Source organism: Methylobacterium oxalidis, from assembly GCF_007992195.1.
GTDB lineage: Bacteria > Pseudomonadota > Alphaproteobacteria > Rhizobiales > Beijerinckiaceae > Methylobacterium > Methylobacterium oxalidis.
In genome coordinates this window covers 1-54,565 of record NZ_BJZU01000017.1, presented here as the reverse complement: position 1 = coordinate 54,565, position 54,565 = coordinate 1, and the positions used below count along the sequence as shown (strand labels likewise).

55 protein-coding genes, 2 tRNA genes and 1 pseudogene are annotated in these 54,565 nt (G+C 71.1%); 28 read left to right on the top strand and 30 right to left on the bottom strand.

Annotated features, from left to right (window positions below):
* Nucleotides 1-387 precede the first annotated feature (387 nt).
* Nucleotides 388-1,914, bottom strand: a complete 1,527-nt coding sequence (locus tag MOX02_RS32635) for a M10 family metallopeptidase C-terminal domain-containing protein (RefSeq protein ID WP_147024841.1) — start codon at nucleotides 1,912-1,914, stop codon at nucleotides 388-390.
* A gap of 385 nt (nucleotides 1,915-2,299) precedes the next feature.
* Here MOX02_RS32635 and MOX02_RS05725 point away from each other — a divergent pair, with 385 nt between their 5' ends.
* Nucleotides 2,300-3,073: a hypothetical protein gene (locus MOX02_RS05725; protein WP_147024840.1), complete on the top strand. Its 774-nt coding sequence runs from the start codon at nucleotides 2,300-2,302 to the stop codon at nucleotides 3,071-3,073.
* A 61-nt stretch (nucleotides 3,074-3,134) separates the two neighbouring features.
* On the opposite strand, the gene MOX02_RS05720 is transcribed toward MOX02_RS05725, so the two are convergent.
* Nucleotides 3,135-3,962 (bottom strand): hypothetical protein, encoded by an 828-nt coding sequence (locus MOX02_RS05720; RefSeq protein ID WP_238179130.1) that lies wholly within the window; start codon nucleotides 3,960-3,962, stop codon nucleotides 3,135-3,137.
* A gap of 300 nt (nucleotides 3,963-4,262) precedes the next feature.
* Between MOX02_RS05720 and gspG the strand changes: the two genes are divergently transcribed.
* The 3 genes from gspG to MOX02_RS32045 all read left to right on the top strand — a co-directional run bounded on the left by gspG (nucleotide 4,263) and on the right by MOX02_RS32045 (nucleotide 7,332).
* Nucleotides 4,263-4,703 (top strand): type II secretion system major pseudopilin GspG, encoded by a 441-nt coding sequence (gene gspG, locus MOX02_RS05715; RefSeq protein WP_147024839.1) that lies wholly within the window; start codon nucleotides 4,263-4,265, stop codon nucleotides 4,701-4,703.
* A gap of 191 nt (nucleotides 4,704-4,894) precedes the next feature.
* A complete protein-coding gene (locus MOX02_RS32050; protein WP_170267684.1) occupies nucleotides 4,895-6,328 on the top strand; it encodes a secretin N-terminal domain-containing protein in 1,434 nt (477 codons plus the stop codon).
* The gene (locus MOX02_RS32045) at nucleotides 6,283-7,332 is read left to right on the top strand and encodes a type II secretion system protein GspD (protein WP_170267682.1); all 1,050 of its coding nucleotides are present in this window, start codon (nucleotides 6,283-6,285) and stop codon (nucleotides 7,330-7,332) included. Before MOX02_RS32050 ends, MOX02_RS32045 begins: the two co-directional genes overlap by 46 nt.
* A gap of 43 nt (nucleotides 7,333-7,375) precedes the next feature.
* Here MOX02_RS32045 and MOX02_RS05705 read toward each other — a convergent pair whose 3' ends face one another.
* The 3 genes from MOX02_RS05705 to MOX02_RS05695 are packed head-to-tail and all read right to left on the bottom strand — an operon-like array spanning nucleotide 7,376 to nucleotide 9,530.
* Nucleotides 7,376-7,930, bottom strand: a complete 555-nt coding sequence (locus tag MOX02_RS05705; protein WP_147024838.1) for a hypothetical protein — start codon at nucleotides 7,928-7,930, stop codon at nucleotides 7,376-7,378.
* Nucleotides 7,927-8,457, bottom strand: a complete 531-nt coding sequence (locus MOX02_RS05700; RefSeq protein ID WP_147024837.1) for a GspMb/PilO family protein — start codon at nucleotides 8,455-8,457, stop codon at nucleotides 7,927-7,929. The genes MOX02_RS05705 and MOX02_RS05700 overlap by 4 nt, the downstream gene beginning before the upstream one ends.
* Nucleotides 8,454-9,530: a hypothetical protein gene (locus MOX02_RS05695; protein WP_147024836.1), complete on the bottom strand. Its 1,077-nt coding sequence runs from the start codon at nucleotides 9,528-9,530 to the stop codon at nucleotides 8,454-8,456. The genes MOX02_RS05700 and MOX02_RS05695 overlap by 4 nt, the downstream gene beginning before the upstream one ends.
* 124 nt (nucleotides 9,531-9,654) lie before the next feature.
* Here MOX02_RS05695 and MOX02_RS05690 point away from each other — a divergent pair, with 124 nt between their 5' ends.
* From MOX02_RS05690 to MOX02_RS05670, 5 genes are all read left to right on the top strand, one after another.
* A complete protein-coding gene (locus MOX02_RS05690; RefSeq protein WP_147024835.1) occupies nucleotides 9,655-11,403 on the top strand; it encodes a GspE/PulE family protein in 1,749 nt (582 codons plus the stop codon).
* Nucleotides 11,403-12,614: a type II secretion system F family protein gene (locus MOX02_RS05685; RefSeq protein ID WP_147024834.1), complete on the top strand. Its 1,212-nt coding sequence runs from the start codon at nucleotides 11,403-11,405 to the stop codon at nucleotides 12,612-12,614. Before MOX02_RS05690 ends, MOX02_RS05685 begins: the two co-directional genes overlap by 1 nt.
* A gap of 160 nt (nucleotides 12,615-12,774) precedes the next feature.
* Nucleotides 12,775-13,278 (top strand): DUF992 domain-containing protein, encoded by a 504-nt coding sequence (locus tag MOX02_RS05680; RefSeq protein WP_147024833.1) that lies wholly within the window; start codon nucleotides 12,775-12,777, stop codon nucleotides 13,276-13,278.
* 108 nt (nucleotides 13,279-13,386) lie between these two features.
* Nucleotides 13,387-13,680 (top strand): PilZ domain-containing protein, encoded by a 294-nt coding sequence (locus tag MOX02_RS05675; RefSeq protein ID WP_147024832.1) that lies wholly within the window; start codon nucleotides 13,387-13,389, stop codon nucleotides 13,678-13,680.
* An 85-nt stretch (nucleotides 13,681-13,765) separates the two neighbouring features.
* A complete protein-coding gene (locus tag MOX02_RS05670) occupies nucleotides 13,766-14,653 on the top strand; it encodes a collagen-like protein (RefSeq protein ID WP_147024831.1) in 888 nt (295 codons plus the stop codon).
* A 178-nt stretch (nucleotides 14,654-14,831) separates the two neighbouring features.
* On the opposite strand, the gene MOX02_RS05665 is transcribed toward MOX02_RS05670, so the two are convergent.
* The 7 genes from MOX02_RS05665 to MOX02_RS05640 all read right to left on the bottom strand — a co-directional run bounded on the left by MOX02_RS05665 (nucleotide 14,832) and on the right by MOX02_RS05640 (nucleotide 21,182).
* Complete coding sequence (locus tag MOX02_RS05665; RefSeq protein WP_147024830.1) at nucleotides 14,832-17,174, bottom strand: Orn/Lys/Arg family decarboxylase; 2,343 nt, start codon at nucleotides 17,172-17,174, stop codon at nucleotides 14,832-14,834.
* 80 nt (nucleotides 17,175-17,254) lie between these two features.
* Complete coding sequence (locus tag MOX02_RS31000) at nucleotides 17,255-17,431, bottom strand: hypothetical protein (RefSeq protein WP_170267679.1); 177 nt, start codon at nucleotides 17,429-17,431, stop codon at nucleotides 17,255-17,257.
* A 372-nt stretch (nucleotides 17,432-17,803) separates the two neighbouring features.
* Nucleotides 17,804-18,640 (bottom strand): metallophosphoesterase family protein, encoded by an 837-nt coding sequence (locus tag MOX02_RS05660; protein ID WP_147024829.1) that lies wholly within the window; start codon nucleotides 18,638-18,640, stop codon nucleotides 17,804-17,806.
* Nucleotides 18,637-19,587, bottom strand: coding sequence for a diacylglycerol/lipid kinase family protein (locus tag MOX02_RS05655; RefSeq protein WP_238179132.1), 951 nt, complete (start codon nucleotides 19,585-19,587; stop codon nucleotides 18,637-18,639). The genes MOX02_RS05660 and MOX02_RS05655 overlap by 4 nt, the downstream gene beginning before the upstream one ends.
* A gap of 77 nt (nucleotides 19,588-19,664) precedes the next feature.
* Nucleotides 19,665-20,147, bottom strand: a complete 483-nt coding sequence (locus tag MOX02_RS05650) for a DUF3016 domain-containing protein (protein ID WP_147024828.1) — start codon at nucleotides 20,145-20,147, stop codon at nucleotides 19,665-19,667.
* The gene (locus MOX02_RS05645; RefSeq protein WP_147024827.1) at nucleotides 20,144-20,359 is read right to left on the bottom strand and encodes a hypothetical protein; all 216 of its coding nucleotides are present in this window, start codon (nucleotides 20,357-20,359) and stop codon (nucleotides 20,144-20,146) included. Before MOX02_RS05645 ends, MOX02_RS05650 begins: the two co-directional genes overlap by 4 nt.
* 91 nt (nucleotides 20,360-20,450) lie before the next feature.
* Nucleotides 20,451-21,182, bottom strand: coding sequence for a helix-hairpin-helix domain-containing protein (locus MOX02_RS05640; protein ID WP_147024826.1), 732 nt, complete (start codon nucleotides 21,180-21,182; stop codon nucleotides 20,451-20,453).
* A 126-nt stretch (nucleotides 21,183-21,308) separates the two neighbouring features.
* Between MOX02_RS05640 and MOX02_RS05635 the strand changes: the two genes are divergently transcribed.
* The gene (locus MOX02_RS05635) at nucleotides 21,309-23,174 is read left to right on the top strand and encodes an ABC transporter ATP-binding protein (RefSeq protein WP_147024825.1); all 1,866 of its coding nucleotides are present in this window, start codon (nucleotides 21,309-21,311) and stop codon (nucleotides 23,172-23,174) included.
* A gap of 89 nt (nucleotides 23,175-23,263) precedes the next feature.
* Nucleotides 23,264-24,139 (top strand): cell envelope integrity EipB family protein, encoded by an 876-nt coding sequence (locus tag MOX02_RS05630; protein ID WP_147024824.1) that lies wholly within the window; start codon nucleotides 23,264-23,266, stop codon nucleotides 24,137-24,139.
* A 16-nt stretch (nucleotides 24,140-24,155) separates the two neighbouring features.
* Here the strand turns inward: MOX02_RS05630 and MOX02_RS05625 are convergent, their stop codons facing one another.
* Nucleotides 24,156-25,490, bottom strand: a complete 1,335-nt coding sequence (locus tag MOX02_RS05625) for a DNA polymerase IV (RefSeq protein WP_147024823.1) — start codon at nucleotides 25,488-25,490, stop codon at nucleotides 24,156-24,158.
* Nucleotides 25,490-25,783, bottom strand: coding sequence for a DUF3572 domain-containing protein (locus tag MOX02_RS05620; protein WP_147024822.1), 294 nt, complete (start codon nucleotides 25,781-25,783; stop codon nucleotides 25,490-25,492). Before MOX02_RS05620 ends, MOX02_RS05625 begins: the two co-directional genes overlap by 1 nt.
* A gap of 82 nt (nucleotides 25,784-25,865) precedes the next feature.
* On the opposite strand from MOX02_RS05620, the gene MOX02_RS05615 reads away from it, so the two are divergent.
* Complete coding sequence (locus MOX02_RS05615; protein ID WP_147024821.1) at nucleotides 25,866-26,240, top strand: response regulator; 375 nt, start codon at nucleotides 25,866-25,868, stop codon at nucleotides 26,238-26,240.
* Between the two features lie 69 nt (nucleotides 26,241-26,309).
* Nucleotides 26,310-27,683 (top strand): PleD family two-component system response regulator, encoded by a 1,374-nt coding sequence (locus tag MOX02_RS05610; protein WP_147024820.1) that lies wholly within the window; start codon nucleotides 26,310-26,312, stop codon nucleotides 27,681-27,683.
* A gap of 87 nt (nucleotides 27,684-27,770) precedes the next feature.
* On the opposite strand, the gene rpmG is transcribed toward MOX02_RS05610, so the two are convergent.
* The 12 genes from rpmG to MOX02_RS05550 all read right to left on the bottom strand — a co-directional run bounded on the left by rpmG (nucleotide 27,771) and on the right by MOX02_RS05550 (nucleotide 37,154).
* Nucleotides 27,771-27,938 carry a 50S ribosomal protein L33 gene (gene rpmG / locus MOX02_RS05605; RefSeq protein ID WP_109890469.1) on the bottom strand — a complete coding sequence of 56 codons (168 nt, stop codon included), beginning with the start codon at nucleotides 27,936-27,938 and terminating at the stop codon, nucleotides 27,771-27,773.
* A gap of 109 nt (nucleotides 27,939-28,047) precedes the next feature.
* Nucleotides 28,048-29,232 (bottom strand): MFS transporter, encoded by a 1,185-nt coding sequence (locus MOX02_RS05600; RefSeq protein ID WP_147024819.1) that lies wholly within the window; start codon nucleotides 29,230-29,232, stop codon nucleotides 28,048-28,050.
* 100 nt (nucleotides 29,233-29,332) lie between these two features.
* Complete coding sequence (locus MOX02_RS05595) at nucleotides 29,333-30,088, bottom strand: NUDIX hydrolase (protein WP_147024818.1); 756 nt, start codon at nucleotides 30,086-30,088, stop codon at nucleotides 29,333-29,335.
* Entirely contained in the window at nucleotides 30,033-30,509 is a 477-nt protein-coding gene (locus MOX02_RS05590; RefSeq protein WP_147024817.1) for a DUF983 domain-containing protein, read from the bottom strand. Before MOX02_RS05590 ends, MOX02_RS05595 begins: the two co-directional genes overlap by 56 nt.
* A 136-nt stretch (nucleotides 30,510-30,645) precedes the next feature.
* Complete coding sequence (gene rnr, locus MOX02_RS05585) at nucleotides 30,646-32,955, bottom strand: ribonuclease R (protein WP_238179344.1); 2,310 nt, start codon at nucleotides 32,953-32,955, stop codon at nucleotides 30,646-30,648.
* 107 nt (nucleotides 32,956-33,062) lie between these two features.
* A complete protein-coding gene (locus tag MOX02_RS05580; RefSeq protein WP_147024816.1) occupies nucleotides 33,063-33,395 on the bottom strand; it encodes a hypothetical protein in 333 nt (110 codons plus the stop codon).
* Nucleotides 33,396-33,533: 138 nt separating this feature from the next.
* On the bottom strand, nucleotides 33,534-34,112 hold the full coding sequence (locus MOX02_RS05575) for an NADPH-dependent FMN reductase (RefSeq protein WP_147024910.1): 579 nt from the start codon (nucleotides 34,110-34,112) through the stop codon (nucleotides 33,534-33,536).
* 33 nt (nucleotides 34,113-34,145) lie between these two features.
* Complete coding sequence (locus MOX02_RS05570) at nucleotides 34,146-34,382, bottom strand: hypothetical protein (RefSeq protein WP_147024815.1); 237 nt, start codon at nucleotides 34,380-34,382, stop codon at nucleotides 34,146-34,148.
* An 85-nt stretch (nucleotides 34,383-34,467) separates the two neighbouring features.
* Nucleotides 34,468-34,842 (bottom strand): RNase A-like domain-containing protein, encoded by a 375-nt coding sequence (locus MOX02_RS05565; RefSeq protein WP_280525309.1) that lies wholly within the window; start codon nucleotides 34,840-34,842, stop codon nucleotides 34,468-34,470.
* 24 nt (nucleotides 34,843-34,866) lie between these two features.
* The gene (locus tag MOX02_RS05560; protein ID WP_147024813.1) at nucleotides 34,867-35,121 is read right to left on the bottom strand and encodes a hypothetical protein; all 255 of its coding nucleotides are present in this window, start codon (nucleotides 35,119-35,121) and stop codon (nucleotides 34,867-34,869) included.
* A gap of 161 nt (nucleotides 35,122-35,282) precedes the next feature.
* Nucleotides 35,283-36,695, bottom strand: coding sequence for a type I glutamate--ammonia ligase (gene glnA, locus MOX02_RS05555; protein WP_147024812.1), 1,413 nt, complete (start codon nucleotides 36,693-36,695; stop codon nucleotides 35,283-35,285).
* 120 nt (nucleotides 36,696-36,815) lie between these two features.
* Nucleotides 36,816-37,154, bottom strand: a complete 339-nt coding sequence (locus tag MOX02_RS05550; protein ID WP_109890483.1) for a P-II family nitrogen regulator — start codon at nucleotides 37,152-37,154, stop codon at nucleotides 36,816-36,818.
* A gap of 201 nt (nucleotides 37,155-37,355) precedes the next feature.
* Between MOX02_RS05550 and MOX02_RS05545 the strand changes: the two genes are divergently transcribed.
* The 3 genes from MOX02_RS05545 to MOX02_RS05535 all read left to right on the top strand — a co-directional run bounded on the left by MOX02_RS05545 (nucleotide 37,356) and on the right by MOX02_RS05535 (nucleotide 39,618).
* On the top strand, nucleotides 37,356-38,882 hold the full coding sequence (locus MOX02_RS05545) for an NAD(P)H-hydrate dehydratase (protein ID WP_147024811.1): 1,527 nt from the start codon (nucleotides 37,356-37,358) through the stop codon (nucleotides 38,880-38,882).
* A 125-nt stretch (nucleotides 38,883-39,007) separates the two neighbouring features.
* Entirely contained in the window at nucleotides 39,008-39,220 is a 213-nt protein-coding gene (locus tag MOX02_RS05540) for a hypothetical protein (RefSeq protein WP_147024810.1), read from the top strand.
* Nucleotides 39,217-39,618 carry a hypothetical protein gene (locus MOX02_RS05535; RefSeq protein ID WP_147024809.1) on the top strand — a complete coding sequence of 134 codons (402 nt, stop codon included), beginning with the start codon at nucleotides 39,217-39,219 and terminating at the stop codon, nucleotides 39,616-39,618. The genes MOX02_RS05540 and MOX02_RS05535 overlap by 4 nt, the downstream gene beginning before the upstream one ends.
* 5 nt (nucleotides 39,619-39,623) lie before the next feature.
* On the opposite strand, the gene MOX02_RS05530 is transcribed toward MOX02_RS05535, so the two are convergent.
* Nucleotides 39,624-41,111, bottom strand: coding sequence for a multicopper oxidase family protein (locus MOX02_RS05530; RefSeq protein ID WP_147024808.1), 1,488 nt, complete (start codon nucleotides 41,109-41,111; stop codon nucleotides 39,624-39,626).
* 207 nt (nucleotides 41,112-41,318) lie between these two features.
* Between MOX02_RS05530 and MOX02_RS05525 the strand changes: the two genes are divergently transcribed.
* The 10 genes from MOX02_RS05525 to MOX02_RS05475 all read left to right on the top strand — a co-directional run bounded on the left by MOX02_RS05525 (nucleotide 41,319) and on the right by MOX02_RS05475 (nucleotide 51,556).
* Nucleotides 41,319-41,403, top strand: a tRNA-Leu gene (locus MOX02_RS05525).
* A gap of 191 nt (nucleotides 41,404-41,594) precedes the next feature.
* Nucleotides 41,595-42,986, top strand: a complete 1,392-nt coding sequence (gene tig / locus MOX02_RS05520) for a trigger factor (protein ID WP_147024807.1) — start codon at nucleotides 41,595-41,597, stop codon at nucleotides 42,984-42,986.
* 127 nt (nucleotides 42,987-43,113) lie between these two features.
* Nucleotides 43,114-43,740 carry an ATP-dependent Clp protease proteolytic subunit gene (locus tag MOX02_RS05515; RefSeq protein WP_109896380.1) on the top strand — a complete coding sequence of 209 codons (627 nt, stop codon included), beginning with the start codon at nucleotides 43,114-43,116 and terminating at the stop codon, nucleotides 43,738-43,740.
* Between the two features lie 257 nt (nucleotides 43,741-43,997).
* Nucleotides 43,998-45,269 carry an ATP-dependent Clp protease ATP-binding subunit ClpX gene (gene clpX / locus MOX02_RS05510; protein WP_147024806.1) on the top strand — a complete coding sequence of 424 codons (1,272 nt, stop codon included), beginning with the start codon at nucleotides 43,998-44,000 and terminating at the stop codon, nucleotides 45,267-45,269.
* Between the two features lie 269 nt (nucleotides 45,270-45,538).
* Nucleotides 45,539-47,962: an endopeptidase La gene (gene lon / locus MOX02_RS05505; RefSeq protein ID WP_147024805.1), complete on the top strand. Its 2,424-nt coding sequence runs from the start codon at nucleotides 45,539-45,541 to the stop codon at nucleotides 47,960-47,962.
* A gap of 132 nt (nucleotides 47,963-48,094) precedes the next feature.
* Nucleotides 48,095-48,170 (top strand) — tRNA-Val (locus tag MOX02_RS05500).
* A 192-nt stretch (nucleotides 48,171-48,362) separates the two neighbouring features.
* The gene (locus MOX02_RS05495) at nucleotides 48,363-48,557 is read left to right on the top strand and encodes a hypothetical protein (RefSeq protein ID WP_147024804.1); all 195 of its coding nucleotides are present in this window, start codon (nucleotides 48,363-48,365) and stop codon (nucleotides 48,555-48,557) included.
* Nucleotides 48,558-48,571: 14 nt separating this feature from the next.
* Nucleotides 48,572-48,757 (top strand): hypothetical protein, encoded by a 186-nt coding sequence (locus MOX02_RS05490; RefSeq protein ID WP_147024803.1) that lies wholly within the window; start codon nucleotides 48,572-48,574, stop codon nucleotides 48,755-48,757.
* A 1,358-nt stretch (nucleotides 48,758-50,115) separates the two neighbouring features.
* Entirely contained in the window at nucleotides 50,116-50,820 is a 705-nt protein-coding gene (locus tag MOX02_RS05480) for a sigma-70 family RNA polymerase sigma factor (RefSeq protein ID WP_147024801.1), read from the top strand.
* Nucleotides 50,821-50,839: 19 nt separating this feature from the next.
* Nucleotides 50,840-51,556, top strand: coding sequence for a Crp/Fnr family transcriptional regulator (locus MOX02_RS05475; RefSeq protein WP_170267677.1), 717 nt, complete (start codon nucleotides 50,840-50,842; stop codon nucleotides 51,554-51,556).
* 291 nt (nucleotides 51,557-51,847) lie between these two features.
* Here MOX02_RS05475 and MOX02_RS05470 read toward each other — a convergent pair whose 3' ends face one another.
* Nucleotides 51,848-52,336, bottom strand: coding sequence for a hypothetical protein (locus MOX02_RS05470; RefSeq protein ID WP_147024799.1), 489 nt, complete (start codon nucleotides 52,334-52,336; stop codon nucleotides 51,848-51,850).
* A 150-nt stretch (nucleotides 52,337-52,486) separates the two neighbouring features.
* On the opposite strand from MOX02_RS05470, the gene MOX02_RS05465 reads away from it, so the two are divergent.
* Both MOX02_RS05465 and MOX02_RS05460 read left to right on the top strand, forming a co-directional pair.
* Nucleotides 52,487-53,167 (top strand): phage tail tape measure protein, encoded by a 681-nt coding sequence (locus MOX02_RS05465; RefSeq protein WP_147024798.1) that lies wholly within the window; start codon nucleotides 52,487-52,489, stop codon nucleotides 53,165-53,167.
* A 560-nt stretch (nucleotides 53,168-53,727) separates the two neighbouring features.
* A complete protein-coding gene (locus MOX02_RS05460) occupies nucleotides 53,728-54,060 on the top strand; it encodes a LuxR C-terminal-related transcriptional regulator (protein ID WP_147024797.1) in 333 nt (110 codons plus the stop codon).
* Between the two features lie 15 nt (nucleotides 54,061-54,075).
* On the opposite strand, the gene MOX02_RS05455 is transcribed toward MOX02_RS05460, so the two are convergent.
* A complete protein-coding gene (locus tag MOX02_RS05455; protein WP_147024796.1) occupies nucleotides 54,076-54,294 on the bottom strand; it encodes a DUF6894 family protein in 219 nt (72 codons plus the stop codon).
* 106 nt (nucleotides 54,295-54,400) lie between these two features.
* Nucleotides 54,401-54,565, bottom strand: a pseudogene (locus MOX02_RS05450) (IS256 family transposase); the annotation flags it as partial.

The following is a 54,565-nucleotide window of genomic DNA, read 5'->3' as shown; positions in this document are numbered from 1 at the left end:
TGAGAGCCGCGAAATCGCGCTTGCGCCCGTCGCGCTCGGTAGTTGCCGGTAGCCGGCCTCAAGCTGCCAGAGAATGCCGGTCAATGAAGCGTTCCGGCGCAGACCTTCCCGGTTCTCGGCGCTCAGTTATAGGATAAAGCCTGGCAGAGATCGATACTGATCTCGCATGTCGGCAGACTAAAGTCGCGGAAGATCGAAAGAATTCATTCGGCGGGTCCGCGGATACGGCCAAGGTCCTGCGTGCCGGCCGTCTGAGGGGTGGCGCGCGGGCCGGACCGTCGAGACTGAAGCAATGTGCCGCGAAGCCTTTCGGCGCCGCACAATTTCCCGCACGCACGCTCCGGAACGGGCACGGGCGCCGCGGCTTGCGAGGCAACCCGGCCGGGTTCAGAGGATGAAATCGCCGGGGTGGAGCGCGGCGGCCGTCAGGTTGACGCCGAAATCGGCAACCTTGTCGCCGTTCACGTCGCCCGAGAGGATCCCGTTCGCGTAGCGGAGTTGGCCGGCGGCGGTGAAGGCCGCCGAACCGACGAAGGTGAATGCCTGGTCGCCCGCGACGAGCGTGCTGGCGTCGATGGCCGACAGGTCGATCCTGTCGCCCTCCGCGGGGGCGAAATCCACGATCGTGTCGCGGGCCGCGTAGGCACTCTCCGCGACCGCGAGGTAGCGGAAGCTGTCGGCGCCGGCCTCGCCGTAGAGCCGGTCGCCGCCCAGCCCGCCGACCAGCACGTCGTCGCCGGCATCGCCGTGGAGCTTGTCGTTGCCCTCGCCGCCGAGCAGCAGGTCGTTGCCGCCGCCGCCCGTCAGCACGTCGTTGCCGCCGAGGCCCGAGAGGGTGTTGGCACCCGCATTCCCCTGGAGATCGTTGGACAATCCGTTGCCGGTCGCGTCGAGGGCGGCGCCCGTCAGGACGAGCCGGTCCACGTTGGCGGGCAGGATGAAGGAGACGCTGGCGCGCACCGTGTCGGTGCCGCCGTCGACCGCCTCGACGATCAGGACGCTCGCATCGCTCACCGTGAAGGTGTCGTTCTTCGCCGTGCCGACGAGGAACTTGGGCGCGGCCGGAGCGGCAGGCGGAACGGGTGCGGTCGGGGCGGCGGGTGCGGCCGGCGTGGCCGAAGGCTCCGCGGGCGGCGCCGCGGTCTGCGGCGCCAGCTCGTAGGCGCGGACGTAATCGATGTCGAGGGAGACGTGGTCGAGCTTGCCCGAGATCGGCCACCCCCCGCCCGCGGCGAGGTTGAGCATCAGGATCGGGTCGGTGTCGAGCGTGGCCGGCGTCGCCACCGACCAGTAGGGCCTGTCGTCGAAGTAGAATGTGGTGGTGTCCGGCCGCACCTCGACGGCGTAGGTGTGCCAGCCGGTGGCGAGCACGTCCGGCCCGGCGACGTGGCGCGCATAGGTGCTGTCGTGGCCGACGAGCGTGCCGCCGTTCCAGTCCCAGTCGTGGATATGGCTGGTGAAGCGGTCCGGCATGGCGGTGCCGTAATGCTCCATCATGTCGATCTCGACGACGTAGTCACGGGCGCCCGAGAGGCGCTCCGCCTCGATCGACCAGAAGGCGGGCCAGATTCCCTGGCCCGCGGGCAGCCAGAGGCGGGCCTCGTAGTAGCCGTAGGGGTCGCCGTCGCGGGCCGTGCGGCTGCTGCCGTCCGGGAAGGTGTTGGCGATCAGGCCGCTCTCCAGCTGGCCAGAGGCGTTGCGGCTCATCTCGATCCGCAGCGCGCTCTCGCCCCCCTGCGTGACGAGGGAGAAGGGCGAGCGCGCCGAACTCGCCGGCAGGAATCTCGCCTCGCCGAAGCCGCCGCCCCAGGGCTGGCCGGTGTACCAGTTAGCGTCCGCCGAGCGGCTGTCCGACAGGCTCAATGTGTCGAACTCGTCGGCGAAGACGAGCGTGTATCCGGCGGGTGCGCTCATGGGTCGGCTTCCGAGGCGAGACTATTTCGCTCTTTCGACGGCCTTGGTTTGTCAACGATCTGTTTCAGAAATCTTAAATTCGCCAGACGAACTGCGCAAATAGCCGGCATTTGCTGGAAATTGTCGCAATCTACTCGGAGAGAAATACGGGACATTCCGCACTATTGTTCATTCGGCCGGGCCGCCGGCCGCGCGACGAATCAGGGCGTCGCCCGCGCGTCGAAGGTCGGAGCCGCCGATCGCGCGGGATTCGGGGCGGATCCCGGCGGCGCGTCGCCCCCCGGGCTCCCGCCGCGCGCCGGCAGGGTCGCGTGAGGGTGAAGCCATAATAAGCACGTTGATTCATATTGAGACGCGCTCAGCGGCAGGATAGATCCATTGCGCCATGTCGTACGCGCTCGGATCACCTCGTCAGCCGGTCGTTCTCCTGCGCCTCGACCGGGCTTTGTCCCCATCCTTCGACGCGCCGGAGCCGGTTCCGTCCGCCCACGCGGTGATGCCCTGCGACTGGGTCCTGGCGGGTGGGCTGCGGGCGTTCCGGGATGACGCGGCCCATCTCGGACGCTCGACGGCGGCGCTCAAGATCTTCCTCACCCTGGCGCTGGAGATCCCCTCGGGGCGCCGGCTCCGGCACGAGCGCGGCTCGGCGCTCCTCGCCTACGCGGAGCTGAGCGCGCTGACGGGCCTGTCCCACCAGCTCGTGGCCGCCGGCAAGAAGCTGCTGGCCGACCAGGGCCTGATCAGCACCCGGCCGGAGGGCCAGGGCCGGCGCCTGCGCTACTTCCTCGAAGGCTACGACGAGGCGCCCGCCCGGCGGCGCCTGCCGTACCGGACGCTTCCCCCGAAGCCGGGCGAGCCCGCCCCCGTGGACCTGCGCCGCTTCTCGACCCGTCAGGCCGGCGACCTGCACGCCCTCAAGGTCTATCTCTGCCTGTGCGCCCTCGGGCGCCCTGGCGAGGACCGGGTCCTGCTCCAGCTCGATAACCTCTGCGCGCTCACGAACGTCGCGGCCGGGAAGGCCCGCGCCGCCCTGGAAACCCTGGCGACCCACGGCCTCGCGGCGCCCAGCCCCGTGCCTGCGCGGGGGTACGGCCCCGGATCCTGTCCCGAATCCTGGGAGGTCGGCGTCGGCCGTCTGCAGCGCTGCTCCGCGGCGTGATCCCGGCGCGGCCCGGAAGCCCCGCCGGCGCCGTCTCCGCCTCGTTCGGGCGGAGCGGCCGTTACCCGGGTGCCATCCCGGTCGCGGTGAGCCGTGCGTGAACACGCCCCCGCGCGCGGGTCGGGCCGCCGAGGGGGCGGCGCACCGCGACCATCCGGTGCGCCGGGATGCGGGTCTCGGGCGCCGCGTCCGGCGGGTCGAGCGGCGGCAGGAAGGCTGCGCGCGCCAGGATCCCGGCACGGCGCAGGCGCCGCCACAGGATCAGGGCGCCGAGGCAGGACGCGACGACCGCGGCGAGCCAGAGGCTCAGCAGCAGGCCGAGGGAGACCCGGTCGTTCAGCTCGCGCATCAGGCCGAGGGCGAAGGCCGTGTACCAGGAGACGCCCGAGATCGCCCCCGAGGCGAGGAAGATGCCGGTCTCGATCCGGGAGACTCCCTGCAGCATCGGCCGGCGCACGTCCTTCAGCACGTTCGGCAGGACGAGGGCGTGGATCAGCGCACCGTTGACCGTGAGCACCGCCACGACGGTGATCTTCGCCCAGAGCTTCGGGTTGGCGAGCTTCTCCGGTGCCTCGACGGTGTAGAGGGCCAGGAAGCCGAGGCCGGACAGCCAGAGCAGCCCGATCCCCACCGCGACGACCTTGCTGATGAAGTGGAAGGTCCGCTCGATCTCCGGCGGCATGCCGCCCCAGCGCATCCAGCGCAGGATCCAGAAGTCGAGCATCGTCGCGCCGCCGAGGCCGAAGCAGAGGCCGATCAGGTGCAGCCCGACGAGGAACGTCAGCAGCTTCACCGGCGGCAATGGTTCGGGCAGCGGCAGGGTGAGCGGGGCGGCCAGAGCCGGCGCGACGCCCGAGGCGAGCCCCGCCGCCAGCACCAGGCCCGCCACGGCTATGCCGGACCGGCGGCTCTCCCGAGACGGGTCCTGCCCGCGCGGAGGCGGGCTGCTCGGGTGTGCAGGTCTCGGTGCCAAGGCCATCGCCATCTCGTCCGCCGTTCCCTGTAGCGCTCGCGAGGCAGCGAGCTCGACGGAGGATCGAAGAGTGCCGGTGAAGAAAGATCCAACACAGATCCTGAAAATTCGCCCCATTGATCTGTTTATCGTCACAAAGATCGAGGTTTGTTTACGTGTATCAAGTACTGTGGTTGAACAAATCAGATATTCAACCAAAAGATGTATAGGTGAGAGATGCGTACCGGATATCGCAGGACGGAAGATACGGGCGAGTCAGGCTTCTCCCTCGTCGAACTGTTGGTTGTATTGGCGATCATCGGGATGATCGCCACGATGGTGACGCCGCAGGTGCTCGGCTATCTCGGCCGTGCCAAGGGTGAGACCGCTCGGATCCAGGTGAAGAACATCGCCCAGGCGGTGGAACTCTACTACCTCGACAACGGGACCTACCCGACGACCGGGCAGGGCCTCGCCGCGCTCGTCGCCGCGCCGCCCGGCGGCATCGGTTGGCGGGGGCCTTACGTGCGCGATGCCAGAGGCCTGACCGACCCGTGGGGCCAGCCGTACCTCTACCGCTCGCCCGGCATCGGCGGCGGACCCTACGAGGTCTACTCCCTCGGCGCGGACGGCAAGTCCGGCGGCACCGGCGACAAGGCCGACGTCGCGAGCCACTGACGATGCCCCGGCGCGGGCGCCGCGCGCCGGGTCGGCCGGCGGATCAAGTCAGCTGAAGCAAATACAATCAGAGATAGAATAGTGCCGCCGGGAGAACAAATATTGTTCTTCTTCTGTCGATTAAGTGGGCGTTAACCATAGTTCGCGCACCTTCGATTGCAGAAGTTCCGGTTTCGATCGAGGCGAAGGGTATGGGACGGTCGAGCGCGTTCCTGATCCTTGGCCTCGCCCTCGCCTCCGCCGCGTCGGCGGCCGAGCCCGAGGCGATCGACACTCCCGGTGCGCGGCCGGCCCGGCCGGTGCAGCCGCTTCTGCGGCGGGGCACGGACCAGTTCGTCGGCGGCGAGGCGGCGCCTGCGGCCGCGCTCGCCGGCGGTCCGGTCAGCCTCAACCTCGTCGAGGTGCCCGTCGCCGTGGCCGCCAAGGCGGTCATCGCCGACACGCTGGGCTGGAGCTACAGCATCGACGAGCGCGTGACCGGCACGCTGACCCTCCAGACCGGCGGTCCGGTCCGGCGCGAGGTCCTGCTCTCCCTGTTCGAGACGGCCCTGTCGAGCCGCGGCGTCGCCCTGAGGCGGCGGGGCAGCAGCGTCCAGATCGTGCCGGCCGGCACCCCCGGCAGCGTGACGCCCGTGCGCCGGCTCTCCGAGGCCGGCGAGGCGGCCCCCGGCAGTCAGGCGGTGCCGCTGCGCTGGATCTCGGCGGTCGAGATGCAGGCGATTCTGGCCGCGGTGGCCCCGCGCGAGGTGGTGCTGCGGGCCGACCGCACCCGCAACCTCCTGATCCTGTCGGGCGACGCCGCGCAGATCCAGGCCCTGCGCCAGACCATCGCGGTCTTCGACGTCGACTGGATGCGCGGCATGTCGACGGCGGTCCTGCCCGTGCGCAGCGCCAACCCGACGGCCATCGCCCGCGACCTCACCCACATCTTCGCGAGCGAGGCGACGGGCAGCGGCGACATCATCCGCTTCGTGCCCAACGAGCCCCTCAGCGCCATCCTGGTGGTGAGCGCGCGGGCCGCCTATCTCGACCGCGCCCGCGAATGGGTGGCGCGGCTGGAGGATCTCGCCGCCGAGCGCGAGCGCCAGCTCTTCGTCTACCGGATCCAGAACCGCTCGGCGCGCGAGCTTGCCGCCGTCCTTCAGGGTGTGGTCGCCGCCGAGACCGGCTCCAGCGTCGCCCTCGGGCAGGGTTATGGCGGGCAGGGCTTCGGCAGTCAGGGCCTCGGCGGACAGGGCTTCGGTGCCGCGGGGTTCGGGGGAGCGGGGTTCGGGAGCGGCGCTCTCGGCGGACCGGCCGGATTCGGCGCGGGCGCCCTCGGTGGGCCGTCGGGCCTCGCGGGAGGCGGGCTCCCCGGAGGCGGTCTCGCGGGCGGCGGCCTTGCGGGCGGCGGTCTCGCGGGCGGCTTCGGCGGGGGAGAGTACGGGGCGGGTGCCTCGCCCGCCGGCGTCGGCGGCGCGGGCGCCCTCTCGGCGACGCCGCCGCTGCGCGCGGGCGACGGCTTCGGGCCGCGGCGCCGGGCGCCCTCGCGCCCGAGGCGGGCGCGTTCCCGACGGCGGGCGGACTCGGCGCGGCGGGGATGGGCGGATACGCTCCGGATGCCGGCTACGGCGCGGCCGGGATGAACGGCCGGCGCGACGCGATCGGCATCGTGGCCGACGAGGCCAACAACAGCCTCGTCATCTCGGCCACCCGCAACCAGTACGACAAGATCCTCAAGATCCTCGGCCGCCTCGACGCGATGCCGACGCAGGTGCTCCTCGAGACCGTGATCGCCGAGGTGACGCTCAACGACAGCCTCGAGTTCGGCGTGCAGTGGTTCCTCAAGAACGGCGGCTCGCGTCTCAACCTCGCCCAGGCCACGACCATCGGCGCGGCGAGCGCGGCGACGGGCGGCACCGCCGGCCTGATCGCGGCGGCGGCGCGCGGGGTGACGGGCTTCAACTACCTGTTGAACAACGCCGACTTCAACGTGGTGCTGAACGCCCTGCGCGGCATCACCCGGGTCAACGTCATCTCCTCGCCCAACATCACCGTGCTCGACAACCGCACGGCCCGGCTCCAGATCGGCGACCAAGTGCCCATCGTGAAGCAGTCGGGCCAGAGCGCGCTGGCGGCCGGCGCGCCGATTCTCAACCAGATCGAGCTGAAGGACACGGGCGTGATCCTGTCGGTGACGCCGCGGGTCAACAAGAACGGCCTCGTCGTCCTCGACATCAACCAGGAGGTCAGCGACGTCGTCCCGACCACGAGCTCCGCCATCAACTCGCCGACCATCCGCCAGCGCCGGGTGGCGACGAGCGTCGCGGTGAACGACGGCCACAGCCTCGCCATCGGCGGCCTCGTGCAGGAGAAGGCGCAGATCGGCTCCGAGAGCGTGCCGCTCCTGGGCGACCTGCCCCTCGTCGGCGCCGCCTTCCGCAACCGCGTCGACGCGCGCGTGCGCACCGAGCTGATCGTGTTCATCCGCCCCAAGGTTATCCGCGGCACCGCGGATGCCGACCGCATCACCGGGGATTTCCGCGAGCAGTTCCGGGCGATGATGCCGATCCGCCCCGTGCCGCCCCCTCCGCCGCTGACGGAGATCCCGGCGGGCAGCCAGGGCCTGCTGCGCCGGATGATCGATTAGGAGGCGGCCGCTCCCGTCCCGAGGCTGTCGATGCGCGCGGGGGTCAGGGCGACGATGTGCCGAGCGCCGGCCGGAGGCCCGCATCGGCGGCGCGGGCGCGCCGTTCCGGGCGCACCGGCACGGGTTCGCCCAGGAACTCCGCCGTGCGGGTGCCCACCCCGTCCGCGACGGCGACGCGGTCCGGCGCGATGGACAGGATGCGCCAGGAGCCGCGGCCCTCGCCTTCCGCGAGCCAGACCGGGGGGCCGCTCCCGTCATCGACGAGGGCGCGCCGGCTGGTCCCGTCGAGGAGGATCCCGACCACCCGCAGCCGTATCTCGGGCGCCGGGGCGCCGGTGACGTCGTCGAGGCTGCCGCGGGCCGTCCAGGCACGCCGGCCCGGGTCGAACAGCGGCCGGGCGAGCGCCGCCTGCGCGGCGGCCGGGGCGGCGACGAGCTCGGGCGCCCGCGGCTCGGCCGGCGCCGACCCGTCGACCGGCCACAGGCCGGCGGCGAGGGCGGCCAGCGCCGCGCCCGCGGCGAGCGCCCGCGGCACCCGGCCCGTCGCGCCGAGCGCCGCCGCGAGGCCGGAGAGGCGGGCAGCGTGCTCGCGGTTCATCGCGGCGCGTCCGCGGCCGGCAGCACCGCGCCGCGGGCGGTGAGGTCGAGGCGCAGGGCGGTCGGCCGCTCCTCCACCGCGTCCGCGGGCCGCGCGATGCCGATCTCCGCGGCCTCCACGACCACGAGGGGCGGCCCCGCCTCCAGCGCCGCGAGGAGCCCGTGCAGGGCCTCGGCGGTGCCGCGCATCTGCGCGTGCAGGCGCGGCAGCGTCGGGCTCCCCGGATCGGCCTCGACGCGCGCCCCGTCGATGACGAGGGCGCGCCCGCTCGCGAGCGCGTCGAGCCGGGCCCGGAAAGCGCCGAGAAGCGCCGCCTCGTCGCCGCCCGAGAGCGGCGCGGCGGGCGGCGGCCGGCCCGCCGCGGCCTGCAGGTGGCCGAGACGGGCGCGGGCCTCCGCGATCTCGGCGCGCGCGTCGAGCAGGCCGCCCACGACCTGCCCGGCGCTAAGAAGGCCGGCGAGCACGAGCCCGGCGGCCAGGATGGTGGCGCCCGGCCGCCCGATCCGCCCGGCGATAGGCCCGATCACGGCGCGGCTCCCGCGGTCGCCGGCAGGGTGAGGACGATCCGCCCGCCCGCCTGATCCGCCTCTGCCGGCGGGCCCGGAGGCCCGAAGCCGGGGATCGTCGCGAGCGCCCGCCGGGCCGCCTCGGGTTCGCGCGTCAGCAGCGTCAGGCTGAGGCCGGCCGGTTCCAGGCGCAGCCTCTCAGCGGAGGCCGTGTCGGGCAGGGCGGCGGCGACCGTCTCCCAGGTCCGGTCCAGGCCCGGCCGACCCGCCCGCGCGGCGGCGAGGCGCCGGCTCGCCGCCAGGAGCGGGGGCGGCAGGTCGGGCGTGGCGGCGCGGCGGGCCGAGAGGATCGCCGCGTCGAGGCTCGCCAGCGTCGCCTCCTGGTGCGCGCGCAGGAGAGCGAGCGCGGTGCCCGCGAGCACGAGGGCGAGGGCGAGCAGGCCGAGATCGGCGCGCCTCAGGCCGCGCAACGCCCGCGGCACCGGGCGGCGCCCCCCGCTCAGGAGGTCCACCGGCATGGCCTGATCCTCGGCACGCCCGACCGTCACGGGGCCGGGCTCCAGCCCGGCGCGGCGCAGCGTGTCGAGGACGGGGTCGAGGCGGGCCCGCTTCAGCACCACGTGCCGCACGCGCAGGGTCCGCGCCGCCGCGTCCTCGCCTTCGACGTACCAGTCGCTGTAGACCGCCTCCGCCCGGAACGGGGTCGCCGCCGCGAGCTCCTGCTCCAGCACCTCGCGCATCCGCGGCAGCGCGGCCACCGGCAGGGTGAGGGCGCGCACGAAGCAGATCTCCGGCTCGATCAGCACCTTCGCCGTCACGGCGCCCCGGCCGCCGCCGCGGATCGCCCGCAGGCGCTCGGCGAGGTCCTCCGCATCCCGGTCGAGCCTGTAGCTGCGCGGGCTCGCCTCCCGGCGGTCGATCACGCCGAGATGCGTGCTCGCCGCGGTGCCGGGGCGAACCGTGAGGTCGCTCCGGGCCCGGTCGGGCCGCGCGTCCGCCTCGCCGAACAGGCCGGCGAGATCGGCGAGCCAGCGCCCGGCGGCGGCGCCGATGCGGCCGGTCTGCGACTGCAGGAGAGATGTTTGCTCGGACACAATACTTGCAGTTGTATGATGGGATCGGAACTCATCTGTCGCGATGATGGGCGTCCGGATGTTTCGATTGCTTTAAGCTTGCTCATCGAGAGTGCAGCCGATCGGGCGAGCCGCGGGATCGGACATGCTGAGCATCTGGGCCGGGAAGAGCCGCCCCCGCCATCCGCGGCCGGACCGGCGCGGCGCGGGCCGCGCGGGCGAGGATCCGGCACGCCGGTTCCTCGACGCGCTCGCGGAGGCGCAGGTGCTCGACGCGGGCGGGCACGAGCGCGCGCTCACCGCCCTCGACCTGCCGGGGCGGCGGCCGCTTCCCCTGCTCCTGACCGAGTTCGGCCTCGTCCACGAGACCACCCTCGTCAGCGCGCTCGCCGACGCGACGGGCCTGCCCTTCCTGCGCGACGAGGAGGTGCCGGGCGAGCCCGTCCTGCCCGGGCTGATCGGGGCCGATTACTGCGCCCGCGCCCGGGTGCTGCCGCTGCGCGCCGACGCGACGCGCCTCGACGTCGCGGCGGTCGACGTGTTCGACCCGGAGGTGCCGGCTGCGCTCGCGCACCTCACCGACCGGGAGGTCGCCGTGACCATCGTCGGGCCCTCCGCCTTCGAGCGGGCGCACCGGGCCGTCTACGGCGACGCGGCGCCCGAGGATCACGACGGGATCGGCGCGGACGACGACCTCGCCCGCCTGCAGGACGTGGCGAGCCAGGCGCCGATCGTGCGGCTCGCCGCGCGCCTCGTGCGCAAGGCGTTCGAGCTGTCGGCCTCGGACATCCACGTCGAGGCCGAGGAGGCGGACGTGCGCGTGCGCTACCGGGTCGACGGCGTGCTGATCGAGTCCGAGCGCCTCGCCCGCTCGGTGCAACTCCCGCTCACCACCCGCATCAAGATCCTCGCCGGCCTCAACATCGCGGAGCGGCGGCTGCCGCAGGACGGCCGCATGAAGGTGCAGGACCGGGGGCGGGACGTCGACATCCGCGTCTCGACCCTGCCGACCGCCCACGGCGAGAGCGTGGTGCTGCGCGTGCTGGACGGGTCCCGCCGGGTCGACGACTTCTCCGGCCTCGGCTTCGACGCGGCGGCGATCGCCCAGATCGCGGCGATGACGGCGCGGCCGAACGGCCTCGTCCTCGTCACCGGCCCGACCGGGAGCGGCAAGACCACGACCCTCTACGCGGCCCTGCGCCGCCTCAACGGCACCCATCTCAAGATCGTCACCGTGGAGGACCCGGTCGAGTACCGGATGCCGGGCGTGAACCAGGTCCAGGCCCATCCGGGCATCGGCCTCGACTTCGCCGCCGCCCTCCGCTCCATCCTGCGCCAGGACCCGGACGTGGTGATGGTCGGCGAGATCCGCGACGGCGAAACCGCGCGGATCGCCGTCCAGGCGGCGCTGACCGGCCACCTCGTCATCTCGACGCTGCACACCAACTCGGCGCCCGCCACCGTGACGCGCCTAGTCGACATGGGCGTGGCGCCCTTCCTCATCGCCGCGACGCTCAACGGCGTCGTGGCCCAGCGCCTCGTGCGGCGCGTCTGCGACGCCTGCGCCGAGGCCGCGCCGGCCACCGCCGAGGAGCGGATCCGCCTGCGGGTGCCGCTCGCCGATCCCGGCTCCCGGCCGCTGACGCTCCGGCGCGCCTGCGGCTGCCCGGCCTGCAACGGCTCGGGCTATCGCGGGCGCATGGTCGTCTCGGAGATCATGCCCCTCGACGCCACCCTGCGCGGCCTGATCAGCGAGGGGGCCGACGAGCGGACGCTCGAAGGGCGCGCGCGGGAGGCGGGCATGGCGAGCCTCGCCGACACGGCGCGGGCCCGCGTCCTCTCCGGCGACACCACCCTCGACGAGGTCGGCCGCGTCTTCGAGGGGCTGCTCTGATGCCGGCCTTCGCCTACCGCGCCTACGCCCCGGACGGGCGCCTGCGCGCCGGCCGGATCGAGGCCGAGGCGCGCGAGCGCGCGGTCGCGGCCCTCAGGGCCGAGGGGCTGCAGGTCTTCGAGATCGCGCCGGCCGCCGCCGCCACCGCGTTCTGGCGGCGCGACCTCCTCGGCCGCGACAGCGTGAACGATGCCGGCCGCATCGCCTTCCTGAAGGAGTTCGGCACCCTGCTCGGGGCGGGGCTGACCGTCGACCGGGCGCTGCGCCTCGTCGAGCGGCAGGCCGCGCCCGCCCTGCGCCCGGTCCTGGCCGACCTCCTTGCCCGCGTGCTGGCGGGCGCGAGCCTGTCGCGGGCGATGGCGGCCCACGCCCAGGCCTTCCCGCAGGACATGGTCGACGCGGTGCGGGCCGGCGAGGCGACCGGCACGCTCAACACCGTGATCGCCGCGCTCACCGCCTCGCTGGAGCGCCGCGACGCGGTGCGGCGCCACCTGCGCTCCGCGATGGTCTACCCGAGCCTCCTCATCCTGATGGCGCTCGGCACCCTCGCCATGGTCATCGGCGTGCTGGTCCCGGCCCTCGCGCCGCTCTTCGAGGGCACGGGGCGGGCGCCCCCGCTCGTGATCCGCGTCGCTTCCGCCCTCGGCGAGGGGCTCGGCCGCCACTGGCCCGCGCTCCTCTGCGGCCTCGTCCTCGCGGCGGCCGGGCTCGCGCGGGCCTGGAACCGGCCGGGCTTCGCGGGCGCGCGCTCCGCCCTCGCCCTGCGCCTGCCGCTCGTGCGCGAGATCGTGGTCGGGGCCGAGCTCGGCCGGATCTGCCGCGTGCTCGGCACCCTGCTGGTGGCCGAGGTGCCGATCCCCGACGCGGTCGCCGCGGCCCGCCCGCTGCCGCGCAACCACCTGTTCCGGGCAGCTCTCGGCGAGGCCGGGCGGCGGCTCACCGAGGGCGGCAGCCTCGCCTCCGGCCTCGCGGCGCTCCAGCCCTACGCCCCCGCCACGCTGAGCCTGATCGCGAGCGGCGAGCAGGTGAACCGCCTGGGCTCCGTGCTGCTCCACGCCGCCGAGATGCACGAGACCCAGACGCGCGAGCGGGTCGACCGCCTCCTCGCGCTCCTGACACCCCTCGTCACGGTGGCGATCGGCGGGCTCATCGGCGGCCTGATCGTCTCGGTGATGGGCGCGATCCTCGGCGTCGCCGAACTCACGCAGTAGCGGCCGGCAGCGTCCGGCCAGCCGCGTGTTGCGTCGGCCGGCCGATCCCGGAGCCGCCACGAAACAGAGGACGGAATACGCCCGCAACGGGCCTGCCCCACAGGGTTAACGCAACGCTTCCACGACGAAGCGCGCGAGCAAGAACTCGAAGGGGCATCCCATGCGTTCGGAAGTCATCGCCTTCTCCGTCGCCGCCACCTGCGCGGTGCTCATCGCCACCGCGCCCTACGCCCGCGGCACCCTCACGGAGGTCCCCTCCCGGGAGGCCGGCACCCTGACCTGCACGCGCAACGGCGACCTCGGCCTCGTCGTCGGGCTCACGCCGGTCGCGGACTGCATCTTCGCGCCGGCGGGCGAGGGCGCCCGCCAGTCCTACCGGGCTCTGTTCGAGCGCGGGGCCGCCCTGCCGGCCGGGCCCCTGGCGTGGCGGGTGATGACCGAGACCGGCACGAGCCGGCCCGGCCAGCTCGACGGGCTGTTCACGGCCTCCCTCGCCCTCGACGAGGGCGGCCGCGCCCGGGACGCGGCGGTCGTGATCGACCTGCGGGGCGAGGGCGCCGTGCTCCGGCGGATCGGCCGCGGCGCGGGCGAGCCCGCGACCCTGGTCCAGCCGCGCCTGCGCCTCGCCGCCGAGCCGGCGCCGGCGCGGGCAGCCCTCGACTGAGCCCGCCCCCGGTACGGGACCGACCCATCTGTTGATGGCGCGCGCCCGGTCACGCTCCGTCAACCCTGCGGCGGCGAGCCTCGGAACCTCTCCCGGAGGAGGGGCACGATGGCATTCCTCGGCAGCGATCGCAGGGGGACGGAGCGGCGGCCGGTCGACCTGCCCGGCTCCGTCGGGCTCGCGAACGGGCGGCGGCTCCCCTGCGCCGTCACCGACCTGTCCGCGGCGGGCGCCCGGCTCGCCTTCGCGGAGATCGGTCTCCTGCCCGTCCGCTTCGCGCTGCGGCTCGGGGCGCTGGCGGCGCGGCCCGTCCGCCTCGTCTGGCGGCGAGGCCCCGAGATCGGCATCGCCTTCGAGCCGCCCGACGCCCCGGAGGCCGGCCCGCCGGCCGCCCGGGACTGAGTCTGGTTGCGCACGCTTCGTGGACGCTCCCTGAGGGGCGCATTACCCTCCTGGCCCTGATCGCCGGCGCTCAGAGGCTGGGTGGATGTCCCGTACCGCGTTCCTTCTGGCCTCCCTGCTGACGATCCCCGTTCCGGCCCTCGCCGACATGATCATCGATCAGGCCATGATCACCGGCGGGGAATTGCGGGTCAGCGGGCGGGTCAATCCTGCGCAATCGGCGACGATCGTCCTCGATGACCGCAGCCAGATCGTGGCGGACAAGGAGGGTCGCTTCCTGTTCCGCCTCGCCTACCACCCGCCGAGCTGCATGGTGACGCTGAAGGCCGGCCCGGACGTGCGCCAGGCGGTCGTCGGCTTCTGCGGGCAGCGCGGGCCCGAGGGGCCGGCGATCCCGCCCCCCGCCGCGCGCGCGGCCGTGCCGGCGATCGTCCCGGCGGTGGCGCCGACCGCGCCCCAGGTCGGGCCCCAGGTCGGCCCGCGCGGGCCTCAGGGCGTCGCCGGCCCGCAGGGGCCGGAAGGCCCGCAGGGCGCGCGGGGCGAGGTCGGCCCGGCCGGACCTGCGGGACAGGCCGGGCCCGCCGGTCCTCCGGGCCCCGTCGGCGCCGCCGGTCCGGCGGGACCCCGCGGCGAGCCGGGGCCCGCGGGCCCGCCCGGTCCGCCCGGTCCCTCCGGCGCCGAGGGCCGCAGCGGCGCGGTCGTCGCGGCCCTGCGGGTGCAGACGGCGAATTGCGGCGAGGGCGGGCGCTGCGTCGCGACCTGCGCGGCCGACGAGTTCGCGGTGAACGGCACCTGCAGCGCGGGCGACCGGCCGGGCATGGACGAGAGCAGCATCTACTGCCTGTCGATGGGCGCGAAGCCCGGCCCGATCACGGCGCGGGCCATCTGCGCCAAGAGGCAGCTCCTCGGAGAGGCCGACGCGCAGGCGACGCCCTTCGCGCAGACGGGACGGGAGAAGACGCGCCGGCCCTGAGCCGGCACCCACCTCTCCCGTTCGGGAGAGGTCGAGTCGGCGACAGCCGACCGGGTGAGGGGTGCGACATCTCCGAAAAGTGCACACCCCCCACCCTGTCCCTCTCGCGAACGGGAGAGGGGACCCGCGATTCATTCGAAGGCGTCGGGGCGGCAGGCGGCGATGGGTGGGGCGCCGCTCACTCGCGCATCACGTAGGTGTGGAAGCGGATGCGCCCGTCCGGGTCGACCTCGCGGTAGACGCCCTGGATCTCGGCCTCGAAGCCCGGGAACAGGTTCGCCGAGCGCTCGAACATCTTGAAATAGTCGAGCATCGGCCTGGCGCGGGCGTCGATCCGCTCGCCGGGCAGCACGGTGCCGATGCCGGGCGGGTAGACGAGCAGCAGCGTCGTGGCGATCCGCCCCTCGGCTTCGGCGATCGGCACGTAGTCGACGCGGTTGCGCGTCAGCATCTGGGCGGCGGCCTTCGGCGGCAGCACCATCTCCGGCAGGTGCTCGGGCGCGAACTGCTTGCGCTGGAGCGCCGAGGTGCCGGATTCCCGGTGGAAGGCGTGGAACTCCGCGCAGAGGTCGCGCAGGCGCACGCCCCGGTAGCGGTGCGGCCTGCGGCGCACGAACTCGGGCATGGCTTCCTCCAGGGCCACGTTGTCGTCGTGCAGCCGCTTGAAGGCGACGAGGCCGGAGATCAGCGTGCCGGCCTTCGAGGATTCGACGCCCGGCGTCAGCAGGAAGAGCAGCGAGTTGAGGTCGTTCTTCTCCGGCACGATCCGGTTCTCGCGCAGGTACTGCGCGACGATGGGCGCCGGCACGCCGTGCTCGGCGTAGGCGCCGGTCGTCCGGTCGAAGCCGGGGGTGAGCACCGTCAGCTTGTTCGGGTCCGTCATGGCGTAGCCCGGGCTCACGTGGCCGAAGCCGTGCCAGGCGGCGCCGGGGCGCAATTCCCAGTGGCGCGGGTCGGCCGCGAGCTCGTCCGTCGAGAGGCTCTCCCAGGGCACCTCGGCCCCGTCCGCGTCCCGCACCGTGTCGGGCACGAAGGGGTCGAAGAACCAGCGCTCGCGCGGGTCGCCGTCGCGCTTCTCCTCGAACTCGCGGCGGATGGCGCGGACCTTCTTGCGCCACTCGATGCCGAGGCGGATCGTGTCGTCCCACAGCACCACGCCGGAGCGGCCCTTCATCATCTGGGCGCCGACGTCGAGGGAGGCGAAGAGCGGGTAGAAGGGCGAGGTCGAGGCGTGGACGAGGAAGCTCTCGTTCAGGCGCCGGTGCTCCACGCGCCGGTCCTGGCCCCGGATGTGGCTGTCCCGGGTGTGGATCTGCGAGGCTTGGCTGAAGCTCGCCAGCTGCTTGTGGGTCGATTGCGTGGCGATGATGCCCGGCGAATCCGGCCCGAGGCCCTTGAGCCCCATCGCGAAGCGGCCCGCGAAGAGGGGGTGGAACTTCATGAAGCCCGCCCAGGCCTCGTCGAACAGGATATAGTCGCACAGGTGCCCGATCCGCTCCAGGATCGCTTGCGCGTCGTAGATCGTGCCGTCGTAGGTGCACTGCTCGATCACGGCGACGCGGAAGGGCCGCTTGCGCCGCCACGCCTCCGGGTCCGTGACGAGGGGATTGGTGCGGATCTTCTCGCGGATCGCGCGCTCGTCGAGCGCTTCCGCGTAGATCGGGCCGATCAGCCCGTAGGCGTTGCGGTCGGTCTCCAGGAAGATCGGGATGCCGCCGCCGAGGAAGAGCGCGCCGTGGTGGGCGGCCTTGTGGTTGTTGCGGTCGAACAGGACGAGGTCGCCCTCCGCCACGAGCGCCGAGAGCACGATCTTGTTCGAGGCCGAGGTGCCGTTGAGGACGAAGTAGGTCTTCTCCGCGCCGAAGATCTGGGCGGCCTCCTTCTGCGCCTTCAGGGCCGGGCCCTCGTGGGTGAGGAGGTCGCCGAGGTCGAGCACGGAATTGTCGAGGTCGTCGCGGAAGATCGCCTCGCCGAGATGCTCCACGAAGATCCGCCCGATCGGCGAGCGGTTGTAGAAGATGCCGCCGTTGTGGCCCGGGCAGGTCCAGAGCTGGTTGCCCTTCTCGGCGTAGTCGACGAGCGCCCCGAAGAACGGCGTCTTCAGGGTCTCGGCGTACTGCGTCACCCGGGAGACGAGGCCGCGGGCGATGAATTCGGGAGTCTCTTCCGCCAGGAAGATGTAGCCGTCGATGAAGTCGAGGAGCTCGACCGGGATGTCCTCGAGGCGCTTGCGCCGAACCATGATGACGATCGGCATCTCCAGGCCGCGCTTGCGCATCATGTTGATGAGCGCGGCGGCCTTGCCGTCGAGGCCGCGCTTGCCCCAGTCGACCACCATGCAGCCGATGGCGGCGTCGGTCTGCACGGCGATGGCCGCGTCCTCGACGCGGCGGGCCCGGACGACCTCGAAGCCGCGCCCCTCCACCGCCGTCACGATCTGCTGCACGCGCGCGCCCTCGAGATCGTCCGGGTCGAAGGCCGGCGCGCACATCAGCACGGTGAAGCGGCGGTGGAAGTCCATGCGGCTGCTCTCTCCTCAGGCGAGGCGCGCAGCCTCAGACGCGCCCATGACAGGCCGATGAAGCCGGTTCGGCGGGCGCTTCAGCCCTTCTCGGCCTCGCGGGCGAGGCGCTGGGCCCGCAATCTCTGCGTCCGCTCCTCGATCGCGCGCTGCTCCGCCTCGTGGTCCTGCCAGGCGAGGGCGCCCGCGATCTCGCGTTCCCGCTGCTTGGCAGCGCGGGTCTCGGCGCGGTCGCGGATGCCACTGTCGTTCGCCATCACGGTTCCTCTCGTTCGGTTGCGGGACCCGGGAGATAGGGCGGATCTCCCGAAAGGCTCGGCCGGGGCCCGGCCGACAGGCGGCAATCCGGGCGCGGAACCGTCCTTCGCCGCGGTGCCTTCCAATACAACCAAGTGTTGTGATTGGGTCGCAGTGATGGGGTCGCAGAGGAGGCACCAGATGCAGGATCAGGACGATCAGAAGCCGACTGAGGATGCACGCGTAGAGCGTGCGAAGGAGGAGGCCGCCCGCGGCGGAGAGGCCGGTCCTCACTCGCCGCCGCCGGCGGGCGGGGGCGGTCGGGAGGGTCGCCCGAGCGGCGGCTACGAGGCTGGCCAGCACGATGATGCGCCGGCTAACAGAAAGGGCGGCTACGGCGCCGGTTGAGGCTCGGCGGGCGCGTCCTCCCACCGGGCCCCGTTCCACAGGCGGACGGTGACGGTGGCGAGCCCGCCCTCGACGGTGATGCGGTTGTAGGCGTTGGGCTCGTTCCCGCGCAGGCGCGTCGAGGTGGCCGAGCCCGCCTGGACGGCGAGGAGCCGCCCGTTGCCGCCGCGCATCCGGGCGCGGTCGACCTCCTCGCGGCCCGCGCCGTCGCCCTCCGCGATGGCGAAGCGCGCGTAGTGCCGGTGCAGGTGGCCGGCCAGCGTCAGCCCGACGCCGCAGCGGCGGAAGGCGGCGAGCGCCTTGTCGGCGCGGCCGACGAGGCGGGCCTCCTCGTCCCAGGGCGGCGGCATGAACGGGTGGTGGCCGACCACGATCTTGAACAGGTGCTCGGGCATGCGCCGCAGCCGCGCCTCGGCGGCCAGGATCTGCCAGCGGTGGATCTTGCCCTGCGACCAGTCGCGCTCCGGCGCCCAGGTCCGCACCGTGTTGAGGCAGACGATGCCGATCTCCTCGTCCTGGAAGACGGGCTCGGTGTCGGGTGCGATGAAGCGCTTGTAGCGCGTGAAGGGCCGCACGAAGCGCTGGACGAGATGGAAGGGCGAGATGTCGTGGTTGCCCGGCACCGCGATCCAGGGCTCGGGCAGGCGCGCCAGGAAGGCTTTCGCCTCCGCGTATTCCCGGCGCCGCGCCGCCATCGTGAAGTCGCCCGAGATGATGATGAGGTCGGGCCGGTCCGCATTCAGCTCCGCGACGAGGCCGTCCACCACGGCCGGGTCGGTGCGGCCGAAATGCAGGTCCGAGATCTGGCTGATGCGTCTCATGGAGGCTCCCGCTGGCCGGTCTCCTCGGGACCCGGCGGGATCATAACGAGAAGAGCGCGCCGGAGGATGCGATAGCGCAACGGGCTCGCCAGCAGGCGCGCCTCGCCGTCGTTCATCACCCGCAGGGCCCGCCGCGGGGCGGAAAGGGTGAGGTCGGCGACGGCGCGGCGCTCGACTCCCGGCAGTCCCCGCCAGTCGCCGAGGGCGAGGGCGAGGGCGAGGCCGACGCGCAGGAGGCGCCAGGGCGAGAGCCGCGGCAGCACGTAGAGGGTGAGGCTGCCGCCGTCGAGGGAGGCGCGCACGAGGATCTGGCCGGGCGCCTCCCGGTAGTCGTTGTTGACGACGGCGAGCGCCCGCACGCGCAGGCGCCGCTCCTGCCCGTCGATCCGGGCCGTCACCGAGAGGCGCGGGTAGCGCCCGAGATGGCGGACAAGGCCCAAGGTCCAGCGGGCGAGCCCCGCGAGGCTCGGGCGCCCGCGCTGCGCCTCGCGGTGGTGCGCGAGGCGGGCCGGCATGCCGAGGACCGAGTTGATCAGGAAGACCTCGCCGTTCACCGCGCCGACGTCGATGCGTCGCACGACACCCGAGCCGATCGCCGCGACCGCCCCGTCGAGGTCGAGCGGCGGGCCGAGATCCTTCGCCAGGAGGTTCATGGTGCCGAGCGGCAGGAGCCCGAGCGGCAGGCGCCCGAGCGGCGTCTCGCTCCCGCACAGGACGGAGGCTGCGCAGGCCACCGTGCCGTCGCCGCCCGCGACGACGAGCGCCCCGATGCCGGGCTCGCGCGCCGCCCGTTCCAGGCGCTGCCGCAGGGGCAGGCCGGGGTCGGGTTCGCAGGCGATCCTCAGCCCCGAGGCGGCGAGGCGCTCGCGGATGGTCTCGGGCGGGACCGCGCCGGCCGAGCCGGAGGCCGCGTTGATGACGAGGGAGATCCGCATGTGAGCCAGCAAGAGGAGGCGAAGGTCCTCTCCCTGGCAGGCTCAGGCGTCAGGCGGATGTCGGAGCCCGTTCCGGCCGGGCGCGGCGCCTACCCGGCCTGGAACCGCCGGTGGAACCAGCCCCGCAGCAGCTCCTGCTCGTAGGTGAGCGGCCCGGTGGAGAAGCGGGCGCTGGGGTTCAGGAGGAAGTTGATGTCGGTGAGGCTCTCCTCGCCCTGTGCCAGCGTGCGGCCGCCGCGCCGCAGGGTGTAGGCGAAGCGGATGCGGGGCGGGGAGGCGTCGCGGACCACGCGCAGGGCCTGCGCCGTCCCGAAGCCCGGCTGCTCGATGCCGGCGAGGTCGATGTCGAGGACGGTGACGTCGAGGGTCTCGCCCGGCCGGAGATAGCGGCGGCCGAGTTCCTGCAGGATGCGGGTCATCTCCGCGAGGGTGACCCGCAGGGTCAGGCCGGTGCCGATCCGGTTCTCGGCGTCGGTGAAGCGCTCGGGCGCGACGTAGCGGACGCTGACCTGCGCGGCGGCCGGTCCGGAGAGTCCGGCGAGCAGCGCCAGGGCGAGGGCGGCCCGCCTCACTGCCGGCCGCGGTTGATCACCGCGAGCAGCGCGCGGGCCACGGGCTCGGTGACGTTGCGGCGGTACTTGCGGTGGACGAGCTGACCGTTGTGGTAGACGTCGTGCTCCACGTAGAGCCGCTCGCCGTCCCAGCGGACGATGTTGTCCGTCTCGGTGGTCTCCTGCACGCCGAGGTCGTCGCGCAGGATCGTGCTGCCGGTCGGGGTGAACATGCGGGTGTCCTTGGCCTGTCGACGGGTGTGATCACGCACGCCGCACCATAGGCATCTCGGATTTCCCGCGCCAGACCGCAGGCTGGCAGAACTACTGGACCGTCACCTGGTCCTTGATGCGGTCGTAGGTCGCGCGGGTGAGCACCCGCTTCGACAGGAGCTGGTCGACCGAGGCGTAGGGCCGCTTCTGGATGATCGCCCGGCCGATGCTGCCGCCGCCGCGCAGGCGGTTGAGGTCCGCCAGCGAGCCGGTGTTGAGATCGACGAGGCTGATCGCCCGGGGCGCGCCGGGCTCGGGGTCGAGCGCGGCCTGCGGCGGCACTCCCTCGGCCGGCCGCGCGCCCGCCTCCGGGCCCGGCCCGGGCGCCGGGGCGGGGGTCGCCGGAGGAGCGGGGTCGAGCCCGGCCAGCGGACCCGGCGCGGGGGCCGGGCCCGCGGGCCCCTCGGGCTGCGGCGTCACGGACGGGACGGGCACCGCCTGCGGAACCGGCGACGCCTGCGGGAAGGCCGAGGGCCGGGGCGGCGAAGCCTGGGGGACGTTCGTCTGGTCCTGCGGCACCTGCGCGGCCTGCGGCGCCTGCGCGGCCTGCGGATCGATCCGCCTCGGCTCGGCGCGGGGCGCGGGTTCGGGACGCTGTGCCGGCTCCGCTCGCTGCGCGGGCTCGGCTCGCTGCGCGGGTTTGGCCGGGGCCGTCACCGTAGCCCTCGGGGGTTCCGCCGGCTCGGAGCCGCCGTACGGCCAGAAATGCTGCACGAGGGCCGCGAGCGCGCCGGCGACGATGAGCAGCAACGAGACCCGCAGGACTGCCGAGCCGCTGAGCATCGCTCCTCCTCCGCTCCGGAAATCTGTTTTTGTTAACATACGGCTATTCCCAGTGCGGGCAAATTCGCGCCGGCCGATGCCGGATGTCGCGGCGGGGCGGGATCGACGCGCGGGACGGGCGGCGGCATGGTCGGCGCGATGGCCGGCTTCCCCCTCCGCTCCTGGCTCGACGGGCGCCTCGGCGCCCTGCGCTACGTCCCGGCCCTGTTCGGGCAGGTGCGCGCCGCGAGCCCGCGCCTGTTCGCCCTGAGCGTCGTCCTGCGCCTCGCGCGCGCCTGTCTGCCCGTCTGCCTCCTCTACGTCGCCAAGCTCATCCTCGACGCGATCGTGGCCGAGCACGCGCGTCCGCGCTCCGTGCCGCTCGACCTCGGCGCCTGGCTCGCCGACCCGCACCTCGCCCGGCTCGCGGGGCTCGTCGCCCTGGAGCTCGGCCTCGCCGTCGCGTCGGACCTTCTCGGCCGCCTGACCACCCTTCTCGACGAGCTCATCGCCGATCTTTACGGCAACGCTGCGACCGTCCGCCTGATGCGCCACGCGGCCGATCTCGACCTCGCCCAGTTCGAGGACAGCGCCCAGCAGGATCGGCTGGAGCGCGCGCGGCGTCAGGTCACGGGCCGCATGGGCCTGATCGGCCAGGTGTTCAGGCAGGCGCAGGACCTCATGACCCTCCTCGTCCTCGCGGCGGGGCTCGCGGCCTTCACGCCCTGGCTGATCCTGCTCCTGGCCGCCGCCGTGGTGCCCGCCTTCCTCAACGAGCTGCACTTCAACCGCCAGGGCTACCGGCTGTCCTGGCGGCGAACGCCCGAGCGGCGCCAGATCGACTACCTGCGATACCTCGGCGCCAGCGTCGAATCCGCCAAGGAGATCAAGCTGTTCGGCCTCAGCGCCTACCTCGTGGCGCGGTTCGAGGCGATCTCCCGCCGCCTGATCGGCGACAACCGCGCGCTGTTGATCCGCCGCACCCTCTGGGGCGGCGCCTTCGCGAGCCTCGGCGCGCTCGCCTACTATCTCGCCTACGGGACGATCGTCTGGCGCACGGTCGCGGGCGATTTCTCGATCGGCGACCTCGCCTTCCTGGCCGGCTCGTTCCAGCGCCTGCGCAGCCTGATCGAGGGGCTGCTCCTCGGGTTCACGCAGATCGCCGCGCAGGCCCAGTACCTGGAGGACCTGTTCTCCTTCTTCGAGATCCGGCCGCTGATCCGCTCGCCCGAGCATCCCGTGCCGGTCCCGGTGCCGCTCGCCGCCGGCCTCGTCTTCGAGGACGTGGGCTTCCGCTACCCGGGCAGCGCGGCGTGGGCGGTGCGCCACCTCAGCTTCGGCCTCGCGGCGGGGGAGGTCGTCGCCCTCGTCGGCGAGAACGGGGCCGGCAAGACCACCATCGTCAAGCTGATGACCCGCCTCTACGACCCGAGCGAGGGCCGCATCCTCCTCGACGGGCTGCCGCTCGCCGCCTACGCCCTGGACGACCTGCGCGCCCGGATCGGCGTCATCTTCCAGGACTTCGTGCGCTTCGACTTCACGGCGGGGGAGAACGTCGCGGTCGGCCGCGTCGACGCGCGGGAGGACGCCGAGCGGGTTGCCGCGGCCGCCGGGCGCAGCCTCGCCGACGCCGTCATCGCGCGGCTGCCGCTCGGCTACGCGCAGCCTCTCGGCAAGCGCTTCTCGGAGGGCGTCGACCTGTCGGGGGGCGAGTGGCAGAAGATCGCCATCGCCCGGGCCTACATGCGCGAGGCCGAGATCCTGATCCTCGACGAGCCGACCGCCTCCCTCGACGCGCGGTCCGAGTTCGCGGTGTTCGAGCGCTTCCGCGAGCTGACCCGCGGGCGCACGGCCATCCTCATCTCGCACCGCTTCTCCACGGTGCGCATGGCCGACCGCATCCTCGTCCTGGAGGAGGGGCGGGTTCTCGAAGCCGGTACCCACGCCGAGCTGCGCGCCCGCGCGGGGCGCTACGCGGAGCTGTTCGAATTGCAGGCGGCGGGCTACCGCTGAGGCGGCGCCGGCCCGATCTTTGCCCCGATCGGGGAACAACCTATCTGTCAGCCGCACCCGATCCCGGCCCGCGCAGTTCAGGAGTCCGCATGACGCCGCGCCTCGCCCCAGCCTGCCTCCTCCTCCTCGCGACCGGCACGGCCTGGGCCGCCCCCGCCGCTCCCGCCGGCCAGGAGCCGCCGGCCAAGGCAGCCCCTCCCGTGACGCTCGCGAGCCACCGGGCGGTCTACGACCTCACGCTCGCCTCCAGCGGCGGCACCCGCGCCGTCGAGAGCGCCCGCGGCCGCATCGTCATCGACTTCAAGGGCGACGCCTGCCGCGGCTACACGATGCAGACGCGTCAGGTCACCATGCTGGAGAGCGGCGAGTCGGGAAGCCGCACCTCGGACCTGCGCAACACCACGTTCGAGAGCGGCGACGGCCAGGATTTCCGCTTCAAGACCACCACCGTCCTCAACGGCGCCCCCGGCTCCGCCATCGACGGCACGGCGGACGCGAAGGACGGGCTCAAGGTGCGCCTGAAGGAGCCCAAGCGCGACCAGTTCCAGGACCGCGACACGGTGCTGTTCCCGAGCCTGCACATGCGCCGGCTGATCGAGGCGGCGCGCGCCGGGCAGACCACCCTCTCCACCAAGGTGTTCGACGGATCGGACGACGGCCGCAAGGTCTACGACACCCTCGCGGTGATCGGGCGGCAGATCACCGCCCCGACGAACGCCTCCGGCACGGACCGCGACAAGCCCCTGCGCGCGGGCCCGATGGCGGCGGTGGCGCACTGGCCGGTGACGCTGAGCTACTTCACCCAAGGGGAGGGCGAGCGCACGCCGATCTACACCCTCACCTTCGACCTCTACGAGAACGGCGTCAGCGGCGCCCTCAAGCTCGATTACGGCGATTTCGCCATCAACGGCGACCTGACCCGGCTCGACATCGACAAGGTGCAGCCCGCCCCCTGCACGCCCTGACGGCGCCGGCACGGGCTCAGCCGGCGGGCTCGCGCGCCTGCGCGCCGCGTCCGGGCCGGGCGAGGGGGCCGGCCGCGGCGGGCTCGGGCCGCGGCGGCGCCGTGAAGGCGATGCCGCGCTGGATCGCCCCCGCGCCGAACTTCTCGCGGACCCGGTCGAGGGCCGCCTCGCGGCGGGCCGTGTCCCGCACGCTCGCGTCGACGAGATCGCCCCGGTCGGCGTGGGCCGCCTCGCAGAGATCGCCCGCGCCGATCCCGATCAGGCGGAAGGGCGTGCCGTCGCAGGAATCCCGGAGCAGCGCCTCGCCGGCCGAGAAGAGCCGCGCGGCGAGCTGCGTCGGCGGCAGGCCGCCGCGGGTGCGGGTGCGCAGCGCGAAGCTCCGGTCCTTCAGCTTCAGGGTCACGCTCGCCCCGGCGAGCCCGGAGCGCTTCAGCCGGGCCGAGACCTTCTCGCAGAGCCGCCACAGGATCGGCCGCAGCTCCGCGAAGGCGGCGATGTCGGCCTGGAAGGTGGTCTCCGCCGAGACGCTCTTCGCCTCGCGGTGGCTGCGCACGGGCCGCGCGTCCTCGCCGCGAGCGAGCTTGAGCAGGCGCTCGGCGTCCCGGCCGATCGCGCCGTAGAGGCGGCGCGGATCGGCGCGGGTGAGGTCGCCGACCCGGGTGATCCCGAGATCCGCGAGCCGCGCGGCGGCCGAGCGGCCGATGCCGGGCAGGATCGTCACCGGCCTGTCCGCCAGGAACTCCGCGGCCTCGGCCCGGCCGAGGATCGAGAAGCCCCGCGGCTTGTCGAGGTCCGAGGCGATCTTGGCCAGGAACTTCGCGTCCGAGAGGCCGATCGAGACCGTGATGCCGACCTCGCGCTCGACCCGCGCCGCGAAGCGGGCGAGCGTCACGGCCGGGCTCGTCCCGTGCAGGCGCTCGGTGCCCGAGAGGTCGAGGAACGCCTCGTCGATCGAGACGGGCTCGACCGCGGGAGTCAGCGCCAGCATCAGCGCCCGCACCTCGCGCCCGACCCGGGCGTACTTCTCCATGTCGGGGCGCAGCACCACCGCATCCGGGCAGGCCTTCAGCGCCTGGAACATCGGCATCGCCGAGCGCACGCCCGAGATCCGCGCGATGTAGCAGGCCGTCGACACGACGCCGCGCCGCCCGCCGCCGATGATCAGCGGGCGGTCGCGCAGGCTCGGGTCGTCCCGCTTTTCCACAGCCGCGTAGAAGGCGTCGCAATCGACGTGGGCGATGGTCAGCCGGTCGCGCTCCGGGTGCGCGAGGAGCCGCGGCGAGCCGCAGGCGCCGCAGCGGCGGCTCCCCGCCTCCTGCGTGCCCAGGCAGTCGCGGCAGACCGGGCGCATCAGACCTCGTCGGAGGCCCGCGGCGACAGGCGATGCCAGGCGGCCGCGATCGCCTCGGGCTTGCGCTCGAGCCCGCGGGCGCAGGCGAGCAGCAGGCCCTCGTCGCTCATGACGTGGTCGAGGACGCCCGCCAGGAAACCCGGGTCGCGGGCGCTTTCGCGCAGATTGTCCGGCGCGAGGCCGCTCAGGTTCAGGAAGGGGAACAGACGGTCCTCGTCTGCCGCGAGCCAGCCGAGCACCGCCACGGCGAGCGCTTCAGCAGAATCATCCTCTTGAACGGATTTGCGTTTCATCAACATGTGTCACTTACAATGCCATGAGACGGGCGAAGAGTCCGTAAACAATGAGCCGCCAGCGCACCGGGAACAATGGGCCATGACGAAGACGGTGCTCATCGTTGAGGACAACGAGCTCAACATGAAGCTCTTCAACGACCTCCTGGAGGCGCACGGCTACGCGACCCTCAAGACCGCCAACGGCATCGAGGCGATCGAGCTCGCCCGCAAGCACCATCCCGACCTGATCCTGATGGACATCCAGCTCCCCGAAGTCTCGGGACTGGAGGTGACCAAGTGGCTCAAGGAGGACGACGACCTCAAGGACATCCCCGTCATCGCCATCACCGCCTTCGCCATGAAGGGCGACGAGGAGCGCATCCGCGAGGGCGGCTGCGAGGCGTACCTGTCGAAGCCGATCTCGGTCGCGAAGTTTTTGGCAACGGTTCGGACGTATCTTGGTGAGGGCAGCTGAGACGCGGCGGACATCTGTACTCGCTAAGCGTGTCAAGACGAATATTAGACAACTTCAGCGAGCGTGTTGATGTCGGCCCGGGTCCTGATCGTCGATGACCTGTTCCCGAACGTGAAGCTCCTCGAGACGAAGCTCTCGCTGGAATATTTCGACGTTCTGGCCGCGATGAACGGCCCGGACGCGATCGCGATCTGCGAGCAGGGATTGTGCGACGTCGTCCTCCTCGACGTGATGATGCCGGGGATGGACGGGTTCGAGGTCTGCCGTCACCTGAAGAACAATCCCGTCACCGCCCACCTGCCGGTGGTGATGGTCACGGCCCTCGACCAGCCCTCCGACCGGCTGCGCGGCCTCGACGCGGGCGCCGACGATTTCCTGACGAAGCCGATCGACGACACCGCCCTGTTCACGCGGGTGCGCAGCCTCGTGCGGCTGAAGGCCGTGACGGACGAGCTGCGCGGGCGCGCCATGGCCTCGCGCGACTTCGGCATGGGCGATCCCCTGGCGCTCGCCACCGCGGAGACGGGCCTGAACGCCAGCGTGCTCCTGGTGGAGGACCGCCCGGGTGCGGCCGGGCGCATGGCCTCGGCGATCGGCCAGCACCACGCCGTCACGGTGGAGGCCGACCCGCACCGCGCCCTCTTGCTGGCCACGGAGGGCGCCTACGACGCGATCCTCGTCAGCCTCGACCTCGAGGGTTCGGACGGCCTGCGCCTGTGCAGCCAGCTCCGCTCGCTCGACCGCACCCGCAGCGTGCCCCTGATCATGTTGGCCGAGCCGCACGAGCGGGCCCGGATCGTGCGCGGGCTCGATTTCGGCGTGCACGACTTCCTGACCCGGCCGATCGACCGGAACGAGCTGCAGGCGCGGCTGCGCACGCAGGTGCGCCGCAAGCGCTTCTCGGACGTGCTGCGCGGCGCCGTCCACGCCTCGATGGAGCTCGCCATCACGGACGGGCTGACGGGCCTGCACAACCGGCGCTACCTCGACAGCCATCTCGGCGCCCTGTTCGACGACGCGGCCCTGCGCCAGCGGCCGGTGGCGGCGCTCATCCTCGACATCGACCGCTTCAAGGGCATCAACGACACCTACGGCCACGAGGCCGGCGACGAGGTGCTGCGCACCTTCGCCGAGCGCCTGCGCACGCACACCCGCAACATCGACATCGTCGCCCGCTACGGCGGCGAGGAGGTGGTGATCGTGCTGCCCGACGCGGGTCTTTGCGAGGCGCAGGCCATCGCCGAGCGCATCCGGGAGCGGGTCGAGGCGCTGCCCTTCGCGATCCAGCGGGCCTCGCGCAGCGTCTCGGTGACGGTCTCGATCGGCGTCGCCGTGCGCGAGCCCGCGGATGCGGGCCCCGGCGACATGCTCAAGCGCGCCGACCTCGCCCTCTACCGCGCCAAGGCCGCGGGCCGGAACCGGGTCGAGGCGCAGGCCGCTTAAGCCAGCCCCATCAACGAGAAAGGCCGCCCCTTCGGGCGGCCTGCGCGCGTCCTGACCCTCGCGGGGCGCCCTGCGGCGCCCGCCGGATCACTTGATCTTGGCTTCCTTGAACTCGACGTGCTTGCGCGCGACGGGATCGTACTTCTTCATCGAGAGCTTCTCGGTCTGCGTGCGCGAGTTCTTCTTCGTGACGTAGAAGTAGCCGGTGTCGGCGGTGGAGACGAGCTTGATCTTGACGGTGACGGCCTTGGCCATGGCGCGGCGCTCCTGTGGATTGCGGCATTCCGCATGAGAGCGAAACGCAAAAGGGCCGGGGAGGCCCGGCCGAATACCGGCGGGTGAATGCCCGATCGGGCGCCGCCCGTCAAGGCCGGGGGGCGGGGCCGGCGGGGGCGCGCAGCCGCCAGAGGACCACCAGCGCGTAGGCCGAGAACAGCCCGCAGAGCGACCACGCGAAGCCCTGCGGCGGCACGAGGTCCATGCTGCCGCCGATGACCGGCGGCCCCAGCATCAGGCCGATGTTGTAGAGCACGACGAAGGCGGCGTTGGCACCGGCGAGCTCCGCGCCGCGCACGCTGGCGCCGAGATGGGCGAGGCCCACCGTGTAGAGCGTGCCGGCGATGCCGCCCCAGACGAAGAGCAGCGCGATCAGGACCGGGAAGGAGGCGGAGGCCGGCGGGATCAGCCCCGCGCCGAGCGCGCCGCCGATCGCGGAGACCAGCAGGACGCGCCGCCGGTCGATCCGGTCGGCGAGCCAGCCGAAGGGAATCTGGAACAGCACGTTGCCGAGCGAGATCACGCTGACGAGGCCCGCCGCCGTCTCCGCCCCGTAGCCGAGGCGCAGCCCGTAGAGGGGCAGGATCGCGAATCCGCCGGTCTCGACCGCGCCGTAGACGAGGGCCGCGAGCGTCGCCGCGGGCGCGAGGCGCAGGTAGCCGAGGAAGCGCCGGCTCGGCGTCTCGTCGAGGCGCGGCGACAGGCGGCGGGCGAGCAGCAGCGGCACGAGGCCGGCGAGGAACAGGCCGGCGCCGGCGAGGTAGGGCCGGAAGCCCTGCGTCCCGAGGACCGCCAGCAGCGTCGGCCCGATCGCGAAGCCGAGCGCCAGCACCGTCGCGTAGACGCCCATGACGAGACCGCGCCGCTCCGGGGGCGCCGCCTCGTTGATCCAGAATTCCGACAGCACGAACAGGATGCCGAGATTCGCCGAGAAGACGAAGCGCAGCGGGAACCACCAGGCGATGTCGGGCAGGAGCCGGAAGGCGACGAGGCTCACGGACCCGAGGCAGATCGCCAGCATCAGGAGCCGCGCCACGCCGACGCGCGCCGCGAGCCGCGGCACGAAGGGCACCACCACGATGCTGGCGAGCCCCGCCACCGCGGTGTTCACGCCGATGAGCGTGCTCGACGCGCCCATCCGCTCCATCTCGATCGAGAGGAGCGGGATCGACAGGCTGAGCCCGATCCCCACCACCGCGACGCAGGTGATGGCGGCGCTGATGGCGGCGAGGCGGCTGCGGTCGGGGGCGAGGCGGGGCTTCGTGTCGAGCATGGTCTCATGGGGCGCGGGCGCGCCGGTCCCGGGCGGGGTGTGCGGACGTGCGGCCTGTGGGGCGGCCGCCGCGGCGGCGCTCGAAGGCGCTCTCGGGCGCTCAGAGCAGGGTGCGCACGCGCTTGCCGTGCCGCATCGTGTGGAAGGGGATCGGCCGGTGGGGCGCGAAGTCCGCCTTCATCTGCTCCTCCAGCTCGTCGAGGATCAGGTGGGTGATGAAGGGCAGGTCGAGCTTGCGCGCGTCCGCGAGCTTCACCCAGGCGAGCTCCACGAGTTCCGCCGCCTCGCCCACGATGCCGGCCTCCTCCGCCGCCACCGCCGCGCGGTCGACCGCGAAGAAGCGGGTGTCGAACCGGCGCGGTCGGCCGGGCGGCGTGATCGCCCGGGCGACGAGGTGCAGCGCCTCGAGGTCCGGCAGGACACCGTGGCGGGAGAACGCCTCCCAGGCGCCCTCCGGCACCGTCTCCGGCGGTCCGTACGCGCGGGTGCCGAGGAGCAGGCCCGTCTCCTCGTAGGTCTCGCGGATGGCCGCGAGCGCCAGCACGCGCCCGAGCTGGCGAGGCGGCCGGGTGACGCGGGCGGCGAGCGCCGCCTCGATCGGGGCGGCGAGCGCCCCGGTGACGGGCATGTGCCGGTCGCCCGCCTCGATGCGTCCGCCGGGGAAGACGAACTTGCCCGGCATGAAGACGAGGCCGGGGTTGCGCCGGCCCATCAGGACCTTCGGCGCGCGGCCGCGCCGGTCGAGGACGATCAGCGTCGCGGCGTCGCGGGGGCGGAGCGCGGCCGCCCTCCGGGCCGGCTCAGGCGCGGCCGAGGCCGGCTCGCGCGTCGGGGGTCCGTCCGTCCGCTGGTCCAAAACGCGACTCCTCGCCCTCGCTGCCCGCGCTCGGTAGCGTGGCGAAGCCGTGCATGCCAAGGGCGTATTGCAGGCCCACCACCGCGCCCTTGACCGGTTGCAGCAGGGCGAGCGCCATGCCGAGCGTCGCCAGCGGCCAGAAGGTGAGCTGGAACCAGAGCGGCACGTCGTAGCCCATCTCCAGCTCCAGGATCAGGTAGCCGACGATGTGGGCGACCACGAAGATCACCACGTAGGGCGGCAGGTCGTCGGCCCGGTGGTGATGCATCTCGAGGCCGCAGACCCCGCATTCCGGACGCACCTTGAGGAAGCGCCCGAACATCCGGCCCTCCCCGCAATGGGGGCAGCGGCCGAGGAAGCCGCGGGCCATGGAGCGGATCAGGCCGGTGCGGGTGGGGGTCGTCGGGGGTCGATCGTCCATCCTGAATACCTCGGCCGGCAGGGTTCTGCTGACGTCATGTTGGCGGCGACGACCTAGCACATTCCTGCGCCGGCCAGCGAATGGTCATCTCTGGAGATCGCCGCAGGATCCATACCCTCCAACGATCGTCGCCAAGTCAGCGGCGGGAGCCCCGGTGCCGCGTGCCGCCGGTGCGGATCCCGGCCGGGCGTCCGCGCGGGCCCTGCTTGCGGCCGCGCACGGCGCCCTTGCCGCCGCGCCCGCCCGCGCCGCCGCTGCACCCTTCCGAGAGCAGCTCGAAGCGGAGCGCGCCGGCCACGGCGGCGGCCTCCACGAGCTTCACCTCGACCCGATCGCCGAGGCGATAGGTCTCGCCCGAGCGCTCGCCGACGAGGGCGTGGCGGGCCTCCTCGTGGCGGTAGTAGTCGGCCCCGATGGTGGAGACCGGCACGAACCCGTCCGCGCCCGTCTCGTCGAGCTTCACGAACAGGCCGGCCCGGGTGACGCCCGCGATCTGCCCCGTGAAGCTCGCGCCGACATGCGCGGCGAGGTGGTGGGCGATGAGCCGGTCGATCGTCTCGCGCTCGGCCGCCATGGCGCGGCGCTCGGCGCCCGAGATCTGCTCGCCGATCCGCTCCAGCTCGGCCACCGACACGTCCGCCGAGAGCCCGTCCTTGCCCAGCCGGCAGGCGCCGATCAGGGCGCGGTGCACGATGAGGTCGGCGTAGCGGCGGATCGGCGAGGTGAAGTGCGCGTAGCGGCGAAGGTTCAGCCCGAAATGGCCGAGGTTCTCGGCGGCGTAGACCGCCTGGGCCTGGCTCCTCAGCACCACCTCGTTGATGAAGGTGGCGTGCTCGGTCTCGGCCACCGCGCCGAGGATGCGGTTGAACAGGGCCGGGCGCAGCGCGCCCTCCTTCGGCAGCTTGATGCCCACCGAGGCCAGCACCTCGCCGAGCGCCCGCATCTTCTCCAGCGCCGGCTCGTCGTGGACGCGGTAGACCAGCGGCTGGCGGGCGCTCTCCAGGGTCTCGGCGGCGGCGACGTTCGCCTGGATCATGAACTCCTCGATCAGCCGGTGCGCGTCGAGGCGTTCCGGCACGATCACCCGGTCGACGCTGCCCTGGGGCGTCAGCAGCACCTTGCGCTCGGGCAGATCGAGGGCGAGCGGACCCCGCTTGTCGCGCGCGACCTTGAGCGCCCCGTAGGCGGCCCAGAGCGGGCGGAGCACGCCCTCCAGGATCGGGCCGGTGCGCTCGTCCGGGTAGCCGTCGATCGCGGCCTGCGCCTGGGCGTAGGCGAGCTTGGCGCGCGAGCGCATCATCACCCGGTGGACGCTGTGGCTGCGCTTGACCCCGTCCGCGGCGATCACGATCCGCACGGCGAGCGCCGGCCGGTCCTCGCCCTCGCGCAGTGAGCAGAGGTCGTTCGAGATGCGCTCGGGCAGCATCGGCACCACCCGGTCGGGGAAGTAGACCGAGTTGCCGCGCTGGAGCGCCTCGCGGTCGAGGGCGCTGCCGGGCCGCACATAGGCCGCCACGTCCGCGATCGCGACCGTGATCCGGAACCCGCCGGGGTTGGCGGGGTCCGGGTCGGGCTCCGCGAACACGGCGTCGTCGTGGTCCTTGGCGTCCGGCGGATCGATCGTGAGGAGGGGGAGGTCGCGCCAGTCCTCGCGGCCCTTCAGGCCGGCGGGCTTCACGGCGTCGGCCTCCGCCAGCGCGTCGGCGGGGAAGACGTGGGGGATGTTGTGGAGGTGGAGCGCGATGAGGCTCACCGCCTTCTCGGAGCCGAGGGAGCCGAGGCGCTCGCGCACGCGGCCCCGGGGCGGCCCGAAGCGGGTCTCGCGCTCGACGCTGACGCTGACGAGGTCGCCGTCGCGCGCCTCGCCCTCCTCGCCCGGCGGGATCAGAATCTCGCGTCCCTGCGCGCGCTTCTCCACGGGCTCGACCCGGCCGCCCTGCGCGCCGGCCCGGAACACGCCGACCACGTCGGCCTTGTTCTTGCCGATCACCTTGATGACGCGGCCGGTGTAGCGGGTGGGATCGCCGGGCTCCGGCTCGACGCGGATCAGGGCGCGGTCGCCGATGCCCGGCATCGGCCGCTTCGGCTTGCGCCCGCCCCGCGGGCTCGCCAGCACGATCGTCGGCGGCTTGCCCCTCTCCGCCTCCCAGGAGGCCGGGAACGCCAGGAACTCGCCGTCGCGGTCGCGGGAGCGGATGTCGGCGAGCACCACCGGCGGCAGGCGCCCGGCGGGCGAGAGGCCGCCGCGCCCGCGCTCGATCGCGCCCTCCTCCTCGATCTCGCGCAGCATCTTCCGCAGGGCGACGCGGTCCTGGCCCTTCAGGTTGAAGGCCTGCGCGATCTCGCGCTTGCCGACCTTGACGGTCGATTCGTCGATGAAGGCGAGGATCTGCTCGCGGGTGGGGAGCGGGGCGGGACCCTGCGGGGAGGTGGTGCGTCTGGCCAAGAAGCGGGCGTGGTCCGGAGGAGAGGAGGGTGTCGAGAGGTCGCCTCCCAACATGGTGTCGGGCACGAGCCCCGGCAACGCCCGGCCCGCTCCCGGACGGGCCGGCCTCAGCCCGTGGCGGCGGATTTGCGCACGCGCTCGACGCCCGCGTCGATGTCGAATCCGCCTGGCGCCACGAACTCGCCGAGCGCGAAGGGGCAGCCGACCGGCAGCGTGAAGGAGACCTGCCCCTCCTCGGCGCGCAGGTCCGGCGCCTCGGCCTCCCGCACGGCGAGGCTCCAGAGCCCGTCGATCTTCAGCCCCTCCACCGCTTGCGGGCTCGCCCGCACGGAAGCGAGCGCCTGCGCCGCCTCCTCGCGCCAGAGGGCGCTCGCCCGGTCCTCCGACATCAGGGCCGCCTTCACGAGGTTCGCCAGAAGCGTGCGAACCGTCCGGCTCATCGTTTCCTCAGCCATCGTCTGCCTGTCACCGCCTGTCGTCGGGCCCCGTGCGGGGCAAGGGCGGTGCCAGCCGGCAAGGGCGGTGCCAGCCGGGATGCGCGGTGCCAGCCGGGATGCGCGGTGCCGGCCGGGCGCGGCTCAGTAGGGCGTGCCGGTGGCGCGCCGGGCGCGCAGGGCCTCGGCGTACCAGGTCAGCTCGTCGAGGAACTTGCCGGCGTTGCGGGCGAGCCGCTCCTCGGCGGGCACGCCCTCCGCGTCGAGGGCCTTGTGGACCTGCGGGATCGGCAGCAGCGAGGGGATGCTCGGCGTGCCGAGTTCGGACAGCATCGCCCGCAGCTGCATCGCCGCGCGCACGCCGCCGAAGGCGCCGGCCGAGTAGCAGCAGATCGCCGAGGGGCGCCAGAAATACTCCTCGAGGAAGTGGTCGAGGGTGTTCGACAGGGCCGGCGGAATCGAGTGGTTGTACTCGGCCGAGACGACCACGAAGGCGTCGGCCCGCCGCAGGAGCCCGGCGAGGTCCTCCAGCGCCTTCGGCGCCTCGCCCTTCGGGTATTCCTTGTACATCCGGTCGAGGAGCGGGAGCTTCATCTCGGCCGGGTCGACCAGCGGCGCCTCGTGGCCCCGCGCCTCGAGCGCCCGGATGACGAAGCGGGCGGCGCGGATGCCCTGGCGGTCGGAGCGGACCGAGCCGAGGATCACGGGGCAGAGGAGGGGCATGGCGGCCTCGCTGGATTCGGGAGCCAAGCGGCATCATGGCGCGCGGTCGGGTGCCGGGCAATGCGGCCCGCCCCACGACAAGCGTTCGAGCACGTGCTGGAACATGATGCGGACACCCGCTCCGCCGCCGAAATCGAGATCGGATTCCGAAGCGTCCCAAAGCTGGCCGAGTTCTGCGTCCGAGACGCTGTTTTGTATTGCCGCTGTCAAGAAAGCGCGCAGTCGTTCTCGCTCATTTTCATCAAGATGTTTCAGCACAAAATCATACATTTACTCCTCTGTATCGGCAGCAAATTCCATATCTTGGAAAAAATACAACGAGAACTTATTGAATTCCGGAGTGGCTTTCATTTTATCAATCTCCATCGTTGCGCGGATATGCAGTTTGCACGCGGCAACCACGCGAAGATTGTGCATCGTGTATGATGTAGGCGCCAACGCCGTACGTCGCGCGGATATAAGGAGATGCATCCGAGGGGTTATAAGCTTTTCGGCCCGTCCGGTGACCGAACCGGGCTTTCAGGAATGCACTGTCTTGTCTACCTTCCGCAACGGCATCGACCAGTGACGTGTTTCGTTCGAGCGTCCGATTGACGAGATCGTTGGCGGTTTCACGAGATGGAAAGCTCCCGGCCCTTCGGCGTCCAACAGTGACAAATGGCATCGACCATTTCTCTCGCCGAACGCGTGCCAGCATCTCCTCATCTGACTTCGCTACGTGTTCCCGTATTGTATGACCTCCTCGAGCCTCTTATTACTGCAGATCAACACTGTATCGCCGTTCGCTGCGATCGCCGACAGGGATGATTTGCGCATCATCTTCGGAATTGAGCGCATCGGACCGATCTCCATCCGTCCACCGGCCACCCTCTGGATTGCCCTTGGGGACTCGCGGCTGGCCGGGATCGTAGGCATGCAGCACGAGGCCGAGACGCAGTCGACTCAACTTCACCTGCAGGGAATCCACCTGCCAGCGGGCTCGGAGGATGGCGGTGTCTCTTGTCGACATGAACTTTTCCGGCGCTCGCCAGAAGAATCCTATATAGGATTTTTTCCCGAATGTCGCCGTACGTCCATGCTTGTTCCATCCAATGAAAACGCCGGGGCCTCCTGCGAGGCCCCGGCGCTGCGGCCGTGTCGTGACGGGCCGGGCGTCGCCCGGCTCCCGCCTCAGAGCGAGTAGTACTGCACGAACTCGATCGGGTGCGGGGTCATCTCGTAGCGCAGCACCTCGGTCATCTTCAGCTCGATGAACGAGTCGATCTGATCGTCCGTGAACACGTTGCCGGCCTTGAGGAAGGCGCGGTCCTTGTCGAGGTTCTGCAGGGCCTCACGGAGCGAGCCGCAGACGGTCGGGATCTTCTTCAGCTCGCGCGGGGGCAGGTCGTAGAGATCCTTGTCCATGGCCGGGCCCGGATCGATCTTGTTGATGATGCCGTCGAGGCCGGCCATCAGCAGGGCCGCGAAGGCGAGGTAGGGGTTCGCCATCGGGTCGGGGAAGCGGACCTCGACGCGCTTGGCCTTCGGCGAGGTCGTCCACGGGATGCGGCAGGAGGCGGAGCGGTTGCGGGCCGAGTAGGCCAGCAGCACGGGGGCCTCGTAGCCCGGCACGAGGCGCTTGTAGGAGTTCGTGGACGGGTTGGTGAAGGCGTTGAGCGCCTTGGCGTGCTTGATGATGCCGCCGATGTACCAGAGGCATTCCTGGGAGAGATCGGCGTACTTGTCGCCGGCGAAGAGCGGCTTGCCGTTCTTCCAGATCGACTGGTGCACGTGCATGCCCGAGCCGTTGTCGCCGTAGACGGGCTTCGGCATGAAGGTCGCGGTCTTGCCGTAGCTCTGCGCCACGTTGTGGATGCAGTACTTGTAGATCTGCATGTGGTCGGCGAGCAGCGTCAGCGTGTCGAACTTCATACCGAGCTCGTGCTGGGCGCTCGCCACCTCGTGGTGGTGCTTCTCGACCTTGACGCCCATCGACTGCATGGCGGCCAGCATCTCGCCGCGCATGTCCTGCGCCGAGTCCTGCGGCGGCACGGGGAAGTAGCCGCCCTTCATCTGCACGCGGTGGCCGAGGTTGCCGCCCTCGTACTCGGTGAAGCCGTTGATCGGCAGTTCGGTCGAGTCGAGCTTGAAGCCGGTCTGGTAGGGGTCGGCGGCGAACTTCACGTCGTCGAACACGAAGAACTCGGCCTCCGGGCCGACATAGATCGTGTCGCCGATGCCGGAGGACTTCAGGAACGCTTCGGCGAGCTTGGCCGTGCCGCGCGGGTCGCGGGAATAGGGAGCGCCCGTCGAGGGCTCGAGCACGTCGCAGACGATCGACATGGTCGAGGCCGAGAAGAACGGGTCCATGCAGGCGGTCGCGGGATCGGGCATCAGCAGCATGTCGGACTCGTTGATCGCCTTCCAGCCGGCGATCGACGAGCCATCGAACATCGTGCCCTCGGAGAAGATCTCGTCGTCGACGAGGGAGACGTCGAAGGTGACGTGCTGCCACTTGCCGCGCGGGTCCGTGAAGCGGAAGTCGACGTACTTGACGTCGTTGTCCTTGATCTCCTTCAGGACTTCGGTCGCTGTCTTTGCCATCCCGGGTTATCTCCTCTTGCGGCGGCGCGTAGCCGTGGTTGTGCCGCGGACGGAGTACGGCCCGCGGTTCTCTCGATTCTGTCAGGCTCTGGGGGAGTACAGCGGCGGCGCGGTCCCGCGCTAGATGGCGTCGGCACCCGTCTCGCCGGTGCGGATGCGGATCGCCTCCTCGATCGTCGAGACGAAGATCTTGCCGTCGCCGATGCGCCCGGTCTGGGCCGACTTGCGGATCGCCTCGACGGCGCCCTCCACCATCGCGTCCGCGAGCACGATCTCCAGCTTCACCTTGGGGAGGAAGTCGACCACGTACTCCGCGCCGCGGTAGAGTTCGGTATGACCCTTCTGGCGGCCGAAGCCCTTCGCCTCGATCACGGTGATGCCCTGAAGGCCGACCTCCTGGAGGGCCTCCTTCACCTCGTCGAGCTTGAAGGGCTTGATGATCGCTTCGATCTTCTTCATGCCGAACGGGCCTGACCTGCGCTGCGCTGAGCCGTTTTCTAACATCACGGTCCGGGCTCCGCCACGCCGTTTTCTCGGGGATCACGCCGAATTTGCCCGGCAAATGTGCAATGTCTGCACATCGTTTGGGCATCTGGCGGTGAGGGAGTCTTAATCGGGGCAGCGCATGTCCGACCTGCGGGCAGATCGACGGAGACGCGCATGGGACAGGGGCGGCTGCTCACGGTTGAGGCGATGCGGCGGGTCGACGAGGCGGCGATCGCGTCCGGGACGCCCGGCATCGCCCTGATGCGGGCGGCGGGCGCCGCGGTGGCCGGGCGCGTCCGCGCCCTCCTGCCGGCGGGCGGCGAGGTCCTCGTGCTGTGCGGGCCCGGCAACAACGGGGGGGACGGCTTCGTGGCGGCCCGCCTCGCGGCGGAGGCCGGCCTGTCCGCGGAGGTCCGGCTGCTCGGGCGGCGGGAGGACCTGGGAGGCGACGCGGCGCTCGCCGCCGCCGAGTGGCGGGGACCGGTCACCGAGGGGATCGGCGCGGACGACATCGCCCGGTACGACCTCGTGGTGGACGCCCTGTTCGGCGCCGGCCTCTCGCGCGACCTCGATGGGGAGGCGCGCCGCCTCGTCGAGCGGGTGAACGCGGCGGGCCGCCCCGTCCTCGCGGTCGACGTGCCGACCGGCCTCGACGGGGACACGGGTGCGGTGCGCGGCGCGGCCGTCCGGGCGCGGGAGACCGTCACCTTCGTGGCCCTCAAGCCGGGGCACCTGCTCCGGCCCGGCCGCGCCCTGTGCGGCGCGCTCCACCTCGCCGATATCGGGGCGGGCGAGGCCGCCCTCGCGCGGGGCTACGCCGCCTGCGAGCCGCCGCTCCACCGCAACGGGCCGGAACTCTGGGGCGCCCTCTTCCCGCGCCACGGGGCGGACAGCCACAAGTACACGCGCGGCCACGCCCTCGTCCTGTCGGGGCCGGCCTACCGCACGGGCGCGGCGCGCCTCGCGGCGCGGGGCGCGCTCCGGGTCGGCGCCGGCCTCGTCACGGTGGCCTCGCCCGCCTCGGCCCTGCCCGAGAACGCGGCCCATCTCACGGCGATCATGCTGCGCCCCTGCGAGAGCGCGGACGACCTCGAGGACCTGCTGGTGGACGAGCGCCTCAACGCGGTGCTGGCTGGCCCCGGCCTCGGCACCGGCGCGCCGACCCGGGACCTCGTCGCCGCGGCCGCCGGGGCCGGGCGCGGCCTCGTCCTCGACGCCGACGCGCTGACGAGCTTCAAGGGCGAGGCGGCCGCGCTCGCCCGGCTGATCGCGGAGGGCGGCGCGCAGGCCGTCCTGACGCCGCACGCGGGCGAGTTCGCCCGGCTCTTTCACGGCACGCCGGCAGCCGAGCCCGGTTCCGGTCAGCCCGGCCTCGGCAAGGTCGAGCGCGCCCGCCGCGCCGCGGCGCTCGCGGGCGCCGTGATCGTGCTGAAGGGGGCGGACACGGTGGTCGCCGCCCCGGACGGGCGGGCCGCCATCAACGATCACGGCACCCCGCATCTCGGCACCGCGGGCTCGGGCGACGTGCTCGCCGGCCTCGTCGCCGGGCTGCTGGCGCAGGGCATGCCGCCCTTCGAGGCCGCCGCCGCCGCGGTCTGGCTCCACGGCGACGCGGGCCTCCGCCACGGCCCGGGCCTGATCGCCGAGGATCTGCCCGACCTGATGCCGCGGGTGCTCGGGGCGCTGGAGGAGCGGAGCTGAGGTTCGGTCCCGCGCACGGTCCCGAGCAGCCGTGACGCCGCTCAACGGGGTGTGACTTGCCGGGCCCGCGCGCGGCGTGTCACGGTCCTTCTCGCCCACTGCCCCGCGTCAGGATGCAGGAACCGATGGCTCTGCCGAGATCGAAGCCGCCCGCACCGCCCGACAGGAACACTCGCCGGGATCTCGTGAACACTCGCCGGGATCTCGTGCCGGACGAGGCGTCCGATTCCTACCGGTTCATCGAGACGGCGGCCCGCGAGGGCACCCGCGTCAGCACCGAGGGGCTCTCCGACGAGGCGGCGATGGCGGCCTTGAGGGGCAAGCCCCGGCGCCGATGAGGCTGGCGCGGATCGAGCCGGTCCCGAAGCGCGTCGAATTCATCACCCTGGCGGACGGGAGCTTCGCCACCCGGCCGGGCATCGACCTCGAGCGGTTCCTCGACAACATCCTCGACATCCGCCGCCACATCGTGAGCGGGCACCCACTGCCCGAGCACTATTATCGGCGCAGCCGCGGGCGCGATCATCTCCCGGAGAGCCGCGGCTGGCTCCACCTGCGCGTCGGGCACGGGATCGACGACGACGTGCTGCTCATCGTGGAGCAGACGGCGGACTGCGTGCTCTTCATCGGGCTCACGAACCACGACATCTTCAAGGAGCGCCCGCGCGGACGCTCGCTCCTGCGGCTCGGCTCCCGCATCGCCAAGGCCAAGCTGCCGCGGAAGCCGGTTCGATAGATGCCTCAGGTGACCTCGAACGAGGTCCAGAGCCCCGTGTCGAAGCGCTCCAGCACCGTCGCGCCGAGCAGCCAGCGGCCCGGGTTGTCCGCCTGGAAGGCGATGCGGGCGGTGCGGCCTTCGAGGAGCTGGAACGTGTCGAGCCAGTAGGGCTCCCAGCCGTCGTCGAGGGGGTGGAGCAGGCGGAAGACGTGTCCGTGCAGGTGCAGCGCCTGCGGGAAGGCGGTGTCGTTGCGGATCGCGAGCACCACCACCTGGCCGCGCTTCACCGAGAAGAGCGGCGCCACGCCGGCCATGCCGTTGGCACCGTTGACGGCCCAGATCCGGCCCGGATCGCCCTTGAAGACGGGCTCGGCCTCCGGCTTCTCCTTGTCGACCGTGGCGCCGCCGGTGATCGTCACCTCCCGGCGCACGGCGTTCTGGAGCCTGATCTCGGCCGGCAGCAGCTTGTTGTCGCCGATCGGCCCGATCGGCGGCCGCTTCTCGGTGACGGGCTCGCCCTTCGTCACGAGGTTGGCGAGCGCGAGGCCGCCGCCGACGAGCGCCGTGATGCTGCCCTTCGCGTCCGCCTCCGCCGGCATGTCGAGGAGGAGGTCGTAGCGGGTGCCCGGCGGGAAGGGGAGGGTGGCGCGCAGGGGCTCGAACGTGTCGGTCGGCTGCCCGTCCACCGCCGCCACGTAGACCTTCACCCCGTCGAAGCGGATGCGCGTCGCCCGCGCGTTGCAGGCGTTGCCGAGGCGCAGGCGCAGGCGGCTGCCGGGCCGCGCCTCGATCGTCTCGGGCACCGGCCGGCCGTTGACCGTGATCAGGTTGCCGAGGCGCCCGTTCGAGGCCGCGAACAGGGTCTGGCCGAAGGGCAGCAGGCTCGCGTCGTCCTGCAGGCGCCAATCCTGCATCAGGAGCGGCACGTCGCGGTCGATCGCGGGCGGCGCCTTCTCCTCCACGACGAGGAAGCCCGAGAGCCCGCGGCCCGCGGGCTCGCTCGAGCCGCCGACGACGAGGGGCCGGATCAGGAAGGTGCCGGCATCCGGCGGCGTGAAGGCGTAGGTGAAGGCCGCCCCCGGCTGGATCGGCGCCTGCGTCACGCCGCCGACCCCGTCCATGGCGTTCTGGTTGCGCACGCCGTGCCAGTGCAGCGAGAGCGGCCGCTCGGTCCGGTTCTCGACCTTGAGCCGGACGGTCTCGCCGAGCCGCACCCGGATCACCGGCGGCACGCCCGTCCCGTCGAAGGACCAGATCGCGGTCTCCGGCGCGGGCTCCGGGCGCAGGCGGACCCTGGGGGCTTGCGTCGCGAGCGGGCGCGCCTCGGGCTGCGGGCCGGGCGGCGCGCCCTCGGCCTCCGGCTTCGGCTTCGGGGCGGCGGGCTGCCCGCGGGCGGCGCCGGGCACGAGGCCGAGGAGGGCCGCGCCGCCGAGGAGGGCGCGGCGCGAGGGGCGGGGCCCCGGCACGTCGGGCGCGGCGTCGGCCTGGGGCGCGGGATCGGCTTGCGGCATGGCTCCTCGGGCGGATCGGGACGCGGGGACGGGTGGGGGAGGATGCGGGGCGTGGCCGCTTGTAGCGGCGGCACCCGCCCGAGGCTACTGCCGGCGCCGCGCCGCCGGGGGCGGGCGGACGCCCCTGAAGTTTTTTGCTGCGGCCCCGGTCCCGCATGCTATAGAGCCGCCCTCCGGCGGCCGGAAGCGCGCCGGGTGTCGGCGCTCGCGGGCGTGGCGGAACTGGTAGACGCGCTGGATTTAGGTTCCAGTGTCGCAAGACGTGGGGGTTCGAGCCCCTCCGCCCGCACCAGCGCCGCCGTCGGGAACGGAATGGCTCCCCCATCGGAAGGCCGGCCCGCCCAGCCGCTCTGAGCCGGCCGGCTCCCCGGCCGTTCGGCCGGCCCTGAGCGCTTCCCCGCACCGGCCCCCGGGACCGCCGCGAGGCCGGCCCTGGGGCCTTCGCAGTTTCGACGACACGGACTTGAGAGCGGAAACACGACGATGCAGGTGACCGAGACACACTCCGAGGGGCTGAAGCGCGAGTTTCAGGTGCTCCTCGCCGCCCAGGAGCTCGAGGACCGCCTGACGAACGAGCTCTCCGGCCTCAAGGACAAGGTGCAGCTCAAGGGCTTCCGCCCCGGCAAGGTGCCGGTGGCGCACCTGCGCAAGGTCTACGGCCGCTCGGTGATGGCCGACGTGCTGCAGAACGCCGTCAACGAGGCCAACCAGAAGATCGTGGCCGACAACGGCCTGAAGCTCGCCCTCGAGCCCCGCGTCGAGTTCCTCGAGGACAAGGCGGTGGTCGACAAGGCCCTCGACGCTAAGGCCGACCTCGCCTTCAAGGTGGCGGTCGAGGTGCTGCCGACCTTCGAGCTCGCCGACCTCTCGGACGTGAGCCTCACGAAGCTCGTGGCCAAGCCCTCCGACGCCGAGATCGACGAGGCGCTCCAGCGCATGGCGGGCCAGAGCCGGCCCTTCGCCGACCGCGAGGAGGGCGCCGCCGCCGAGAGCGGCGACCGCGTCACCATCGACTTCGTCGGCCGCATCGACGGCACCGAGTTCGAGGGCGGCAAGGGCGAGGGCATCGACCTCGAGCTCGGCTCGGGCTCGTTCATCCCGGGCTTCGAGGACCAGCTCGTCGGCGCCAAGGTCGGCGAGAGCCGCCTCGTCAAGGTGACCTTCCCGGAGGCCTACGGCGCCGAGCAGCTCGCCGGCAAGGACGCCGAGTTCGACGTGACCGTGCAGAAGATCCAGGCGCCCGGCGAGGCCCAGGTGGACGACGAGTTCGCCAAGGGCCTCGGCATGGAGTCGCTGGAGAAGCTGCGCGAGGCGATCGGCAAGGCGATCGGCAGCGACTACGAGGCGGCATCGCGCCGCAAGCTCAAGAAGGAGCTCCTCGACGCGCTCGACGGCAAGTACGCCTTCGACCTGCCGCCCAGCCTCGTCCACCAGGAGTTCGCCTCCGTCTGGGCGCAGGTGGAGCAGGACCTCAAGACCCGCGGCAAGACCTTCGAGGACGAGGACACCACCGAAGAGAAGGCCCAAGGGGAGTACCGCAAGATCGCCGAGCGCCGCGTTCGCCTCGGGCTGGTGCTTGCGCAGGTCGGCGAGAGCGCCGATATCAAGGTCTCCGACGAGGAGGTGAACCAGGCCCTCATCGCCCGGGTCCGGCAGTTCCCGGGCCAGGAGCAGCAGGTCTGGGACTTCTACCGCAAGAACGCGCAGGCGCTCGCCGAGCTTCGGGCGCCGCTGTTCGAGGAGAAGGTGGTTGACCACGTCCTCGGGCAGGTCAAACTGGTCGAGGAACCCGTCTCGAAGGAGGCGCTGTTCTCCGACGAGGACGGTGACGCCGACGCCGACAAGAAGCCGGCCACCGACGACAAGGCCGAGTGAGCCGCCTCTCCTTCAAGGGGCGGCGGCCACCGGTGAGGCGGCGTTAAGCGTCGCCGGTGTTCGCTGAAATTCGCCCGGCCAAGCCTGATTCGCTCGGCCGGGCCCCTTGAAGCCCTGGGGCACGATGATGAGAGATCCGGTCGATTATTATAACAGCGCGCTCGTGCCCATGGTGGTCGAGCAGTCGAGCCGCGGCGAGCGCGCCTTCGACATCTACTCGCGCCTGCTGCGCGAGCGGATCATCTTCCTCACCGGCCCGGTCGAGGATTACGGCGCGTCGCTGATCGTCGCCCAGCTCCTGTTCCTGGAGGCCGAAAACCCCAAGAAGGAGATCTCCTTCTACATCAACTCGCCCGGCGGCGTGGTGACCTCGGGCCTCTCGATCTACGACACGATGCAGTTCATCCGCTGCCCGGTGACGACGCTCTGCGTCGGCCAGGCCGCCTCGATGGGCTCGCTGCTCCTGACCGCGGGCGAGCCCGGCCACCGCTTCGCGCTGCCCAACGCCCGCATCATGGTCCACCAGCCCTCCGGCGGCTTCCAGGGCCAGGCCACCGACATCCTGATCCACGCGCGCGAGATCGAGGCCCTCAAGAAGCGCCTCAACGAGATCTACGTGAAGCACACGGGCCGGGACTACGACACGATCCACCAGGCGCTCGAGCGCGACAACTTCATGACCGCGGACGCCGCCAAGGAGTTCGGCCTCATCGACGAGGTCATCCAGAAGCGGCCCGAGCCCGCCGCGGCCTGACGGCACCCGGCCGGGGCCCGTCCCCGATGCGCCCCGGCCACACGTGCCGCCCGATCGCCGGTCCTGCGTCGAAACGGAGGGGTCGGGCGTTGGAGTATCGGCTTGATCGCGCGGCGGCCGCGTGTTTGCATCGCGATTCTGGCCGGCAGGCCCCGGCATAGGCGCGCAGGTGACTGTTTCTTTAGGCGGATGTCCTTACGTTTGAGCGATGCGCGTGCGCCCCTGGCTGGCCCCGCGCGCATGAATCGGAGACCGATATGAGCAAGACTGGCGGCAACGACTCGAAGAGCACGCTGTACTGCTCGTTTTGCGGCAAGAGCCAGCACGAGGTCCGCAAGCTGATCGCGGGCCCGACGGTGTTCATCTGCGACGAGTGCGTCGAGCTGTGCATGGACATCATCCGCGAGGAGTCGAAGTCCTCGCTGGTGAAGTCCCGCGACGGCGTCCCGACCCCGAAGGAGATCCGGCGCGTCCTCGACGACTACGTCATCGGCCAGGACTTCGCCAAGAAGGTCCTCTCGGTGGCTGTGCACAACCACTACAAGCGCCTCGCCCACGCCTCGAAGCACAACGACGTGGAGCTGGCGAAGTCCAACATCATGCTGATCGGGCCGACGGGCTCGGGCAAGACGCTGCTCGCGCAGACGCTGGCCCGCATCCTCGACGTGCCCTTCACGATGGCGGACGCCACGACCCTCACGGAAGCCGGCTACGTCGGCGAGGACGTCGAGAACATCATCCTCAAGCTGCTCCAGGCCTCCGACTACAACGTCGAGCGGGCGCAGCGCGGCATCGTCTACATCGACGAGATCGACAAGATCTCCCGCAAGTCGGACAACCCCTCGATCACCCGCGACGTCTCGGGCGAGGGCGTGCAGCAGGCGCTCCTGAAGATCATGGAGGGCACCGTCGCCTCCGTGCCCCCGCAGGGCGGCCGCAAGCACCCGCAGCAGGAGTTCCTGCAGGTCGACACCACCAACATCCTGTTCATCTGCGGCGGCGCCTTCGCGGGGCTGGAGCGGATCATCTCCCAGCGCGGCAAGGGCACCTCGATCGGCTTCGGCGCGAGCGTGCAGGCCCCCGACGACCGCCGCACCGGCGAGATCTTCCGCTCGGTCGAGCCGGAGGACCTCCTGAAGTTCGGCCTCATCCCCGAGTTCGTCGGCCGCCTGCCGGTGCTGGCGACGCTGGAGGATCTCGACGAGGCCGCCCTCAAGCGGATCCTGCAGGAGCCCAAGAACGCGCTCGTCAAGCAGTACCAGCGCCTGTTCGAGATGGAGAACGTCGACCTCACCTTCCAGGAGGAGGCCCTCTCCCTCGTCGCCCGCAAGGCGATCGAGCGGAAGACCGGCGCCCGCGGCCTGCGCTCCATCCTGGAGACCATCCTCCTCGACACGATGTACGACCTGCCGGGCCTCGACTCGGTGGAGCAGGTCGTGATCGGTCCCGAGGTGGTCGAGGGCAAGTCGCGCCCGCTCTTCATCCACGGCGACCGCAACAAGGAGACGCCGGCCAGCGTGAGTGCGTGAGCGCACCTCGCAAGCCACTGGTCGGGCATGCGGATTTCGCATTGCCGGCGACCCGTCAGGTCCGGAGGCGCCGCTTGAAACAGGTGCCTCCGAGAGCCAACTGAGGGACAGCGCAGTGGCCGCACGCTCCATCGAGGTGCGGTGCCGCGCCACCAGCCGCTAAGTCCCCGCACAATCCCGACCCTCGCGGCCCGGTCGGCCCCTGGCAGGATGCTTGCTCTCGAAGACGGAGGAGCGACTGCCCGGTGTCCATGATGAGGAAGTCAGCCATGACTCAGTCGAAATCGCGCCAGCCGGTGATCCCGGGCTCGACGGGCTCCTACGCCGTCCTGCCGCTGCGCGACATCGTCGTCTTCCCGCACATGATCGTGCCGCTCTTCGTCGGCCGCGAGAAGTCGATCCGCGCCCTCGAGGAGGCCGTCCGCACGGACCGGCACATCCTGCTCGCCACGCAGATCAACGCGGGCGACGACGACCCGGCCACCGACGCGATCTACACGATCGGCACGCTCGCCAGCGTCCTGCAGCTCCTGAAGCTGCCCGACGGCACCGTGAAGGTGCTGGTCGAGGGCGCCGGCCGCGCCAAGATCCTCGGCTTCGAGACGTCCGAGGAGTTCTACGAGGCCCGCGCCCAGACGCTCACCGACGATCTCGGCGACCGCGTCGAGGCGGAGGCGCTCGCCCGCTCGGTCGTGTCCGAGTTCGAGAACTACGTGAAGCTCAACAAGAAGATCTCGCCCGAGGTCGTCTCCGCCGTCACGCAGATCGACGAGCCCTCGAAGCTCGCCGACACGGTGGGCTCGCACCTCGCCGTCAAGATCGCCGACAAGCAGGCGATCCTGGAGATCCCCACGGTGGCGCAGCGCCTGGAGCGCGTGCTGTCGCTGATGGAGAGCGAGATCTCCGTGCTCCAGGTGGAGAAGCGCATCCGGACCCGCGTCAAGCGGCAGATGGAGAAGACCCAGCGCGAGTACTACCTCAACGAGCAGATGAAGGCGATCCAGAAGGAGCTCGGCGACGAGGACGGTCGCGACGAGCTGGCCGAGCTGGAGGACAAGATCGAGAAGACGAAGCTCTCCAAGGAGGCCCGCGAGAAGGCGACGGCCGAGTTGAAGAAGCTGCGCCAGATGTCGCCGATGTCGGCCGAGGCCACGGTCGTGCGCAACTACCTCGACTGGATGCTCGGCATCCCGTGGGGCAAGCGCTCGAAGATCAAGAAGGACCTGCTCGGCGCCCAGGTGCTCCTCGACGAGGACCATTTCGGCCTCGACAAGGTCAAGGAGCGCATCGTCGAGTACCTCGCCGTGCAGCAGCGCGCCAACAAGCTCACGGGCCCGATCCTGTGCCTCGTCGGCCCTCCGGGCGTCGGCAAGACCTCGCTCGGCAAGTCGATCGCCAAGGCGACCGGCCGCGAGTTCGTGCGGATGTCGCTCGGCGGCGTGCGTGACGAGGCCGAGATCCGCGGTCACCGCCGGACCTACATCGGCTCGATGCCCGGCAAGATCGTGCAGTCCATGCGCAAGGCCAAGACCTCGAACCCGCTCATCCTGCTCGACGAGATCGACAAGATGGGCATGGACTTCCGCGGCGACCCCTCCGCGGCGCTCCTCGAGGTCCTGGATCCGGAGCAGAACGCGACCTTCAACGACCATTACCTCGAGGTCGACTACGACCTGTCGAACGTGATGTTCGTGACGACGGCCAACACCCTCAACATCCCGGCCCCGCTCATGGACCGGATGGAGGTGATCCGCATCGCCGGCTACACCGAGGAGGAGAAGCTGGAGATCGCGCGCCGCCACCTGATCCCGGGCGCGATGAAGAAGCACGGGCTCGACGCGAAGGAGTGGTCCGTCACCGACGAGGGCCTGCTCATGCTCATCCGCCGCTACACGCGGGAGGCGGGCGTGCGCAACCTGGAGCGGGAGATCTCGAACCTGATCCGCAAGGCGGTGAAGGAGATCCTGATCACCAAGGTGAAGGCCGTCACGGTCACGCCGGACAACCTGCCCGAGTTCCTCGGCCCGCCGAAGTTCCGCTACGGCGAAATCGACGCGGACGATCAGGTCGGCGTCGTCACGGGCCTGGCCTGGACCGAGGTCGGCGGCGAGTTGCTGACGATCGAGGGCGTCATGATGCCCGGCAAGGGCAAGATGACGGTCACGGGCAACCTGCGCGACGTGATGAAGGAGTCGATCTCGGCGGCGGCGAGCTACGTCCGCTCGCGGGCCATCGACTTCGGCATCGAGCCGCCGCTGTTCGAGCGCCGGGACATCCACGTCCACGTTCCGGAGGGGGCGACCCCGAAGGACGGGCCGTCCGCCGGCATCGCGATGGCGACCGCCATCATCTCGACGCTCACCGGCATCCCGGTGCGCCGCGAGGTGGCGATGACGGGCGAGGTGACGCTGCGCGGCCGGGTTCTGCCGATCGGCGGCCTCAAGGAGAAGCTGCTCGCCGCGCTCCGCGGCGGCATCAAGACGGTGCTGATCCCCGAGGAGAACGCCAAGGACATCGCCGAGGTGCCCGACAGCGTGAAGAGCGGCCTCGAGATCGTGCCCGTCTCGCGGATGGATCAGGTTCTGGCCCGCGCCCTGGTGCGCCAGCCCGAGCCGATCGAGTGGGACGAGCCGATCCCCGCGGCCAAGCCCGCGCGGGGCGAGGATGACGGGGCGAGCCTCGTCGCCCACTGAGCGGCGCCCGAGACACCGACCGGACGGCCCCCGAAGCACCGCTTCGGGGGCCGTTCCCGTTTCAGGGACCCGGCCGAAAGCGCGAACGAAGTGCTTGCGCGGCCGGGGCGGCTTGCTTAACCCGGTCGGCGCGGGCGGTTAGCTCAGTTGGTAGAGCGTCTCCTTTACACGGAGAGGGTCGGGGGTTCGAGTCCCTCACCGCCCACCAAAAATATCAATGACTTAACGGATTTTAGCGCTCCTCATCGCAGCGCTATCCCCAGTTACTCCCCAAAAACCTTCCGCTTTGCAATGCAGCAAGACAGATCCGTGGCGCTCAGTCGCTGCTGTGACACGCTCGTCATATTGACTCGGCCGCTTTCTCCGTGATCCGGCGCCTTCCTCACAGCCGCTGAGATCCATGTCCGCGTCACCTGCCCTTCAGATCGTCCCGGCTGATGTCCAGGCATGGCGCGATGTCTTCGCGCGGCTCAAGCCTTCGAGCCTGCCCTGCTCCGGCATGTCGCCGACGGCCTGGCCCCCGATGTACGACAACGCTCTCGACTTCCTCGACCGGTACGGCGCGCCGAGGCGCTGGATCTCGGATGGAGCGTAACGGACCTGTGCGGTGTGCATCCCAAGGCCGGCACGATCCGCGCGGACCACTGCGGTGCCCTGATGCTCGGCGGTCAGAAGGTGACCGGGCTCTCCGAAAGTCAGACGGGGAAGGAGCTCGTCACCTGCTACCGGAACACACCGGGCCGGCCGGTCGGCATCCCGGCCTGGGAGTTCAGCGGGCCCGCTCGGGCTGCCTAGCACCTGTCGCAGATGGTCTTTGCGGGTGCTCCACCCTGATCCAGCAGATGGCTCATGCTCTTCTCACGATCCTGAGTAGCTGGGGCAGCCGGGTTGGCAGCGCCGCCTCGCCCTGAGCTCGGCAGGCTCGCTGTCGCGCCGGGCTCGTCGGCAAGTGCTGCCCTCATGCTCTCGATCAAGGGCGGCTTCAGAAGATCGGTCGGCCGCAGCTCCTTCCAAGCAAGGCGCGCCCGTGCCGATTGCTGGAGTGCTGCGTGGGGTTCGACGGTGCTCCCGGACCGCCCTCCTGGCGAGGCAAGGAGCTGACCTGGGATGACGACAGGCGGCAGAGCGGCATCCGGCCGTTCCGCAGCCGAACCTACCGTGGCTGGTGAGCCGCTAGTCACCGGCAGTGCGGCATACTGAGCTGGCGCCTGGAGGAGGTGTGAGCAGCCGCTCACGAGCACAAGGGCGCTGCAAGCCGCAGCCAGTCGCGTGAACACCATGTCGGATTGCCCCGGACAGGGGCGAGGCCCCCAATCTTAGCCGTTAACTCGGCATTAACTACTGAGCCGGCCCCAGGTTTCCAAAGCGCTAACCGCCTTTCCAGGAACGCGGGCGCCCACCTCAGCTCATCAGGCCGGCGGAGCACGAAAAAGGCCCCGGCTTCTGCAGCCAGGGCCTGAGTGAGTGTCTCGTCACGCGGCTGCATGGGGGTCTGGAACGACAGCCGCGCTGGGCCTCAACGGTGAGGAAGCGTCACCGTTCCCCGCTCAGGGCGTCCGGCCACACAGCGTGGCAGGGTGTGCTTTTCGTGTCGCACCCGGAGGGGCCGGCTGCTGACCCTCACTGCAGGCGCTATCGGAACGGCGACCTGGATGTCCTGAGCAGCGCCCGTAGGTTCATGCCGGGCAGCTCGCCTCCCGAGCGCACAAGCGGGGCGCTGCAGGCCGCCATCACTGCGCGCAGGTCCTCAACACACTGCTCTGCCTCTGCAAGCGTCTGGAATCCGCGGCGGCTGTACACAGAGCCGGACGCTGAGACAGCCACAACCGCGAACTGCCCGCCCGGGTGGTCAATGATGCTGTATGTCACTGATCGTTCCATCACCTCGACCGTGCTGGCCTGCAGACGATGGACGCAATGCGAGCCCTCCAGGAAAGGATCCCTCTCTCCTCCGGGTGTTAGGTGATTACTGGATGGTTAGGTTGATCGGCCTACGATGCTCGTAAACTGGGGTGCGAGTAGACGTCCGGTTCACTTACGCAGTGCGACACGCTGGGCGCGGCCTGTCCCTGCGCAGCCGCAAGCTTGACCGCGGAGTTGTACCTTGGCACGGCAGGGCAAATCGCTCCGCGAAAAGCCATGAGTTGAAGCACATGCTGGTAGCAGGCGGGCTCGGTTCGCATCATCCAGACCGGCTGGACGCATCAGGGTCAGCCGCGCTGCCTGCGGCGGTCCTGGGTCACCTCGGCTCTCAGCTGCAGGCAGCCTACGGTGCCCTCATCGGCGCACAGCCGCCCCAACGCTTGCTCGACCTGATCGCGCAGCTCGACAGCGCGCTTGCAGCCCGCAGCGATGCCGATGCGGCAGTCTTTCGTCAGGGCCTGACAGACGCACTTCCTGGCCTGCGGGCGTTTGCGATGTCGCTTGTCTCAGACCCGACTCGCGCCGACGACCTCGTGCAGGAGACGCTGCTGAAGGCTTGGGCGGCACAGGACCGCTTCAGGCCGGGCACGAACCTGATGGCGTGGCTGTGCACCATCCTGCGCAACCAGTTCTACAGCGAGTGCCGCAAGAGTAAGCGTGAGGTCGAAGACGCGGACGGCACCCTGACAGCCCAGCTGATCGCACCCGCCGCTCAGGAGCACGGCTCGGACTTGCGGGTGATCTGGGCGCACATGACCAAGCTGTCGCCGCAGCTACGGGAGGCGCTGCTGCTCGTCGGCGCGCAGGGCCTGACGTATGAGGCGGCGGCCGAGGTGATGGGCTGCCAAGTCGGCACAGCCAAGAGCCGGGTCAGCCGGGCGCGGGCGTTCCTGACCGGATCGCTGGGCATGCCATCAGCGCGGCTCACCGCATGACCCGATGCCGCCTACAGCTGTGAACCATCCCCTCATCTGCAAGCTGGAGCACAGCGCGGCCCTGTCGCAGGTCGAGCGTTCCGCCCTGGAGGCGCTCACGCTCAGCCGGCGCCCCGTTTCTGCGCGGCACGACATCGCGGTGCACGACAACACGGACCGCGTCTACCTGGTGATGAGCGGCATCGCCGGGCGCTACAAGACACTCCGGCAGGGCAACCGCCGGATCGTCTCCTTCGCCGTGCCAGGAGACCTCTGCCGCATGCACATCTGCGGGCCCTCCACACGGGACATGCGGCTCGGTGCTCTCACACACTGCACAGTGGTCGACATCCCCCGCACAAGGCTCACAGAGCTGATCGAGACGCATCCCGGGATTGCCCATGTGATGCGCTGGCTCGCCATGATGGAGTTGAACCGGGCCCGCGAGTGGTTGGTGAACGATAGCCGGCCAGCGGACAGGCGTTTGGCCCATCACTTCTGCGAGCTGCTGGTCTGCCTGCAGGTAGTGGGGCTCGCAAACGAGAACAGCTTCGAATTGGCGATCTCGCAGGCGGACCTGGCGGATGCGATGGGCATCTCGCAGGTCCACATCAACCGCGTGCTGCAGGGCTTACGGGCGGGTGATCTGATCGTCTGGAGCAAGTCCGCGCTGACCATCCCTGATGTGGAGCGGCTGCAGGCCTTCGCCGAATTCGACCCTGGTTACCTGGATCTGCGCCCTGCCAAGGCTGCCTAGTCGGCGACCCCGTCCCTTCTCGCGCCCTGCACCAGCCGAGCGCTTCGATCCATGACTCCCGTCGGCGGTAGCTGTTGTGCGGCTACTCCTGGCCGGGGTCGTGCGCGTGCAATCTGGCGGAGCACACTATTGCGAACCACGGCCTTATGAGGTCACGTAGGGCTGCGCAAGGGCGCCAATCAGTGGGCCGTTCGGCACCTCGGTGCCGCCGGTGAGCACAGCTTGAACGAGGCTGCGCTGGTCAGTTGCCGTCTGCGGTGCTTAGCTCAATCCAGGAAAGTGGATTGAGACCTATTCGGCTTCGTACATGCCAAACTCGCGTGTGATGGTTGCTTGGACGCGGGACATCCACTCCTCAGCCATGCACGCACGCACTTCGGCAGCTTGTATTCGCTCTTCTGCATCTCGCGCCAGTGCATCGGCGCGAACTCGCATCTCTTCGACTTGATCCTCCGCGGCCCTCACGCGTTCATTCGCGCTTATTATCTCTTCTCGGATGCGCTCGAGCATCTCCTGAATGCGCAACTCCTGCTCCTTGGCCTGCGCCTCCAATTTCCTGACGTGCTGGGCCGCGCTCCGCAGGTGCTCAACCAGCTTCGACGGATCTGGGGACAGAGACGGCTGGGTCCCAGAACTGGATGGAGCGAAATGACCCGAGGCTCCGGTCAGCTTCACGACGTTGATCGGGTGGGCGTCGGCGGGACGCTGAGGCGGTGGTGCGCTGAGGTCCTCCTCAATCTCGGAGGATTCGTCCCACGAAGACTGCCGAGCCTGATCCATCTGTTTTCTCCCGCCCCGAAGGATGAGGACCGAGGCTCCTGCCCAGGCGCTGACCGATGGGCGACGGAGAGTCATGGTTAATGTTTGGTGTCCGTCAATGCAGAAAGCTCGGATTCGTCAGAGCGTGGCTTGGGAGGAGATTGATGTTACGTGCGGGACACAGTTAGGACGGACCGGGATCTTCGTATCGCCTGCGAGAACAAGGGTACCCTGGTTGAGCGCGGGCAGGGTAACTGCCGGCGCTACCGCGAAGAGTGTGGACGCCCCTCGCGCCCCGATATCTGCGCAGACCTCCGACAGGCCTGCCTCTACAAGGATGCGCTGGGCAAGCGCGACTCCTCCAGCGGCGGCTTGCTCGGCGACGCGCTGAAGGGCTTCAACCTCGGCGACCCGTTCGGGGCGAGTCCGCTCCCGAAATACGCCTACGGCGGCTACATGGGCGCCGGCAGCCGCCTGGAGCCCGCCGGCATCGTCCACCGTGGCGAATACGTGATGGACGCCGCGACCGTGCGCCGGCTCGGAGTCGGTACCCTCGACGCTGTGCGAGGCGCTCTGCCGGGCTACGCAGACGGGGGGCTCGTCGGTCTCACGCGCGAGATGATCGGGGCAAGCCGGGCCGGCGCGGCGAACAGCAACGGCGGAACCACCGAAGTCCACCTGCACAGTGCGCCGGAGGGCACGCAGGTGACGGGGCGGCAGACCACCAGCCGCAAGTGTATCGACATCGACATGCTGGCGGACGGAATGGAGAAGCGGCAGGCCGGCCGCGTGGCATCGGGACAGGGATCGCTGGCGCAGGTAGTGCCCGCTGGCCGGAGGCTGAGAGACTAGCGCGCTCATTTCCGTGCGCTCGCCACCGTAGACAGAGCCGCCTCCCGGGGCGCATCACAGGGGCATACGCGCGGCTCTCCGCTCACACATGTCGCGAGTATAGAAGCCGCCCGCCCGCGCCCCGTGCGGGCGGTTTTTCTATGCATCTACTGGCGCCCCTCCGCGGCCCACGCGAGAGCTTCCGGAGACTGTCCGGAGGCCCATTTTTCGGTTCCATAAACGCCCATCCGCGCGTGCCGTGACGCTCGCCACAAGGCAAAATGTCCGCAGAGGCCAAGCCCGACGCCGCCGGTGCCGAGTTCGACGGCGCTGGTGCGGCCTGAGCTGCTGCTCTTCACAGGTTCGCTGATGCCGTCACGGGCGATCCCACACCAGTTCTACCTGACGGTGCCCACTAGGCCTGGCAGACACCAGACGCTGCTGAGGCTAATGAGTAGCGACTTCACATCGCCATTGGGCTTCTGATTAAACACAACGTACTAGAACGACGCGGCAATTCCCCGCCGTTGCCAGTTGTGCTATGCACCCTGCTGTCAATATCAGCATGAGGCGCGCGAAAGATGCCGACAGAACCGGCGCCTTCAATCATAGATCGGCTGATTGCTTTGCTGACGGATGAGCCGCTCGTGAGCCGCCCGGAGAAGCGGGCAGACCTGTTCCTGAAGGTCTCCGCCCTCTTGGCTGAAGCCAGGGATCAGGGCGCGGACGAGCCGACCCTACGCGCGATCCGGGCCGCGCTTGCGCTCACGGAACCATTGAACGTCAGCTTGAACGAAGCGGCGGTGAAGATCCACGTCAAGAACATTCTGCGCAAGCTGAAGGCGCAGAGCCGGACACGCGCTGCGATCTTGGCTCACGACCACGGCATCCGCTCGGCCTCTACCGCCGCATGAGCGAAGGTAAGCGCATTACCGGACAGGCAGCTTCCTGAGGACAGCACCTGTCTCGTCACGTATGGCCAACTGCCAGCCGTCATCAAAGTTGGCCACTTCCTCGCTGTCGTGCAACTCCTGCAGTGCCACTTCGGCCTGTTCCTCCGCCTCATCCAGGTCGGCAGCCTCGATCCCGGTCTCGTCTACGAGGATCGTCTCTCGTTTCACGAGATCGAAGTAGAACCGCTTGAGCAAATGATTGCTCCTCGTGTTTCTCGGCTCGCGAGACGTGTGAGCGGGCGCGCGAGGTGACGTCCGTCAATGAGGTGGACTTTCTGGGTGGAATTGGAGCGGCCATCGGTCAGGCAGCCTGTGGTGGAAGTGTCGTGACGCTCTCCTCGATCAACGCCGGAGCAAACCCCGCCATGCCCTCGATCTGCATGTAGCGGTGCTGGAGTTGCCACTCGTCGTTGGCCTCCAGGAGCACCGCACCGATCAGGCGCTGGATCGCGTCCGTGTTGGGGAA

Coding starts and splice junctions, on each gene's coding strand:
- MOX02_RS32635 (WP_147024841.1), bottom strand. CDS start 1,914: ATGAGCGCACCCGCCGGATACACGCTCGTCTTCGCCGACGAGTTCGAC.
- MOX02_RS05725 (WP_147024840.1), top strand. CDS start 2,300: ATGTCGTACGCGCTCGGATCACCTCGTCAGCCGGTCGTTCTCCTGCGC.
- gspG (WP_147024839.1), top strand. CDS start 4,263: ATGCGTACCGGATATCGCAGGACGGAAGATACGGGCGAGTCAGGCTTC.
- MOX02_RS32050 (WP_170267684.1), top strand. CDS start 4,895: ATGGGACGGTCGAGCGCGTTCCTGATCCTTGGCCTCGCCCTCGCCTCC.
- MOX02_RS32045 (WP_170267682.1), top strand. CDS start 6,283: ATGGGCGGATACGCTCCGGATGCCGGCTACGGCGCGGCCGGGATGAAC.
- MOX02_RS05705 (WP_147024838.1), bottom strand. CDS start 7,930: ATGAACCGCGAGCACGCTGCCCGCCTCTCCGGCCTCGCGGCGGCGCTC.
- MOX02_RS05690 (WP_147024835.1), top strand. CDS start 9,655: ATGCTGAGCATCTGGGCCGGGAAGAGCCGCCCCCGCCATCCGCGGCCG.
- MOX02_RS05685 (WP_147024834.1), top strand. CDS start 11,403: ATGCCGGCCTTCGCCTACCGCGCCTACGCCCCGGACGGGCGCCTGCGC.
- MOX02_RS05680 (WP_147024833.1), top strand. CDS start 12,775: ATGCGTTCGGAAGTCATCGCCTTCTCCGTCGCCGCCACCTGCGCGGTG.
- MOX02_RS05675 (WP_147024832.1), top strand. CDS start 13,387: ATGGCATTCCTCGGCAGCGATCGCAGGGGGACGGAGCGGCGGCCGGTC.
- MOX02_RS05670 (WP_147024831.1), top strand. CDS start 13,766: ATGTCCCGTACCGCGTTCCTTCTGGCCTCCCTGCTGACGATCCCCGTT.
- MOX02_RS05665 (WP_147024830.1), bottom strand. CDS start 17,174: ATGGACTTCCACCGCCGCTTCACCGTGCTGATGTGCGCGCCGGCCTTC.
- MOX02_RS31000 (WP_170267679.1), bottom strand. CDS start 17,431: ATGGCGAACGACAGTGGCATCCGCGACCGCGCCGAGACCCGCGCTGCC.
- MOX02_RS05660 (WP_147024829.1), bottom strand. CDS start 18,640: ATGAGACGCATCAGCCAGATCTCGGACCTGCATTTCGGCCGCACCGAC.
- MOX02_RS05645 (WP_147024827.1), bottom strand. CDS start 20,359: ATGTTCACCCCGACCGGCAGCACGATCCTGCGCGACGACCTCGGCGTG.
- MOX02_RS05640 (WP_147024826.1), bottom strand. CDS start 21,182: ATGCTCAGCGGCTCGGCAGTCCTGCGGGTCTCGTTGCTGCTCATCGTC.
- MOX02_RS05635 (WP_147024825.1), top strand. CDS start 21,309: ATGGTCGGCGCGATGGCCGGCTTCCCCCTCCGCTCCTGGCTCGACGGG.
- MOX02_RS05630 (WP_147024824.1), top strand. CDS start 23,264: ATGACGCCGCGCCTCGCCCCAGCCTGCCTCCTCCTCCTCGCGACCGGC.
- MOX02_RS05625 (WP_147024823.1), bottom strand. CDS start 25,490: ATGCGCCCGGTCTGCCGCGACTGCCTGGGCACGCAGGAGGCGGGGAGC.
- MOX02_RS05620 (WP_147024822.1), bottom strand. CDS start 25,783: ATGAAACGCAAATCCGTTCAAGAGGATGATTCTGCTGAAGCGCTCGCC.
- MOX02_RS05615 (WP_147024821.1), top strand. CDS start 25,866: ATGACGAAGACGGTGCTCATCGTTGAGGACAACGAGCTCAACATGAAG.
- MOX02_RS05610 (WP_147024820.1), top strand. CDS start 26,310: ATGTCGGCCCGGGTCCTGATCGTCGATGACCTGTTCCCGAACGTGAAG.
- rpmG (WP_109890469.1), bottom strand. CDS start 27,938: ATGGCCAAGGCCGTCACCGTCAAGATCAAGCTCGTCTCCACCGCCGAC.
- MOX02_RS05600 (WP_147024819.1), bottom strand. CDS start 29,232: ATGCTCGACACGAAGCCCCGCCTCGCCCCCGACCGCAGCCGCCTCGCC.
- MOX02_RS05590 (WP_147024817.1), bottom strand. CDS start 30,509: ATGGACGATCGACCCCCGACGACCCCCACCCGCACCGGCCTGATCCGC.
- MOX02_RS05580 (WP_147024816.1), bottom strand. CDS start 33,395: ATGAGCCGGACGGTTCGCACGCTTCTGGCGAACCTCGTGAAGGCGGCC.
- MOX02_RS05575 (WP_147024910.1), bottom strand. CDS start 34,112: ATGCCCCTCCTCTGCCCCGTGATCCTCGGCTCGGTCCGCTCCGACCGC.
- MOX02_RS05570 (WP_147024815.1), bottom strand. CDS start 34,382: ATGTATGATTTTGTGCTGAAACATCTTGATGAAAATGAGCGAGAACGA.
- MOX02_RS05560 (WP_147024813.1), bottom strand. CDS start 35,121: ATGTCGACAAGAGACACCGCCATCCTCCGAGCCCGCTGGCAGGTGGAT.
- glnA (WP_147024812.1), bottom strand. CDS start 36,695: ATGGCAAAGACAGCGACCGAAGTCCTGAAGGAGATCAAGGACAACGAC.
- MOX02_RS05550 (WP_109890483.1), bottom strand. CDS start 37,154: ATGAAGAAGATCGAAGCGATCATCAAGCCCTTCAAGCTCGACGAGGTG.
- MOX02_RS05545 (WP_147024811.1), top strand. CDS start 37,356: ATGGGACAGGGGCGGCTGCTCACGGTTGAGGCGATGCGGCGGGTCGAC.
- MOX02_RS05540 (WP_147024810.1), top strand. CDS start 39,008: ATGGCTCTGCCGAGATCGAAGCCGCCCGCACCGCCCGACAGGAACACT.
- MOX02_RS05535 (WP_147024809.1), top strand. CDS start 39,217: ATGAGGCTGGCGCGGATCGAGCCGGTCCCGAAGCGCGTCGAATTCATC.
- MOX02_RS05530 (WP_147024808.1), bottom strand. CDS start 41,111: ATGCCGCAAGCCGATCCCGCGCCCCAGGCCGACGCCGCGCCCGACGTG.
- tig (WP_147024807.1), top strand. CDS start 41,595: ATGCAGGTGACCGAGACACACTCCGAGGGGCTGAAGCGCGAGTTTCAG.
- MOX02_RS05515 (WP_109896380.1), top strand. CDS start 43,114: ATGAGAGATCCGGTCGATTATTATAACAGCGCGCTCGTGCCCATGGTG.
- clpX (WP_147024806.1), top strand. CDS start 43,998: ATGAGCAAGACTGGCGGCAACGACTCGAAGAGCACGCTGTACTGCTCG.
- lon (WP_147024805.1), top strand. CDS start 45,539: ATGACTCAGTCGAAATCGCGCCAGCCGGTGATCCCGGGCTCGACGGGC.
- MOX02_RS05495 (WP_147024804.1), top strand. CDS start 48,363: ATGTCCGCGTCACCTGCCCTTCAGATCGTCCCGGCTGATGTCCAGGCA.
- MOX02_RS05480 (WP_147024801.1), top strand. CDS start 50,116: ATGCTGGTAGCAGGCGGGCTCGGTTCGCATCATCCAGACCGGCTGGAC.
- MOX02_RS05470 (WP_147024799.1), bottom strand. CDS start 52,336: ATGGATCAGGCTCGGCAGTCTTCGTGGGACGAATCCTCCGAGATTGAG.
- MOX02_RS05460 (WP_147024797.1), top strand. CDS start 53,728: ATGCCGACAGAACCGGCGCCTTCAATCATAGATCGGCTGATTGCTTTG.